At 25.7% G+C, this 57,671-nt stretch carries 43 protein-coding genes and 1 tRNA gene (1 of these 44 cut by a window edge); 27 read left to right on the top strand and 17 right to left on the bottom strand.

Translation table 11 applies throughout. The features are described from left to right. Positions 1-1,084: the 5' portion of a Ni-sirohydrochlorin a,c-diamide reductive cyclase catalytic subunit gene (gene cfbD / locus MarbSA_RS05465; protein ID WP_042702444.1), read on the bottom strand. The gene continues 8 nt to the left of window position 1, outside the view; 1,084 of the gene's 1,092 nt are visible here — the first part of the coding sequence; the start codon lies at positions 1,082-1,084; its stop codon lies off the left edge, out of view. A gap of 781 nt (positions 1,085-1,865) precedes the next feature. On the opposite strand from cfbD, the gene MarbSA_RS05460 reads away from it, so the two are divergent. From MarbSA_RS05460 to MarbSA_RS05425, 8 genes are all read left to right on the top strand, one after another. Continuing rightward, on the top strand, positions 1,866-3,263 hold the full coding sequence (locus tag MarbSA_RS05460; protein ID WP_221061114.1) for an AIR synthase-related protein: 1,398 nt from the start codon (positions 1,866-1,868) through the stop codon (positions 3,261-3,263). A 46-nt stretch (positions 3,264-3,309) separates the two neighbouring features. Continuing rightward, entirely contained in the window at positions 3,310-3,840 is a 531-nt protein-coding gene (locus tag MarbSA_RS05455; RefSeq protein WP_221061113.1) for a hypothetical protein, read from the top strand. A 307-nt stretch (positions 3,841-4,147) separates the two neighbouring features. Then, positions 4,148-4,220 (top strand) — tRNA-Arg (locus MarbSA_RS05450). 340 nt (positions 4,221-4,560) lie between these two features. Then, entirely contained in the window at positions 4,561-6,033 is a 1,473-nt protein-coding gene (gene truD / locus MarbSA_RS05445) for a tRNA pseudouridine(13) synthase TruD (protein WP_054834850.1), read from the top strand. 111 nt (positions 6,034-6,144) lie between these two features. Beyond that, positions 6,145-6,537 carry a DUF126 domain-containing protein gene (locus MarbSA_RS05440; RefSeq protein ID WP_042702433.1) on the top strand — a complete coding sequence of 131 codons (393 nt, stop codon included), beginning with the start codon at positions 6,145-6,147 and terminating at the stop codon, positions 6,535-6,537. A gap of 687 nt (positions 6,538-7,224) precedes the next feature. Further along, the gene (locus MarbSA_RS05435; protein WP_221061112.1) at positions 7,225-10,398 is read left to right on the top strand and encodes a beta strand repeat-containing protein; all 3,174 of its coding nucleotides are present in this window, start codon (positions 7,225-7,227) and stop codon (positions 10,396-10,398) included. A gap of 387 nt (positions 10,399-10,785) precedes the next feature. Continuing rightward, a complete protein-coding gene (locus MarbSA_RS05430) occupies positions 10,786-12,030 on the top strand; it encodes a metal-dependent hydrolase family protein (RefSeq protein WP_054834999.1) in 1,245 nt (414 codons plus the stop codon). A 385-nt stretch (positions 12,031-12,415) separates the two neighbouring features. Continuing rightward, positions 12,416-15,298 carry a heavy metal translocating P-type ATPase gene (locus tag MarbSA_RS05425; RefSeq protein ID WP_221061111.1) on the top strand — a complete coding sequence of 961 codons (2,883 nt, stop codon included), beginning with the start codon at positions 12,416-12,418 and terminating at the stop codon, positions 15,296-15,298. Positions 15,299-15,523: 225 nt separating this feature from the next. Here MarbSA_RS05425 and MarbSA_RS05420 read toward each other — a convergent pair whose 3' ends face one another. Then, positions 15,524-16,366 carry a hypothetical protein gene (locus tag MarbSA_RS05420; protein ID WP_042702426.1) on the bottom strand — a complete coding sequence of 281 codons (843 nt, stop codon included), beginning with the start codon at positions 16,364-16,366 and terminating at the stop codon, positions 15,524-15,526. A 425-nt stretch (positions 16,367-16,791) separates the two neighbouring features. Here MarbSA_RS05420 and purB point away from each other — a divergent pair, with 425 nt between their 5' ends. The 5 genes from purB (at position 16,792) to MarbSA_RS05395 (ending at position 22,241) form a co-directional block, all read left to right on the top strand. Further along, on the top strand, positions 16,792-18,141 hold the full coding sequence (gene purB, locus MarbSA_RS05415) for an adenylosuccinate lyase (protein ID WP_221061110.1): 1,350 nt from the start codon (positions 16,792-16,794) through the stop codon (positions 18,139-18,141). Between the two features lie 385 nt (positions 18,142-18,526). Next, positions 18,527-19,369, top strand: coding sequence for a pirin family protein (locus MarbSA_RS05410; protein WP_221061109.1), 843 nt, complete (start codon positions 18,527-18,529; stop codon positions 19,367-19,369). Between the two features lie 248 nt (positions 19,370-19,617). Then, a complete protein-coding gene (locus tag MarbSA_RS05405; protein WP_221061108.1) occupies positions 19,618-20,301 on the top strand; it encodes a DUF998 domain-containing protein in 684 nt (227 codons plus the stop codon). Between the two features lie 238 nt (positions 20,302-20,539). Next, positions 20,540-20,794 carry a hypothetical protein gene (locus MarbSA_RS05400; RefSeq protein WP_054835258.1) on the top strand — a complete coding sequence of 85 codons (255 nt, stop codon included), beginning with the start codon at positions 20,540-20,542 and terminating at the stop codon, positions 20,792-20,794. Positions 20,795-21,038: 244 nt separating this feature from the next. Continuing rightward, positions 21,039-22,241 carry a potassium/proton antiporter gene (locus tag MarbSA_RS05395; protein WP_221061107.1) on the top strand — a complete coding sequence of 401 codons (1,203 nt, stop codon included), beginning with the start codon at positions 21,039-21,041 and terminating at the stop codon, positions 22,239-22,241. Between the two features lie 151 nt (positions 22,242-22,392). On the opposite strand, the gene MarbSA_RS05390 is transcribed toward MarbSA_RS05395, so the two are convergent. Next, positions 22,393-22,551 (bottom strand): preprotein translocase subunit Sec61beta, encoded by a 159-nt coding sequence (locus MarbSA_RS05390; RefSeq protein WP_080459511.1) that lies wholly within the window; start codon positions 22,549-22,551, stop codon positions 22,393-22,395. Between the two features lie 621 nt (positions 22,552-23,172). On the opposite strand from MarbSA_RS05390, the gene polC reads away from it, so the two are divergent. From polC to MarbSA_RS05345, 9 genes are all read left to right on the top strand, one after another. Beyond that, complete coding sequence (polC, locus tag MarbSA_RS05385; RefSeq protein WP_221062057.1) at positions 23,173-26,649, top strand: DNA polymerase II large subunit; 3,477 nt, start codon at positions 23,173-23,175, stop codon at positions 26,647-26,649. 633 nt (positions 26,650-27,282) lie between these two features. Beyond that, positions 27,283-29,601, top strand: a complete 2,319-nt coding sequence (nrdD, locus tag MarbSA_RS05380) for an anaerobic ribonucleoside-triphosphate reductase (protein ID WP_221061106.1) — start codon at positions 27,283-27,285, stop codon at positions 29,599-29,601. A 705-nt stretch (positions 29,602-30,306) separates the two neighbouring features. Further along, on the top strand, positions 30,307-31,806 hold the full coding sequence (locus MarbSA_RS05375; protein WP_221061105.1) for an anthranilate synthase component I family protein: 1,500 nt from the start codon (positions 30,307-30,309) through the stop codon (positions 31,804-31,806). A 24-nt stretch (positions 31,807-31,830) separates the two neighbouring features. Then, a complete protein-coding gene (locus tag MarbSA_RS05370) occupies positions 31,831-32,409 on the top strand; it encodes an anthranilate synthase component II (RefSeq protein ID WP_221061104.1) in 579 nt (192 codons plus the stop codon). 67 nt (positions 32,410-32,476) lie between these two features. Further along, positions 32,477-33,487, top strand: a complete 1,011-nt coding sequence (gene trpD, locus MarbSA_RS05365; RefSeq protein ID WP_221061103.1) for an anthranilate phosphoribosyltransferase — start codon at positions 32,477-32,479, stop codon at positions 33,485-33,487. Positions 33,488-33,637: 150 nt separating this feature from the next. Continuing rightward, entirely contained in the window at positions 33,638-34,489 is an 852-nt protein-coding gene (gene trpC, locus MarbSA_RS05360) for an indole-3-glycerol phosphate synthase TrpC (protein WP_221061102.1), read from the top strand. 99 nt (positions 34,490-34,588) lie between these two features. Next, positions 34,589-36,616, top strand: coding sequence for a tryptophan synthase subunit beta (gene trpB / locus MarbSA_RS10495; protein ID WP_221061101.1), 2,028 nt, complete (start codon positions 34,589-34,591; stop codon positions 36,614-36,616). After that, positions 36,617-37,390: a tryptophan synthase subunit alpha gene (gene trpA, locus MarbSA_RS05350; RefSeq protein WP_221062024.1), complete on the top strand. Its 774-nt coding sequence runs from the start codon at positions 36,617-36,619 to the stop codon at positions 37,388-37,390. 84 nt (positions 37,391-37,474) lie between these two features. Continuing rightward, positions 37,475-37,951, top strand: a complete 477-nt coding sequence (locus MarbSA_RS05345; protein ID WP_221062023.1) for a nucleoside deaminase — start codon at positions 37,475-37,477, stop codon at positions 37,949-37,951. A gap of 45 nt (positions 37,952-37,996) precedes the next feature. Here the strand turns inward: MarbSA_RS05345 and MarbSA_RS05340 are convergent, their stop codons facing one another. Beyond that, the gene (locus MarbSA_RS05340) at positions 37,997-38,680 is read right to left on the bottom strand and encodes a M48 family metallopeptidase (protein WP_221062022.1); all 684 of its coding nucleotides are present in this window, start codon (positions 38,678-38,680) and stop codon (positions 37,997-37,999) included. A 326-nt stretch (positions 38,681-39,006) separates the two neighbouring features. Between MarbSA_RS05340 and MarbSA_RS05335 the strand changes: the two genes are divergently transcribed. The 3 genes from MarbSA_RS05335 to MarbSA_RS05325 all read left to right on the top strand — a co-directional run bounded on the left by MarbSA_RS05335 (position 39,007) and on the right by MarbSA_RS05325 (position 42,416). Then, entirely contained in the window at positions 39,007-39,966 is a 960-nt protein-coding gene (locus tag MarbSA_RS05335) for an SPL family radical SAM protein (RefSeq protein WP_221062021.1), read from the top strand. A 395-nt stretch (positions 39,967-40,361) separates the two neighbouring features. Then, a complete protein-coding gene (locus MarbSA_RS05330; RefSeq protein ID WP_054835945.1) occupies positions 40,362-40,946 on the top strand; it encodes a TetR/AcrR family transcriptional regulator in 585 nt (194 codons plus the stop codon). A 276-nt stretch (positions 40,947-41,222) separates the two neighbouring features. Beyond that, positions 41,223-42,416 carry a TIGR00375 family protein gene (locus tag MarbSA_RS05325; protein ID WP_221062020.1) on the top strand — a complete coding sequence of 398 codons (1,194 nt, stop codon included), beginning with the start codon at positions 41,223-41,225 and terminating at the stop codon, positions 42,414-42,416. A 44-nt stretch (positions 42,417-42,460) separates the two neighbouring features. On the opposite strand, the gene MarbSA_RS05320 is transcribed toward MarbSA_RS05325, so the two are convergent. From MarbSA_RS05320 to MarbSA_RS05305, 4 genes are all read right to left on the bottom strand, one after another. Beyond that, entirely contained in the window at positions 42,461-44,695 is a 2,235-nt protein-coding gene (locus MarbSA_RS05320; RefSeq protein ID WP_221062019.1) for a heavy metal translocating P-type ATPase, read from the bottom strand. Beyond that, positions 44,685-45,032 (bottom strand): ArsR/SmtB family transcription factor, encoded by a 348-nt coding sequence (locus tag MarbSA_RS05315; protein WP_054835347.1) that lies wholly within the window; start codon positions 45,030-45,032, stop codon positions 44,685-44,687. Before MarbSA_RS05315 ends, MarbSA_RS05320 begins: the two co-directional genes overlap by 11 nt. A 215-nt stretch (positions 45,033-45,247) precedes the next feature. After that, on the bottom strand, positions 45,248-46,045 hold the full coding sequence (locus MarbSA_RS05310) for a winged helix-turn-helix domain-containing protein (RefSeq protein ID WP_221062018.1): 798 nt from the start codon (positions 46,043-46,045) through the stop codon (positions 45,248-45,250). Between the two features lie 706 nt (positions 46,046-46,751). Then, the gene (locus tag MarbSA_RS05305) at positions 46,752-47,537 is read right to left on the bottom strand and encodes a DUF4013 domain-containing protein (protein ID WP_042702392.1); all 786 of its coding nucleotides are present in this window, start codon (positions 47,535-47,537) and stop codon (positions 46,752-46,754) included. 402 nt (positions 47,538-47,939) lie between these two features. Between MarbSA_RS05305 and MarbSA_RS05300 the strand changes: the two genes are divergently transcribed. Next, entirely contained in the window at positions 47,940-48,995 is a 1,056-nt protein-coding gene (locus MarbSA_RS05300) for an acyltransferase family protein (protein WP_221062017.1), read from the top strand. Between the two features lie 261 nt (positions 48,996-49,256). Here the strand turns inward: MarbSA_RS05300 and MarbSA_RS05295 are convergent, their stop codons facing one another. The 9 genes from MarbSA_RS05295 to MarbSA_RS05255 all read right to left on the bottom strand — a co-directional run bounded on the left by MarbSA_RS05295 (position 49,257) and on the right by MarbSA_RS05255 (position 56,988). Continuing rightward, positions 49,257-49,814: an acetate uptake transporter gene (locus MarbSA_RS05295; protein WP_042702388.1), complete on the bottom strand. Its 558-nt coding sequence runs from the start codon at positions 49,812-49,814 to the stop codon at positions 49,257-49,259. A gap of 847 nt (positions 49,815-50,661) precedes the next feature. Further along, on the bottom strand, positions 50,662-51,780 hold the full coding sequence (locus MarbSA_RS05290) for an acyltransferase family protein (protein ID WP_221062016.1): 1,119 nt from the start codon (positions 51,778-51,780) through the stop codon (positions 50,662-50,664). Between the two features lie 659 nt (positions 51,781-52,439). Then, positions 52,440-53,759: an APC family permease gene (locus tag MarbSA_RS05285; RefSeq protein WP_221062015.1), complete on the bottom strand. Its 1,320-nt coding sequence runs from the start codon at positions 53,757-53,759 to the stop codon at positions 52,440-52,442. 743 nt (positions 53,760-54,502) lie between these two features. After that, on the bottom strand, positions 54,503-54,994 hold the full coding sequence (locus MarbSA_RS05280) for a hypothetical protein (protein ID WP_054834654.1): 492 nt from the start codon (positions 54,992-54,994) through the stop codon (positions 54,503-54,505). A gap of 51 nt (positions 54,995-55,045) precedes the next feature. Further along, a complete protein-coding gene (locus tag MarbSA_RS05275; protein ID WP_054834653.1) occupies positions 55,046-55,411 on the bottom strand; it encodes a hypothetical protein in 366 nt (121 codons plus the stop codon). A gap of 44 nt (positions 55,412-55,455) precedes the next feature. Next, on the bottom strand, positions 55,456-55,779 hold the full coding sequence (locus tag MarbSA_RS05270) for a hypothetical protein (RefSeq protein ID WP_156314553.1): 324 nt from the start codon (positions 55,777-55,779) through the stop codon (positions 55,456-55,458). A gap of 18 nt (positions 55,780-55,797) precedes the next feature. Continuing rightward, entirely contained in the window at positions 55,798-56,265 is a 468-nt protein-coding gene (locus MarbSA_RS05265) for a hypothetical protein (RefSeq protein WP_054834651.1), read from the bottom strand. A 14-nt stretch (positions 56,266-56,279) separates the two neighbouring features. Next, complete coding sequence (locus MarbSA_RS05260) at positions 56,280-56,591, bottom strand: hypothetical protein (RefSeq protein WP_221062014.1); 312 nt, start codon at positions 56,589-56,591, stop codon at positions 56,280-56,282. A 67-nt stretch (positions 56,592-56,658) separates the two neighbouring features. After that, positions 56,659-56,988 carry an EF-hand domain-containing protein gene (locus MarbSA_RS05255; RefSeq protein WP_221062013.1) on the bottom strand — a complete coding sequence of 110 codons (330 nt, stop codon included), beginning with the start codon at positions 56,986-56,988 and terminating at the stop codon, positions 56,659-56,661. A 157-nt stretch (positions 56,989-57,145) separates the two neighbouring features. On the opposite strand from MarbSA_RS05255, the gene MarbSA_RS05250 reads away from it, so the two are divergent. Further along, the gene (locus tag MarbSA_RS05250) at positions 57,146-57,421 is read left to right on the top strand and encodes a winged helix-turn-helix domain-containing protein (protein ID WP_054834648.1); all 276 of its coding nucleotides are present in this window, start codon (positions 57,146-57,148) and stop codon (positions 57,419-57,421) included. Positions 57,422-57,671: the final 250 nt, after the last annotated feature.

Here is a 57,671-nt window from a genome sequence, read left to right as displayed (position 1 = left end):
CATTATTCCAATCAGTAACTGTTCTAATCATCATACCAAAGTCAGAATCTACAATTTTACTAGTTCCTAATGTTTTTGAATGAGCATCTAATTCAGCTACAACATAATTGTATCCTAACTGTCTAAGGGGTTCGACTAGTCGTGGACCATCTGTAACAGCTATTGTTTTTGTTTTGGAATTAATTTCTTCAATTTTTAATGCATGTGGAACTCCAGCTACTATTATTAAATCAAAATTTTCTTCTTTTAAAATTTTTTCAGCTTTTCGTGGAGTTATTGGATATTCATCCAGCCCTCCAGTAATGTAATCAATGGATATTCCATTTTGTCTTAATTCTTTTGTTATATTTTTAGCATGATCTCTTATTCTTGGAAGTCCAATGTTTTCATCAAGGTTGGCTATGAATGTTGGTTTATTTGATTTATTAATATTTTTAAAATCAACATTTAAAACATCAGCAAACAAGTAACTTGTTTCTTTTTTAGCATTAAGCACAAATGCTACTTTTTTCCCTTCTTTAATATTTTGAATGAGTATTTTAGCTATTTCTTCTTTATTATCTCCGAAATTTGGCTTAATATAATCTCCTTTTGCCATTCCTCGTGTTTTTTCAATTTTAGTAGCTAATTTAAGCATTTTTATCTGTCTATCTGCTTCTTCTTCTGGAATTACTCCATATTTTACAGCTACTTCCAACACAGCTATTGCACCTTCAGTATTATCTCCTTCACCAAATCCTCCATGAGATTCCACTGGTAAAACAATTGCATCTGTTTCCACATTTTCAACAGCCTCTTTAAGATCTTCACCTATTATCATACTTGCACAGGTTCCTACTATTCCAACTAATTTTGGATTGAACATCTCATCTGCTTTTCTTAGTGTTTCTTCTAATTTTTCACTAGCTCCAAATATAAAATCGTTTTCTGCCATAGCTGTTGTTAGGACTCTTACTCCATCACTTTCAAGGAGTCGTCCTGTTCTAAAACAACAACCATGAGGACCATGCATTATAATAACATCAGCATTTAGATCTCTCAATGTATAAAGTGAAGCAGCTATTGGGCTTGGTCTTGGGTGCATACTTTTCTCCATTATATAATATTTCTTTATTTAGACATTAATTAAATTTTTTATTAGATATATTTTGGATTTACGAGTATTAACTATATTTTTATGAGTATATCTAAATTTAATTATTATTGCTGAATTTGATCATCATTATAACTAAATTTAAGTTTATTATCCTTATTATTTATCACTATCATGATAACAATTTCATGTTTATATTATAAAAGATTATTTATAATGATCATTATTTATATTTATAAAAATTTTCTATTTTTATAAGTTTAAAAACGAAGTTTTTATTGTTTATTAATCTATCTATTTTTAAATTATTTACCAGCTAATTTTATTTTTATTTATATTTTTCATATTTTTTGGAGTTTTATTCTTTAATTGTTATTTTCTAATTCTTATTTTAGAATTTTAAAATTATATAATTAAAATTTATACACTTGCAATTGACCTCTATAATACATATATTTAAATTAGTATTACTAATTCTAAATTATTTTATATAAGACAATCTCATCTTTTTAAAACAATTTTTTCTATTAAATCAGTATTAGCTTCTGATTTAACTATTTTAATTATATAAACATAAACTTTAAGTATTTTATCACTCAACTATTTAATAAATCAACTAATAATTAAATTTATAATTAAATTAATAATAATTGAATTATTATTTTATTAAATCCTTAATATTAATTAATACTATATTTTATTATTACTATATTTTAATTATTTATTATTTTAATTATTTGATTATATATTTTCATTTAGAACAGGTGTAAAAATGGATATAGAAGGATTTGTACGGGATAAATTAGCTAAACAAGATAATTCGAAAAATCAGGATGAAAAATCTCTTGAAAATCTATTAGCTAATATAATAATGGAATATAAAGATATAAATCATGAAAACGCGATTTTAATGGCTCAAAGTGTTATTGATGAAGTTCAAACTACTTTAAATATTGAAACATCTAATGATTTATTTCTGAAAGACATTATTAATATTCCTAAATCAGAAATTGCAATGGGTGAAATGGGAGTTGGTTCCAGAGGAGCAGGTGACTTTTTTGTTCATAGAAAAATAGCTGAAATTGTAGCTAGTACAAAATCTTCTTCTCTTGTAAACCCTGAAGCTCAAGACGATGGAGGGGTTGTTAAATCTCCAGTATCTGGATCTAAAGATGATAAAGATGTTTATATTACTACAGCAGTTGATGGAATCCATTCTCGTCTTAGTGAATATCCTTTTCTTGGAGGATTTCATGTAACTAGGGCATCTTTAAGAGATGTTTGTGTCATGGGTGCAGAACCAGTAGCTATAATAAGCGATCTTCATTTAGCTGATGATGGTGATGTTGGTAAATTGTTTGATTTTACAGCAGGAGTAGCTACAGTTTCTGAACTAATTGATGTTCCTATTGTCGCTGGGAGTACTCTTCGTGTTGGAGGAGATATGGTACTTGGAGATAGGCTTGTTAGTGCTGTAGGTTCTATAGGAGTTTCAAAATATCCTCCAACAGCTAGAAAAAGAGCTGAATCAGGTGATGTAATACTTCTTACCGAAGGTTCTGGTGGAGGAACTATCACAACAACAGCTATTTATAATGGTTTTTTTGATGTTGTTTGGGAAACTATGGACATTGGATTCATTAAAGCTTCTAATGCTCTTGTCAAAGATGATTTAGTTAAAGATGTTCATGCTATGACTGATGTTACAAATGGTGGTCTTAGAGGAGATGCTCATGAGATTTCATCTACAACAGGATTGGGATTAGAGTTTTATCAAGATGATATTAGAAACATGGTCACTCCAAAGGTTCTTAGCATGCTTGAAACATTAGACATAGATCCCCTTGGTGTTTCAATTGATTCATTGATGATAGTTGCTCCTGAAGATGTAGCTAAAAAAGTAAAAAATTCTGTCGAGTCTGTTGGAGTTAAAATTGCTGAAATTGGTACTGTAGATAATACTGGTATTCCAAGAATGATAAATTCTGATGGAAAAGAAGAAATTCTTGAACCACTTTTTAGAGAGGCAGCATATACAAAAATTAAAAAGTTAGTAGGTGAAACAACTCCAGAAGATTTTGAAATAATGAAAGAAAAAGTTCAAAAAGCAGCTGATAATTCAATTAAGAAAAAAGAAAGAGTTATCGATTATATAAAAAATAATTCTTAGTTTCTTATAATTTCTTTTAAAATTTTTTTATTTCTTTAAGAATAAAATGACATTCTATAAAAATAGTATAAACAATATTAAAAGTATAAAAAATATCAAAAATATAGATATTCTAAATATAGATATCTCAAATATAAAAGATATTAAAGGGTTTTTATCACTTTTTGATGGTATAATAGCTATTTTATTGCTTTTTTTAGCTTTATTCGCCTTTAACTCTTTGATATATTTTGAAAGTCCAAGCTATGATAGAACTCTTCCTGATTCTAAATTAGCTAATGATGCTATTGAGTTAATGGCAACAGAAAAAGGAGACGATTATTCTGTTTTATATTCTATTGTTTTAATATTGGAAAATAACAACAATACTTTAGATTATACTACTAGAAGTTATATTTCTACTATTGCTGGAGATTTTTTAAATAAAATTGTTCCAGATAAAAACTATATGTTGGTTGAAAATAATATATTAAATGGAGAAATTATTTTAATTAAAGGATATATGGATGATAATGCGAATATAAGTTCTTCAACTCGTAACATAGGTGAATATAGCTTCACATTATCTATTTTTTAATTTTATTTTTAATAATAATACTTTTAATAGTAATATAATAGTATTTTAATAATATAATTGTCATTTAATGATATATGATTCTACTTTAATAGTAATATAATAATCAAGTTCTAGTAATTATATGTTATTTTCTTACTAAGTAATTAACTAAATAATTAATAATTTTAATAATTAAATATAAAATAATAATTAATAGAAACTTTTTTAAGGTAGTTCATTCAAAAAATAATTTATTAACTTCTACTAACTTCATTTATAATTATTAAATTAAAATTAATAATTGTAATTATTGATTTTTTTATAATCAGCCCTGATAGTGTAGTTGGATAACACGTAGGATTGCGGATCCTATTCCCCGGGTTCAAGTCCCGGTCAGGGCATTAAAATTATTTTTATTTATATTTCCTATTTTTTATTTTTATAAATAACAATTTTATAAATAAGGTTTTTATAAATAGTAATTATATAATTTATAAATAATAATTCTATAAATATTATTGTTATAAATATTTTTATAAATAATTCTAATATTAGAAAGGATTCTAATATTATTATAAAAAAATGTAATGCTATAAGATACTAATTATAAGATACTAATAGCTAATAATATACTAATAACATACTAATAATAATATAAAGAATTTAATACAATTATATAATATATAATAATCATAATCATGGGAAAATTTCTTGATTTAGACTATTAGGATAAAGATTACAATGCTTAATGCTGAAACTTATGTTACAAAAGAGAAAGGGATTGGAGGTACAATTAGAAATCGATATGAAGATTTCTATGTGGAAGAAATTCCTATTGAAAATTTACTACCTACTGGTGAAGGTCCAAATGTTTGGATTTGGATTGAAAAACTTGGAAGAACTACTTTAGATGTTTTAATGGATATTTCAAGAGATCTTCATATAAGTAGAAAACGAATGGGCTTTGCAGGAATGAAAGATAAAAAAGCTATCACTAAACAGTGGATATGTATAAGTAACATGGATAGTGAAGAACAGTTTGAAGAAGTTAAAGCATTAGATGGTGAAATTTATAATACAAAGTTCTTAAAAATCGTAAGAGGGCAGAAAAAACTTCGAATGGGTCAACTTGAAGGAAATAAATTTAAAATTCTTATTAAAGATATTAATACAGATTATTCTAGTTATCAAGAAGCAGCTAATATAGCAAATAATATTTTTAAAAAATTAGAGGTTTCTGGTGTTCCTAATTACTTTGGTTGGCAACGCTTTGGAAAACCTAGAACAAATACTCATCTTGTAGGAAAAGCTTTAGTAGCTAATGACCTTGCTGAAGCTGTTAGATTATATATTGGAAATCCTTATGAAGAAGAACCAGAAGAAGTTAAATTAGCAAGAAAAGCTTATGATGATGGAGATGTTGAAAAATCTTTAGATCTCATGCCTACGGGGATGCGATATGAGCGTATAATGTTAAAAGAACTTTTAAAAGAAAAAAACAAGTTAAAAAAATCTTCTACTAGGATTAATTCTAGTAATAATTGTATTAATTCTTATAATAATATTAATTCTAATAATGAGAGTATTAATTCTAATTATAATGAGGATAATAATTCTACTAATAATGATATTAGTTCTCATAATAGAGATATTAATTCTAATAGTATTGATTTTAGTCTTAATGATTCTGATTTTAATTATCTTAATGATAAATCATATAAAAAAGCTATTTTTGCCCTTCCAAAACCTCTTCAAAGGATGTTTGTACATGCTTATCAATCATACTTGTTTAACGAAGCTGTTAGTAAAAGAGTAGCTATGGGTATTAATAAATATATTGAAGGAGATATTGTCATTGATAATGAAGAACATCTTATTCATAATGAATCTCCAGAAAAACTTCAAGAAATGATATTTAAATTTGAAGCAGATCCTACTTCTCCTCTCTATGGTACAAAAGTTCCATTTGCAGAAGGAAAAGTTGGTGAGATGGAAAAAAATATATTAATAGAAGAAAATTTGAAGAAAGAAGACTTTGAATGTCCTAAAACACCTAAATTAGGCAGCCATGGTTTAAGACGAAAAATGCGTTTTAAAATTTGGGATGCAAGTGCTAAAGCTACTGAAGATGGTGTCTTAACAGAATTTTCAATAGATAAAGGTTCTTATGCAACTGCTGTACTTAGGGAAATAATGAAGAATGATGTTGTTTAATTACACTTGATTATAAATTTTATATTTATTATAAACTTTATATTTGATTATAATTTTCATATTTGATTTTAAATTATATATGATTTTAAATTTTATTTAAAGGTTGGTTTTATGGTTATTAAATGTAGGCCTATTTCAAAAGGAAAATCTAAAGGGGAATTAATTGTAAGCAATGAATTACTTAGTTTTTTAGGAGGGGTCAATCCTAATACTGGTGAAGTTATCGATTCTAATCATGAATTAAAAGGAAAATTTATAAAAGATAAAATACTTTTCATTCCTGGTGGAAAAGGATCTACTGTTGGTTCTTATGTTATTTTTCAAATGAAGAAGAATAATGTTGCTCCTCGCGCTATTATTTGTTTAAATGCTGAACCTATAATAGCTACTGGTGCTATAATTTCCGATATTCCTATGGTTGATTTACCAGAATCTACTGAAGGGCTTGTTAATGGCGCTAAAGTTGAAGTTAATGGTGAAAAGGGAGAAATTAGGATATTATAATCTTCATAAACCTATAATCTTCTAGGTTTACAAACTTCATAAATTTATAAGTTTCAATAGTATTTTTACCAATAGCCTTTTTAAATTTTATTTTTTTATTTATCAAATTTATAATTATTAAAATTATTTATTATTACATAATATTTCATCGTATTTCATAATATTCATATTTATTTTTCAAGCTATATATCTATTATTTTTTTTCATGTTTATATTTACATTATTTTAATCAATTAATAAATTTTAAAGATTTATATTAAAAAATATTGATTTTAAATAATTTATACTCATTTTAATTAAGTTATATTCATTTTAATTAAACTAAAAATATTAAATTTTTCTAAAATTAGTTTTTGTGATAAATAAAATCATATAAAATTTAGGTTCACCTAAAAAATAGAAACTTATATATACTTATAAAAATATATCTTATTTTTAGGTTAACCTAAATTTAATATATATTATTATTTTTTATATATTATTTTTTTGCATTTTTATTATTATTAATATTATTATCTAATCTTATTAGTATCATTATTAGTATTAATATTAAAAATATATATTAAATTTGAGGTGGGATATTGAAAATATTCAAAAAATGGGTCTATCTTAGGATATAAATGAGTTGGGATTCTATTTTGGTATGCGTTCATTATTGGTTGACCAATTTAATGAAGGAGGAAAAAAATGAATTTTAATAAATTTATTATGGGAACATCAATGGTAGCTATTACTTTTCTAATAATTATTAGTTTAAGTTCAGCTACTGCTCAAAATCCTGTAACTATTACTAATACGACTTCTGGAGGAATTAATGGAACTATAGAAAATGAAAGTAATTATGATACCATTTATTTAGATCCGGGAGTATATTCTGGTAATGAGAATAATAATTTAGTGATCAATAGGAGTATAAGTATTATTGGTAATACAAGTGATGCAAGGAATGTTGTGATAAATGGGTCTAACACAAATAGATTATTTTATATAACTAATACTGGAAGCTTAACATTAATTAATCTAACAATTGCTAATGGTTATACTTCAAACAATGGAGGGGGAATTTACCAAGAAAATGGGAATTTAACAATTCAAAACTCAATATTCCAGGATAACTATGCACAAACTAATGAGAACTATACAGTTGGATTTGGTGGTGCAATATACAATGATGGTGGAAATATTGAAATTATAGACAGTGACTTTTTTAATAATACTGGATTAGGTGGTGGAGTAATTGCACAATCAAATGGAAATTTAAATATCACTAATTCTAAATTTATTGAAAATAATGGATTATATGCAGGAGGAATCATAGCACAAGAAGATGGAAATATCACGATTATTGATTCTATTTTCAAAAATAATAAAGCAACATATCATGGAGGAACTATAGCTCTTGAAAATGGTGAATTAGCTATTTTTAATTCTAAATTTATAAACAACACTGCTGAAAATGGTGGAGCAATATTCTATTACAATGGTGATGTGAAAATCAATAACACGGAATTTATAGAGAACAATGCTTCTGAAAATGGTGGTGCAATTTACCAAGAAAATGGAACTTTAACTATTGAAAATTCTATTTTTGAAGATAATTTAGCTATTGGTGATGGAACTTTTTATAATGGATATGGTGGAGCAATATACAAGGATGATGGATACTTAAAAGTAAACAATAGTGTTTTTAAGAACAATAATGCTGCTGTTGGTGGTGGAATAACTATTTTTAATGGAGATACTATTGTTGATACTATTATCTCAAATACTTCATTCATTGAAAATAATGCAAGCTTTGGTGGAGCTATATGTATTTTTACAGGTGTTGTAGATATTTCAAACACAGACTTTATTAATAATACTGGGGAAATTGGTGGAGCTATAGCTCAAGAAGATGGAATTTTATATGTAAATAAATCTAGATTTATAAATAATAATGTAACTAAAGAATCTTTCGGTGATGAAGGAGGTTTAGGTGGTGCAATAGCTGTTGAAGATGGTACTTTGTATGTTGAAGATTCCAAGTTTTATAATAATGCTGGTGTAAATGGTGGTGCATTAGGTATTCTTCATGGAAATACAGTAATAAAATCCTCTAAATTTACAAATAATATTGCACAGAGTAATGGTGGAGCTATATTTCAGGATATTGGTGATCTGATCATTGATAATTCAGTATTTAGTGATAATCTAACTATAGGAAATAATTCTGGGTTTGATGGTTATGGTGGAGCAATATACAAACATGAAGGACTTTTAAGTATTAATGATACTGTATTTAGTGGAAATGATGGCTTTATTGGCGGAGCAATTGATATTGGTGGAGCAACAGATATTGAAAATGATACCATAGCTTCTGAAGTAATCATTACAAATTCTAAATTTACAGATAACTCTGCAATCTATGGTGGTGGATTATTCGGATGGTTTGGAGATATAATCATTGAAAATTCAACTTTCCAAGATAATAGTGCTGAAGTTGGTGGAGGAATCGGTCTATTTTCAGGTGAATTAAATGTAATAGGTTCTATCTTTAGAAATAACAATGTACTTAAAAACACATCCATAACTGGAGACAGTTTAGGTGGTGCAATAGCTATTGAAGATGCTATTTTAAATATTGAAGATTCTGAATTTATTTCTAATATTGCAAAGAATGGTGGTGCAATAGGATTGGAAGATGGAACTTTAACTGTTGTTAACTCATTATTTACTAACAATAAAGCTGAAAATGGTGGTGCAATATCTCAGGAAAATGGAATCATATTAGTTATCAATTCTAAGTTTTTAGAAAATCATGTTTCAGATAAAGGTGGAGCTATAATTCAAGAAGAAGGTAATTTAACAGTTATCAATTCTATATTTAATGGTAATAAAGCTCATGGTAATGCTTCTAATGGTGGTGCAATATTTGTAAATAAGACTATTTTGAATATTGAGGATTCAACTTTTACAAATAACTATGCAAAAGTTTATGGTGGTGCAATATACATTAATAATGGTACTGGAAATATATTAAGCTCAAATTTTGCTAATAATGGTGTTGATGATACTTATGGCCTTGGTGGCATGGGTGGAGCTATATATAAATATGATGGCTCTTTAGCTATTAAAGATTCTGAATTTTCAAAGAATAAAGCTTTTGTTGGTGGAGCTTTAGCTACAAAAATTGGAAATACAAATATTGTTAGTAGTGTATTTAATAAAAATAATGGGTCTTATGGTGGAGCAATAGCTCAAGACGAAGGAAATGTTAATGTTAAAGATTCTTATTTCTTTAATAATGTTGCAGGATATGATGGTGGAGCTATAGCTTCAGAAGAAGGAACTTTAAAAGTTTCTAAATCCATATTCAAAAATAATGTTGCAATTAATGGTGCTGCAATATCTGAATATGATGGTTACGTTAGTGTTACTAACTCTACATTTGAAGACAATAAGGGTAAGCCTACAATATATGTTGGAAAAAACGGTAATTTAAACTACAATTATTGGGGTAAAACAAATATAAAAGATGTAACCAATAAACAAAGTCTTATTAGATATTATTATGGATCTGGTTTAGTTGACACCAAATTAATTCCAGCTAATATTAAAATGTCACAGTCTAAATATAAAAAAACCAAAACCAAAACATATAAAAAGACATTTTTATTTAAAAATCTGGGCAAAACAACTGGATCTAAATCTTTTAAGTTTAAATTACCTAAATACTATAAATTAGATAAATATTCAAAAAATAGTAAATTATCAGTCAGCTACAATAAAAAAACAAAAATATTAACAGTAAAAGTCAAAAAATTAGCATACTACAACACTACTAAACAAATAGGAAAATTAAACATAATAATAAAAAAATAAAAAAGAATATATTGAAATATTAATGGGAAACATTGATTATAATTGGATAAGAATTGATAATTTAATTTCAAATTAAAAGATTCCTTTTCCATTAACTTTTCTATTAACTCTTCTTAACTCTTCTATTAACTTTTCCATTAATTTATTTCTTTTAAGATGTTTATTTTTTAATTATTTTATAGACATTTTCTTGATTAGTTTATAGACATTTATTTTTGATAATGAAACTATTCAAAAAGTGACAAAAAGTAAAAAATGACTAAGAACTTTTTAATACTTTTAATTTTATATAATTATAAATATTTGAAATAATATATTATTGATTAATATACTATACTTAAAAAACTAAAAAATTAACTCTCTATTAGTTAATTAGGAATTGGTTTTATGGACCCTATATTAATTAAAAATATAACAATTATTGATTCTAATTATGATAAATCTTTGGAAAATGTATCTATCTTTATTAAAAATGGAAAAATAGCTGATATTGATAAATCTACTTGTATTGATATTGATGATGGAACTAATATTATTGATGGTGAGGGAATGTTCATTCTTCCTGGATTTATTGATATGCATGTTCATTTAATGGCTAATGGTTTTATAAAAGAAGATGATTTAACTAATCCTTTAGCTAATTATTTTTATCAAGCTGTAAAGAATATGAAGGATACTATTGATGCTGGTGTTACTTATGTTCGTGATTGTGGATTAGCTGATATTGGAGTAAAGATGGCTGTAGAAAAAAAGATATTTCCTGCTCCAAAGATGAAAATAAGTGTAATGCCTCTTTCTATAACTGGAGGGCATTTTGATTTTGCTCTTAATTCTGGTATTGATACTGTTATAAATTATCCTGGATTTCCTCTTCCGGTTTGTGATGGTGTTGAGGAAGTAATAAAAAAGACAAGAGAGGTTTTCAGAGCTCAAGCTGATTTTATAAAGGTGATGTCGACTGGTGGAGTTATCAGTGCTAATGATGCTCCTGAATTTAGTCAATTTAATGTAAAAGAGTTAAAAGCTATTGTAAAAGAGGCAGATATGAGAGATGGAGCTAAAGTTTCTTCTCATGCTCATGGTTTGGGAGGTATTAAGAATTCTATAAAGGCAGGAATTCAATTCATCGATCATGGGACTTTTATTGATAGAAAAACTGCTCAATTGATGGTTAAAAAAGGAATTTATCTAGTACCAACATGTTCTGTAATGAAAGGTGTTGTAGAACAGGTTAATCAAGGGATAATAAAAGGACGAAGTGCTGAAAATGGACTCCAAACTGAAAGAGTACATAAAGATAATATGATTATGGCTTATAAGGAAGGAGTTAAAATGCTTATGGGTACTGATTCTGGCGTCATTCCTCATGGAAATAATTTAAAAGAATTAGAATTATTATGTGAAATTGGGATGTCTCCAAATGAAGCTATTGCTTCTGGAACAATTGAAGCAGCTAAAGCATTAGAAATTGATGATGAAGTTGGTTCAGTAGAAATTGGAAAATCTGCTGATTTGATTATGGTTTCTAAAAATCCTCTAGTAGATATTAGCCATTTATCTAATCCTAATAATATTTTAATGGTTATTCAAGATGGTACTATTGTTAAGGATATTTTTAATCGGAATATATAATTAATATACTAAAACATACTAACAAAACTATTAATCAAAAATATATTAATCATTCTGATAATACCATATTTGCCATAATATTAATTATACTATCATTATACTATTGTTCATAGTATTAATCATTAATATTAATCATAATACCATTAATTTGTATTGATTAATCAAATTTTTATTGATTATAGTATTAATAAGTTTTTTATTAATCAAGTTCTTGGATAATTACAATCAAATCATAATTATAATCAAAACATATAATAACTTTAAATTAGATATTTTAATATATAATTTAGGTGTTCCTAATTTCTGATTAATTATTTTTAATTTTTATTTTTTTTTAGATGATTAGGATATATTTTTAATTATTATTATATTTCGGAGTGTTTTCATGGCTCAAAATAATAAAACAAGTCAAAAAAATGATGACAATGATTATAAAGATAAATATCATAAAGATAATGATCATAAGAATGATGATCATAAAGATAATGAAAATTCTATTAAAAAAATAGAAATATCTATTGAGGGAATGCATTGTGCTTCTTGTGCATTAAATGTGGAGACTTCCATTAATAAATTAGATGGAGCTAAAGCTGAAGTTGATATTAATACAAATAAAGCAAGAGTAGAATATGATCCTAATAGTATAGAAGTTTCTGATATTGATAAAAGCGTTGAGGATGCAGGGTTTAGTGTTCGTAAATCAGAAGTTACTTTAAAAATTGGTGGAATGCATTGTGCAAATTGTGTTCTAAACATTGAAAAAGCATTAAATAATTTAGATGGAGTAAGTAAGGCATCAGTTAATTTAAGTTCTGAAAATGCTTTTGTGGTCTATGATAAAAATCTTGTTTCTGTTGATGATATGGGACAATCTATAAAAGATCTTGGATTTGATTTTTTAGGGATAGCTGATCAACTTGATCCTGATATGGATGATAAATTATATGAAAAAGACATAAAGGATAAGAAAAATCGTATAATTGTTGGTTTTGTTTTTTCTGGAATATTAATGGGAATAATGTTTACACCACATATGGTGTTTGAGGATATTGGAATATCCATGTCTATACTCTCACTTATAATATCGATAATTCCTTTTGGTTATGTTTCTTATCCTATTATTAAAGCTGGTTTTAATTCATTAGCACATAGAAACTTAGATATGGATGTAATGTATACTATGGGTATTTTAGTAGCTTTTATATCTAGTTTTCTAGGTACTTTCAATATTGTGCTTGATTCAAGTTTCATGTTTTATGAAACAGCTATAATGTTAGCATCATTTTTAATGCTAGGACGATTTTTAGAAGCTAGAGCTAAAAGAAAAACATCCAGTTCTATTAAAGAATTAATTGGATTACAACCCAAAACAGCTACCTTATTAGTAAAAGATGAAAAAACTTCTAAATCGAATGAAAATAATGAATTAAACGAAAATAGGGAATTAATTGAAAATGATGAATTTATAGAAAAACAAATTTTGATAGAAGATATTTCTATAGATGATCTACTTCTTGTACGTCCAGGTGATAAAATTCCCGCTGATTCTGTTGTTTTTAGTGGGAATAGTTATGTTGATGAAGCTATGATCACTGGTGAACCAATACCAAAACTTAAAACAAAAGGAGAAGACGTTTTTGCTGGAACTATTAATCAAGAGGGTATACTTCGAATCAAGGCTCGTAAAATTGGAAAAGAGACTGTTTTATCTCAAATAATTGATCTTGTTGAAAAAGCTCAATCTTCTAAACCTCCTGTTCAAAAAATAGCTGATAAGGTTGTAAAATATTTCATTCCTACAATTCTAACTATTGCTATACTTTCTTTTATTGGATGGTATTTTGTTATTGGTTCAAGTCTTTTATTAGCTCTTACAACATTTATTTCTGTTCTTGTTATTGCATGTCCTTGTGCTTTAGGTTTAGCTACTCCAACAGCTGTTACTGTTGGTATTGGAAGAGCTGCTGAATACGGAATTTTGATTAAAAATGGTGAAACTTTAGAAAATGCAGGTAATATTAGTGTTGCTGCTTTTGATAAAACTGGAACTATTACAGAGGGTAAACCTGTTGTTGATGATATTTTCATAATTGATGAAACAGAATCAATATTGAAGAGGAATGAAGTAATAAAAAATACTAATGGTGAATGGATAGTTGTAGATGATCCTTCTGTCCCTGGAAAGCCTGTTAATGTAGAACCTTTAAAAAATAATGCAGTAAATGATGTAAATATTCACAGAGAAAATGAAAGTTTGAAAGAATTGAATACTGAAGATATTGAAAAGGAGGTTATTAAATTATTAGCTAGTTTAGAGAATAATTCTAATCATCCAATAGCTAAAGCAATAGTGAAAAAAGCTGATGAACTTAATATAAATCTTGAGTCAGTTAATAATTTTGAAAATGTGACTGGAAAGGGATTAAAAGGGGAAATTTTTGGAAAAATAGTTTTAGCAGGTAATAATTCTCTTTTAAAGGATGAAAACATTCCTGATACTGAAAACATTGTTACTTATTCTAATGCTCAAGAAAAATATAATGAATTTATTAGTCAAGGTAAAACTACAATATTTTTAGTCTATGATAATCATATCAAAGGAATAATAACTCTCGTTGATAAAATTAGAGATAATTCTAAAAGAACTATTGATGAACTTCATAAGATGAATATAAGCACTTACATGTTAACTGGAGATAATGAAAAAACAGCTAAAAATGTAGCTGAATCTGTTGGAATAGATAATGTAATGGCTAATGTATTACCTAACGAAAAGTTGGATAAAGTTGTTGAAATTCAAAATCAAGAAAGTTTTAAACAAGAAAAAGAAGGAAAATTAAAAAAAGAAATTGAAACAATTGAAGGTAAAATAGAAGGAATAAAAAAGAATTCTAAAGAAGTAGTCTTTGTAGGGGATGGTATCAATGATGCTCCAGCTCTTTCTCAAGCTAATGTTGGTGTGGCTTTAGGTAGTGGAACTGATATAGCAATGGAAAGTGGTGATATAGTTCTTATGGAAGGAAATTTAGAAAATGTAGTTGCAGCAATTCAATTTTCTAATAAAGTAATGACTCGTATTAAAGAAAATATATTTTGGGCGTTTGCATATAATATAATCCTTATTCCAGTAGCTGCAGGGGTACTTTATCCGTTTTTTGGAATACTTTTTAGACCAGAATTAGCTGGGTTAGCAATGGCATTAAGTTCAGTTACTGTGATCTCTCTTTCTTTAATGTTAAAAAATTATATTCCTCCTATAAAAAAATAATATTTAATATTTTAGAGATTATTTTAAAAACTAAAAATTTATCAATTATTTAAAAAAATTGAAATTATTAGTATTTGAAAACTATTATTATAATAACAAGAATAGTGGAGTATTAATAAAAATAAGTAATAGAACACTAATAAAGAATTATTAGTGAAATTTTAATAAAAATAAGTAATAGAATATTGATAAGAATTATTAATGGAATATTTAATCATTAATATTTTAATCTTTTAATTCTATTTTTACAGGAGAGAATTTTTTACTAAAGAAGTTGTATAAATGAGCACTTATTGCTCCATATATGAATCCTCCAATTAATCCTCCAATAGTTAGTAATACAATTAACATTAGGTTAGCTGGAAGACTTACAGAAATAATACTAAATATTAATCCATATATTAAACCAAATACTAAACAAATAACTCCTGAAATTATTCCTGCATTTTTAGGGTTTATATAATCTATTGAAGTCATATTATCTTTTTTAGATAATAATACTTTTAACCCTCCAATCTTTGGACTAATTTTATTGAATATAAATGCTCCTATTCCTGTAAATACAAGGCTAATTATAAATGAATATAAGATGAATGTTGGATTAAATGCAAGACTAATTGGATAAACCAACCATGAAAATCCTTGTAAACTAATTGCTTGTAGTAATGAATATAGAATTGTCACAAATGACAACATAAGGAATATAATTGGATAAATGATTATTGAAACAACTAATGAGATAACTGCAACTATCAAGGATAATGACAGTATTGAGATATCTGTAATACTTTCCATATTATTAATACCTATTTTAACATCCCTCATCCTTTTTATAAAGAAATTATATAAAAATGAGATACCAAAATATTTAGATATACTAAGTATCAATGTTCCAAATATAATTCCTATTCCAATAATTGTAAAGCTAATATCAAATCTACCTATTATTAAGGATAAAATAGCTATTATAATTATTGAGAATACAATACTCCAAATAAAACTAATTGAAGTACCTATTATTGTTAAAGATGATAAATCAATCGATTTCACGCTTTTTAAATCTTTCATTTAAAGCCTCCATTTTTAAGTTTTTGTCAATATTTTTGTTTGCTTTTATATATTATTTTATACATTTTTCATTTTTTAATATTCATATTGTTTTTTGTTTTTGTTATATCTTTTTATAATCAATAATTTCTTTAAAATAAAATATATTTATTAATAAATTTAAACTAATAATTAATTATTAATAAATAATTATTGATAATAAATATAATTATAAAATAAATTATAAAATAAATTATAAAATGAATTAAAAAATAATTAAAAAATAATTTAAAATAACATAAAATAATTATAAAATAATCATATTTTTGTGTATTATATAGATTTTAAGTAAAATTAATAAATCTTAATAAATTTTAATAAATTTTGACAAGTTTTAACAAGTTTTAATAATATTTGATAAATTTTAATAATAAAGGAGAGTTTAAATGGCTATTCACCCTATTGAATTTAGATATGGAACTCCTGAGATGAAAAATATTTGGGAATCTGAAAATAAATTGCAAAAAATGTTAGATGTTGAATCTGCATTATCTCAAGCAGAAGCTCAACTTGGAATTATACCAAAAGAAGTAGCTGATGAGATAAAGAGTAAAGCAAGCACTAAATATGTTAAACTGGATAGAGTAAATGAAATTGAAAGAGAAACTAATCATGATATAGCTGCTCTTGTTAAGGGGCTAGGAGAGCAATGTGAAGGTGATGCAGGAGAATATATTCATTTTGGTTCTACATCTAATGATATAGTTGATAGTTCACAGTCTCTTCTATTTAAAGAATCAATAGAAGTTCTAGAAGAAAAAATAAAAAGATTAGCTAATATTATATTAAAATTAGCCGATGAAAATAAAGAATTAGTATGTATAGGTCGTACTCATGGACAACATGCTCTTCCAACTACTTATGGCATGAAATTTGCTCTTTGGGCAGATGAGCTTAAAAGACAGTATGATAGACTTGAACAATCAAAGAAAAACCTTTGTGTAGCTATGATGGATGGAGCTGTTGGAACTACAGCTGCTTTAGGTGAAATTGGATGGGAAGTTCATAAAAAAGTGGCTGAAATCCTTGATCTTCCTCCAGCTAAAATAACTAATCAAGTTGTTCAAAGGGATAATCATGCTGAATTTATGATGGTAATGGCTAATATAGCTACTACTCTTGATAAAATAGCTCTTGAAATTAGAAATCTTCAACGTACTGAAATTATGGAACTTGGAGAATATTTTGACCCTGAAAAACAAGTTGGAAGCAGTACAATGCCTCATAAAATGAATCCTATTACAGCTGAAAGAATTTGTGGTGTTTCACGTGTTGTTAGATCTTATGTTGTTGCAGCTATGGAAAATAATCCTTTATGGCATGAACGTGATCTTACAAACTCTTCCTGTGAGAGAATTATATTCCCTGAAGCTTGTATTTTAACCGATTACATTTTAAATTTAACTATTAAATTGATGAGTAATTTAGTGTTTTATAATGATAATATTGAGAGGAATCTTAATTTAACTAATGGTTTAATCATGGCAGAGCGTCTTATGGCTGAATTGACAAGGAGTGGTATGGGAAAACAAACTGCTTATGGTATTGTTAGAGAATGTGCTATAAAAGCTAATAAGGAAAATGAACCTCTTTTTGATGTTATATTAACTAAAGATGAGGTTAAAGAATTTTTATCAAAGGAGGATGTTGAAAAAATTATGAATCCTCATACTTATTTGGGCTCTTCTAAAAAAATAGTTGATGAAGTTTTAAAATCATCTAAAGATTGGTTTTAGATTAATCTTAAATAAATTATTCTTATCTGATTTATTTAATTTTTGTATTCATTAAGTATTTATAAATATTTCTAAAATATCTTATTTAATACTTTTATCTTTTTGTATTATTTTTTTTTATTCTATCTTGTCCTTATTTCATTTTAATTTTAGTTATCTTATTCTAATTTTACTTATTTTAGTTATTACTTTTATTATTTCTAGTTTATTTTTCTATTTCTAGTTTTTAAATATGAAAATCCAAATTTTTAATACTCATTAAACACAAATATATACTTATATTTGTGTCTTAAAATAAATCTTCATAGCTAATTTGATTATTATAAAATTTTTTTATTTATTTTTTAAATAGATATTTATTAATTAAAAAAGTTGAGGGTTAAAAATGAAAACAAGAAACATTTTTAAAACAGTAAAAGGGCAACCTGTAATTGATGGTGCAGGTGTTCATTTAATAAGAGTTCTTGGTCCTAGCGATGTCTATGATATTGACCCATTTTTAATGCTGGATGCTTTTGATAGTGAAAACCCTGAAGATTATATTTTAGGTTTTCCAATGCATCCTCATCGAGGAATTGAAACTATTACATACCTTATAAATGGAGAAATTGATCATAAAGATAGTTTAGGCAATGGAGGAACTATTGAAGAGGGAGAATCTCAATGGATGACTTCTGGAAGAGGTATTCTTCATGAAGAGATGCCTCAAGCATCTGATAGACTTTTTGGTCTTCAAATATGGTTAAATATGCCAAAAATGTCTAAAATGGATGAACCTGCTTATTTTGATATTACTAGAGACATGATTAAATCTATTGATCTTCCAGAAAATGGTGGTGTAGTTAAGGTTATTTCTGGATCATATGATGATATTAATGGTGTTGATACTCGCCATGTCCAAGTCACTATTTTTGATATTAGCTTAAATCCAGGATTTGAGTTTGAAATTCCATCAAATGAAGAAAATAATTTATTTATTTATATATTTGAAGGAAATGGATTTTTTGGAGAAAATGAGGATATTATTGTTGATAATAAGACTGTAGCTATTTTTGATGAAGGAGATCATTTTAAAGCTAAAGCTGGGGCCAATGGACTACGCTTCATGTTGTTTTCAGGCAAACCTCTTAGAGAACCTATTGCTTGGGGAGGTCCTATTGTTATGAATACTGATGAAGAATTAGATGAAGCTTTTCGTGAACTTAGATTAGGTACATTCATTAAATAATAATTTTATCTTTTTATATATTTTTTAGATATTTTTTATATACTTTTTAGATATTTTTAAATCTTTTAGATAACTTTCTAATATTTTTAATATTTTTGTCATGAATTGTTTCATCATTTTTTAATCTAAAATTTAATTTTTAGTGGATTCGTTGATTTTAATTAAATTTATTTAATTGTTAATTTATATCAAATTATAAATATTAATAAACTATAAATTTTAATAAATTAATCTTATTGGTGGAACAAATGAAAGATAAAAACATTAACAATGATACTTTAAAGAATCTAAATTATAAATGGCTTATTTCATGTGGTGCTATTGCATCTTTTATATTTACATTTTCTTGGATTATTCAAGGAATTTTTAAATATTCTTATAATTCTTTATCAATGTCTATAAGTTCATTAGCTATTGGATCTTTTGGATGGATACAATCATTTACTTTTATTTTAACAGGGGTTTTACTAGTTTTATTTGCATTTGGATTTTTTAAATTAAGTAAAATGAGGTTTAATCAGATTTCTAAATGGGCTTATATTTTTATATTTATTTGCGGTTTGGGATTAATTGGTGCAGGATGTTTCACTACAGGTTATATTAATGGATATTCTACACCTGAAATGTTATCTAATGAATATTTGAGAAGTATTTTGAATCAATTGTTTTTAACAATTTTTTTCTTTGGGATAGCATTAGCTTGTTTCATTTTTGGAAATTATTTCACTTATAAAAGAGAACTAAAATGGTTAGTTTATTCTTCTTTGTCTGGTATGATAATATTAATAACTTTTTTGATAACAAATTTAGGATTTTCTAATTTCATTGGAATACAACATTATGCAGGGTTTTTAGAAAGAATAACATTTACAATAGGATTTGTTTGGGTGTTTTTAGTTTCACTTTATTTTTTACTAGATAATAAAGCTTAAATATTAATAATACTTTTTTATCTTAATATTTTTCAGCTTAATAATGTTTAACTTCTTAATATTTCTTTAGATTAGTTAATATTTTTAACCTAATATTTTTTAATTTATATACTTTAACATGATATATTATAAACTAAATATATTTCTAACTGAATATATTTTAATCTAATATGTGTTTTAATCTAGTATAATTCTAATCAATATGTTTTTAACTTTTATAATTTTACAGGTGTTTTTGATGGATCAAAAGGATTTAGTTAATATTTTCAAAAAAATCGAATCTGATGAGTTAGATAATGGATTAAAACCAGTATTTTTACAAAATAAAAATGATATATCATATCAATTTGAAAAAATTCATTTTATATTTATTAATAAGGTAACACTTGCATTTAATAGGTTACAAATTGATGAAAATAATCTTCGTTTTTATATAGGTGATGAAGCGGTTAGTGCTATAGCTATCTTTAATATTGAAGAAATAAATCCATAAACTATCTTTCAATGTTTTTGTTTCAAAATCAAGGCAAAAAGCTTATATAATAAAAAAATTAGATAAAATATTGTAATAATATAAAACTCAGAAATATTATTTTAATTTATTTTAGAACTTAATGTTTTCTTAAATATAGTTTTTATATTATATAAATTGAAAATAAAATTAAAAATTTAATATAATTAAAGTTAATTTAATATAATTAATTAAAAATTTAATATCGGGTTATGGAAAATTTAAGATGATTGATATTCAACTTATACTTTTAGCTATAGGTTCTTTACTTTTAGCTGGTGTATTATTAAGTAAACTTTCTTCTTATATTGGTGTCCCAACTCTCATTGTTTTTTTACTGCTTGGACTTTTTTTCAATGGAAATACTCTTTTTACTCCTTCTGTTGATAATTATGCATATATTCAGTATATTAGTATATTTGCATTAATTATAATAATGTTTTCTGGTGGTTTGGATACTAATACTAAGAAAATGAAGCCAATAGCTTCTAGAGGAGCTGTTCTAGCTACTGTTGGTGTTTTGATAACAGCTATTGCTACTGGATTACTTATTCATTATTTATTGGGAATAGATATAGTTCTTTCTTTATTAATGGGTTCTATTATTTCTTCTACTGATGCAGCAGCGGTATTCTCAATTTTTAGGTCTGGAAAAATAAAATTGAAAAAAAATCTTGCTGAAACTCTTGAACTTGAAAGTGGAGCAAATGACCCAATGGCTTATGTACTTACTATTAGTTTTTTAGAACTATTAACTCACCCAACAACTTCTATTGAAGGTATTATATTTTTATTTTTGAAGTCTTTAATTCTTGGGGCAGTATTTGGAGTTATATCTGGCAAATTATCTGTAAAGCTATTTGAAAATGTTAATTTAGATGTTAAAGGTTTATATCCTGTTCTTTTAGTTGCTTTAGCTGTTTTAACTTTTTCAATTTCTGAAATAGTTGGTGCAAATGGATTTTTAGCTGTTTATATTGCAGGAATAATGATAGGCAATGCTAAAATGATAAAAGATGCTAAATTATCTAATGAAACAAATACAACTTTCTTCGAAGGGTTAGCATGGCTTATGCAGGTTATAATGTTTTTAGTTTTAGGGTTGTTTATTTTCCCAAATCAGCTATTAGAAACTGCTGGAATTAGTATAGCAATAGCAATAGCTTTAATGTTTATTTCTAGACCTATTGCTGTTTTCACTTCGTTGATCCCATTTAAAGTGAGTTTAAAAGAAAAAGTATTTCTGTCGTGGACAGGAATTAAAGGAGCGGTTCCTATAGTTTTTGCTACATACCCTTTAGTTGCAGGAATTCCTGAGGCTTATACAATATTTAATGTTGTATTTTTTATTACAATAATCTCAGTAATTTTACAAGGTGGAACTATTAAATTTGTTGCAAGAAAGCTTGATTTGCTCTCTACTTGTTAAATATTTAAAAATAAGTTAATTAGAATTAGATAATAAGTAGAATTATATAATTAGATAATATAATATTTAGAGATAATATAATATTAGAAATAATATTATTTTATTTTAGATAAATTATATTATTTTGTTTTAGAAAAAAATTTTATTATTTTTAATTTGAAAAGTTTAATATAAAACAGAAGATTCCTAAAATTATTGTTGCAATAACAACTCCCTCTGGAGAAATTTTAGGCCCAGTACTTTCTTCATCAAAGTATCGTACTAATCCTGCTCCTGTAGGAGGAAGCATATTTTGATCTTTTTTTGCCATTTTATCACCTATAATGAAATATAAATATAGTATAATAGATTATAAATACGATTATAATAAATATAAATAAATTTAATATTGATAAATATTATATTATTTCTTATATTTATACTTATAGTAATATTATTAAAATGTGTTTATAATTAGAATATTTTTATAAGTATGTTTATAAACTGAACTATACTTATATTAATATTATTTTTAATATTACTAATTTTGCTTATTACTAATTTTATTTATTACTAATTTTATTTATTTTAAATATCATTAATTTTTATTTTTAATATTAGTAACTTTTCTTGTTTAATTCACTATCTTAAATTTAATTCACTACCTTATTTAATATTATTAATTTTATTTTTATTAATCTTAATTTAATTAAAATCTTAGTTTTAATTATTTAATAATTTTTGATATTATTTTACTGAGATTTATAAAATTAACTAAACCCTTAACAATAAATACTAGTTTGAACAAAAGATTACATAGTAATATAAACTTTGCACAACCATATAAATATTGTTTTTTTAGTGTAATGTTTGCTGATCTGGATTACTTTTTAGTTATAGCTAATTAAAGGATGTATTAGGTAAGATGGAAGATTCTGAAAACACTATAAAAATGGATTATTTTGAAAAACTAGAAAAAGAAACCCATTATCTCTATAAAATAGCTAATGAGGCTCGTTCTAAAGGATTTGATGTTGAAACTGAAACTGAAATTCCTTTAGCTAAAGATTTAGCTGAAAGGGTTGAAGGACTTGTTGGTCCTGTGGGAGTAGCTAAAAGGATGAAAGAACTTGAAGAAAAAAATCCTTCATGGTCTCGTGAAAAAATTGCATTTAAATTAGCTGCTGAAATATCTTCTCAGAAAATCGAAGAAGATTTAAATAATAATGGTAGAAGAAAAGAGAAAAAAGTATATGAATCTTTTGGAGAAACATTCGATTCAAAAAGGGAACAGATTGCAGATCAAGCTTTAAGAACAGCTTTAGCTATTTTAACAGAAGGTGTAGTAGCAGCTCCTATAGAAGGTATAGCTAAGGTTAAAATTAAAAAAAACTTTGATGGAACAGAATATTTAGCTGTTTATTTTGCAGGCCCAATTAGAAGTGCAGGAGGAACTGCTGCAGCGCTTGCTGTTCTCATTGGGGATTGTATTAAAGTAGCTACTAATCTTAGTAATTATAAACCAATCGATGCAGAAATTGAGAGATATGTAGAAGAAGTTGAACTTTATGAATCAGAGGTTACTAATCTTCAATATTCTCCAAAACCTGAAGAAGTACGCCTTGCAGCTCAAAATATTCCTGTTGAAGTTACTGGCGAACAAACTGACCAGGTTGAAGTATCTCATAGGGATTTAGAGCGTGTTGAAACTAATAACATTAGGGGAGGAGCATTACTTGCAATGGTTGAAGGTATTATTCAAAAATCTGCAAAAGTCTTAAAATATTCTCACACTCTTAAACTTGATGGTTGGGATTGGTTAGAAGGTTATTCAAAAGAAAAAAAGAAAAATAAAGATAAACAAGATGATAAACAGGAAAATAAGAAAGAAAATAAAGAAGAAAAATCTAAGCATGAGGCTGCTAAAGAAAATGCTAAATATATTCAGGATATTATTGGTGGACGTCCAGTTTTAGGTTATCCTTCAGAAAAAGGAGGATTTAGATTACGATATGGAAGAAGTAGAAATACTGGACTTGCAGCTATGGGCGTAAATCCTGCTACAATGCAGCTTCTTGAATTTTTAGCTGTTGGAACTCAACTTAAAATTGAAAGACCTGGCAAAGGAAATTGTGTTGTTCCAGTAGATTCAATTGAAGGGCCTATTATAAAATTAAAAAATGGTAATGTAGTTAAAATTAATTCTGTAAAAGAGGCAAAGGCTGTTAAGGGTCAAGTAGCTGAAATCTTATTTTTAGGTGATATGTTAGTAGCTTTTGGAGAATTTTTAAGAAATAATCAGACTCTTCTTCCTTCAGCTTGGTGTGAAGAATGGTGGATTGAAACTATTAAAAATTCAAGTATTTTTGATGAAAACGATTTTCTTTTGGATTCAAATCCTGATTTAACTTTAGAAAATCTTGGTAAATTAGAAATGCCTGAATATAGTTATATTTCTGCTGAAGAAGCTTTTGAAATTTCAAAAAAGTATGATATTCCTTTACATCCTTTGTATACATATTGCTATAATGATATTTCTATGAAAGATTTAAATTCTTTAATTAAATGGATAAATAAATATAAAAAAAGTTATGATGAAAATGATAAAGAGTTTAAACTTGATTTATCTTTTGAAAAACGAATTTTAGAGATTATTGGCGTTCCTCATAAAATTGAAGGAAGAATTGATAAAAATGAGGATGTTAAGGTTATTTTAAATCCTGATGATGCTTATGCACTAATTCATACTTTATCTAAAGAGATATCTAAGGATGATTTATATAATCCTAATATATCAAGTCTTGAAGCTTTAAATAATGTTTCTCCAGTTCTAATAAAAGATAAAGCCCCTATATACATTGGAACTCGAGTTGGAAGGCCAGAAAAATCTAAAGAAAGATTAATGCGCCCTGCTCCTCATGTTTTATTCCCTATAGGAAATTTCGGTGGAAACAGACGGCTTGTGGCTGAAGCATCTAAAAAAGGAAAAATAGCTGTTGAATTATCTAGAAGGGTTTGTACAAATCCTCAATGTCAGTTGAGTTCATTTAATTCAATTTGCCCTCATTGTGGCTCTCCTACTGAAATTGGATCTCCAGGTCGTAAAAATATAAATTTATCTGGAATGTTAAGAAAAGCTTCTGATAATGTTTCATATAGGCGAGTAGATGAGATTAAAGGAGTTATAGGAATGATTTCTGAATCAAAACTTCCTGAACCTCTTGAAAAGGGTGTTTTGAGAGCTAAAAATGAAGTATTCACATTTAAAGATGCTACAATTAGGCATGATTCCACAGACCTTCCTCTAACCCATTTCATTCCTAAAGAAATTGGAGTAACTGTAGAAAAACTACTTGAAATGGGTTATGATAAAGATGCTTATGGAAATCCTATTGAAGATGAAAACCAAGTGATCGAGCTAAAAGTCCAAGATGTAGTTATATCTAACAATTGTGGGGATTATTTAGTTAATGTAGCTAATTATGTGGATGATTTACTTGATAAATTTTATTCTATGGATAGATTTTATAATGTAAATAAAAAACAAGATTTAATAGGTAATTTAATAGTAGGTCTTGCTCCTCATACCTCTGCTGGTGTTTTAGGCCGTATTGTGGGTTTTACAAAGGCTTTAGCTTGTTATGCTCATCCTTATTTCCATTCTGCAAAAAGAAGGAATTGTGATAGTGATGAAGATTCTGTTATGTTACTTCTTGATGCTTTAATTAATTTTTCAAAATCATATCTTCCTAGTACTCGTGGTGGGAGTATGGATGCTCCTTTGGTTTTATCTTCAAGAATTGATCCTGAGGAAATCGATGATGAGTCCCATAATATTGATGTTTTAGCTCATTTTTCAGAAGGCTTCTTTGAGAAAACTTATGAGGGTGTTAAACCTTCAGATGCTTTGGATTTAGTTGATAATGTTTCAATGCATTTGGGAACATATAAACAATATGAAGATTTGATGTTTTCTCATAATACTTCTAATATTCATGCAGGTCCTAATATATGTTTATATAAAACTCTTCCTTCTATGAAAGAAAAAGTGGAATCACAGATTGAATTAGCTGAAAAGATTCGAGCTGTTGATCAAAGGGGTGTTGTTGAAGGAGTATTAAGTTCTCATTTCCTTCCAGATATTATGGGTAATGTAAGAGCATTTTCAAAGCAAAAAGTTCGATGTACTTCTTGTGGTTCTAAATATAGAAGAATGCCTCTCACAGGAAAATGTAAATGTGGATCAGATTTAGTTTTAAGTGTTTCAAAAGGATCAGTAACTAAATATCTTGAAATATCAAGGGATTTAGTAGCTAGATATCCTATAACTCATTATTTAACTCAAAGATTAGAAATACAGGAGTTTGGTATCGATTCTCTTTTTGAAAGTGATAAATCTAAACAAAGTTCTCTTGATATTTTCTTATAATACTTTTCATTAGAATTTTTTCATAGATTATTTGTTTAAAAGATATTTTTCATTTATTTTAGATACTTTCTATTTATTAGATATTCTTATTTAAATGATATTTGTATTATAGAAGATATTTTTTGTAATTAATCTTTAGATATTTTGTTTATTCTTTTTATTTGTTTAGAATTAAGATTTATTTTTATATTTTGTTTAATTAATTTAATAATTCTCTAATTTTTGATTATTTTCATTTATTTAATGGCTATTAGAATAATTCGTTTTTATTAAAAATTTAGGAAGTTATATATGTTAGATTTTACATATAATTAGACAATGAATTATTAATTTTTTATGAAAATTCATGGGTATGTATGTAAATTCGCTAATTATTATATCATATTATTTGTTTGATATCATACGAATATTTATATATTTCTTTTTATAAATATTATTAATAATTCTTATTAATTCATATTTAAAATGAAATTAATTTTAAAATATTAGTTTATATTTAAATAAAATATTAGTTTGTATTTAAATTAAAATATTAATTTGTATTTAAAAATTAATTTACTATAGTAAGTTTGATTATTAAAAAATTATTTTTAAAATTGAACATTTATATGTATTATTAAATGGGTGTTGGCAATGCAAAACGAGACAAAAACAACCGATGATTTATCAAATAAGGTTAAAATATGTGTCAAAAAAAATAATGGGATAATGGAGCGTTTTAGCTATGAAAAACTTTTAAAATCATTAGTTATGGTAGAAGCTCCTTACTTTGAGTCTGATAGAATACTTTCTAATGTTGCTTCTTCAGTTTATGATGGAATTTCAACAAAAGAAATAAAAAAGATAGTTTATGAATTATTATCAGAGATTGATGAAGAAAGTGCTAATAAATATTTAGCTGCAACTACTTTAAAAGTTAGAACTTCAAGAGATAAAATTGAATCTTTTGATCTCGCTAAAATCGCTAACACTTTGGTTGAAGAAACTGGTGCTTCACAAGAAACAGCTTTTGAGATTGCTTCTCAAGTTTGGAAAGAACTTAAAAAATTAAATGTTGAATATCTTACTGCTCCAATGATAAGGGAAATTGTAAACACTAAGCTAGTTGAACATGGTTTAGAGGATTTAAGAAGTAGATATACTCGTTTAGGTATTCCTGTTTTTAATATTACTTCCTTAATCGAAAATGGATCTCGTGATAATGCTAACATGATTCATAACCCTGAAAGTGTTCATAAATATGTAGCTGATGAAGCTTTAAAACAATATGCATTACTTCAGATGCTTCCATCAGATTTAGCTGATGCTCATATGTCTGGTGATATACATATTCATGATCTTGAATTTTTCGCTGGAAGACCTTTAAATTGTATGCAACATGATATTCGTACTTTTATTAAATATGGGCTTAAAGTAGATGGTACTGGTGATCACACTTCAGTAGCTGGGGCTCCTAATCATATAGAAACCTTAATGAATCATACTGGAGAGATAATGCTTGCAGCACAGCAAAATATGTCTGGTGGACAAGGTATGTCTCTTTGGAATGTTTTTGTAGCTCCTTTTGCAAGCGGTCTTCCTTATGATAAAGTAAAACAAGCTGTTGAGATGTTAATTTATAATCTAAACATGGCTTATGCAGCAAGGGGTTCTCAAGTTCCTTTCACAAGTATGGGCTTAGAATTTAGTGTTCCTAAATTCCTTCAAGATGAAGTTGCTTATGGTCCTAAAGGGAAAATTGTAGGTACTTATGGTGATTTTGAGGAAGAGACTCGGATGCTTCAAAGAGCTTTCACTGAGATATTGCTTGAAGGGGATGCTGATGGAAAACCTCATCTTTTCCCTAATACTATCTATACTCTTAGAAAAGAGTCATTAAAAGATGAATATGCAGAAGATTTACTTAAAGTTCATGAACTTTCAGCTAAATATGGTTCTGCTTACTTTGCAAATATGTTACCTGATTATAGGGGTAATATGGCTAATTATATGGGTTGTAGAACTTGTCTTCAGGATAATTGGACTGGAGATTGGAATACTGACTGTTTAAGAACTGGTAATTTAGCTTACATTACTTTGAACCTTCCTAGAATTGCTTATCAATCTAGAGATGAATCTGAAGTATTTGAGTACATTGATTCTTATATGGATCTTGGTATTAGAGCATTAAATATTAGAAGAGAACAGGGACTTAATTGTTTAAATAATTATAATTTATTGCCTTTCCTTAATCAAGATGTAGAAGATGATGTTTATTATAGAATTGAAAATGCTACTATGTCTTTTGGTTTTGTAGGACTTAATGAGATGTTAATGTCTTTATTTGGATCTGGAATTGATGATCCTAATTCCAACAAATTTGGTGTTGAAATATTAGAGTATATGAATAAGAGAGCTCAGGAACTTAAAAAAGAAACTGGTCTTAGATGGACTATTTTGCAAACTCCTGCAGAATCAACTGCTTATAGGTTTGCAACTCTTGATAAAGAAAAATTTTCAGATAATGTAATTACTCAAGGAGAATCTGGAGCTAATTATTATACTAACTCTTCGCATGTTCCAGTCAATTCAAATGTTTCATTGGTTGATAAAATTAAGATTGAAGAGAAATACCATCCTTTAACTGGTGGAGGTCATATTTTCCATGCATTTATGGGTGAATCTTATTCTGACCCAGAATCTTTAATGAGTTTAACAAATAAGATAGCTAAAAAGTCTGATATCGGATTTTGGGCATATAGTTCTGCATTGAGCTTTTGTATTAAATGTAAAACTCTTATGAAGGGCTTGAATGATCAATGTCCTACTTGTGGTGAACGTGATGATGTTGAATGGTATGATAGAATAACAGGGTATGTTCAACAAGTTGGCAGAGCTAAATCTTCATCTGGTGGATGGAATGCTGGTAAAAAGCAAGAACTTGTAGATAGAAATAGATTTGAGAATAGTTAATAGTTAAATTATTTTTTTATCTATTTAATTTTTATTTATTTAATCTTTGTATTTATTCATTATTTTAAAATTAGTTATATTAATTCTTTATTTTTTTAATATTCTTTTTAGTATTCTTTTTAGTATTTTCTTTATTTTAGTGTTCTTTTTATTTTTTAGTCTTTTTTATTTTTATTAGACTTTTATCTAATATTATTCTTTTTTTATTTTTTGCTATTTTTAGATCTTTATTTTCAATATTATCATTACCTTTATAGTATTACTATTAATATTACTAATATTATCACTATTATTATTACTATTATTATTTTTATTACTCTTATTCTTATTGTTACTTTTATCATTAATTTTATTATTTTTATTTTTCATTGAATTTTGACAGAATATTTATTATATATACTGTACAATAATGTACTACAAAGGTTTAAATAGTACTTTATATAATTTATTTATACAGTAAAGTTCTAAAATTTGTTCTAAAATTGAATAAAATAATTAAAAAGAAATACTAATAATACTGAATTAAAAGGTTTATGAATTGTTATTCCTTTAAAGAAGGTTTAATTTGTTGAATAACATTATAAAAAAATTAAATTATCTAAAAATTCTAATTTAAGAAATATATAACTATATTTAAAGCAAAATAACAATTATTTATTCATATTAACAAAAAATATATTAATTATATTAAAAAGGAGTTATAAAATGTATTTTCCACCAATAGAAAAAGCAAAGAAGATACTTAAAGAAGGTGACTATAAAGTCATTCCAATTTGTTGCGAAATATTATCTGATATTAAAACTCCAATTGAAGTGCTTAAAATTTTAAAAAATAATAGTAAACATTGTTTCATATTGGAGAGTATGGAAGATTTGGAAAATTGGGGAAGATACACAATATTAGGCTTTGATCCGACTTTAGAAATTACTTGTGAGGATAATTTTTTAAATATTAAAGGTTATAAGAATTTAAGTAAAAAAACTAATAATCCTAAAAAATACATTAACCAAATTATTGATGAAAATAGGAGTCCTAAAATAATAGAACTTCCACCTTTTACAGGAGGATTAGTAGGGTATTTTGCATATGATTATATTAAATATGTTGAACCTTCTCTTAAATTAAAAGAAAATTTATTTAAAAATAATAATGAGGGTGATGAGTCTTTTAAAGATTTTGACTTAATGCTATTTGATAAGGTAATTGTTTTTGATAACCTTAAACAAAAAATCTTCTTAATAGTTAATATAAAATCAGATAATATTGAAAAAGAGTATGAAGTAGGTAAAACTCAATTAATGGAATTAAAAGACATAATAATTAATGGTATGCCAATAAATGGAAATGATAATAGATTAAAACTACTTGATGATTTTAAACCTTTATTTTCTAAAGAAGAATTTTCTAAAATAGTAAAAAAAGCTAAATTTCATATAAAAGAAGGAGATATATTCCAAGTTGTTCTATCTAATCCATTATCTTGTAAAATAAAAGGTAGTTTATTAGATACGTATAGAATTCTTAGAACAACTAACCCTTCTCCATATATGTTTTATTTTTCAAGTGATGACATTGAAATAGCTGGTGCTTCTCCTGAAACCCTTGTAAAACTACAAGATGATAATTTATACACTTTTCCATTAGCTGGAACAAGACCAAGAGGCAAAAATAAAAAAGAAGATGATGAATTAGAAAAAGACCTTCTTTCAGATGAAAAAGAACTTGCAGAACATAATATGTTAGTTGATCTTGGAAGAAATGATCTTGGAAAAGTTAGTGAATTTGGTTCTATAAATGTTGAAAAATATCTTACTATTGAAAGATTTTCTCATGTGATGCATATAGGTTCTACTGTTTCTGGAAAATTAAAAGAAGGTAAAAATGCTTTGGATGTTATAGATGCAATTCTTCCTGCAGGAACTCTTTCTGGAGCACCTAAAATTAGAGCTTGTGAAATAATAAATGAGCTGGAAGATAATAAAAGAGGCATATATGGGGGAGCTATTGGTTATATTGGCCTATCTGGAAATATGGATACTTGTATAGCTATTAGAATAGCTTTTTCTAAGAAAAATAAAGTTTTCATTCGGTCAGGTGCAGGTATAGTTGCAGACAGTGTTCCTGAGTTAGAATATGATGAATCTATAAATAAGGCAAAAGCAGTCTTAAATGCTCTAAAATTAGCTGAAGATATTAATTTATAATTTTTATTAAATAATGGTGATAAAATGATTTTACTTATAGATAATTATGATAGTTTTTCATATAATCTTTATCAAATGATTGGAGAATTGAATCCTAATATTAATGTTATTCGTAATGATGAATTAACTTTATCTGAGATTAAAAGACTTTCCCCAGAATTTATTGTGATATCCCCTGGTCCTGGAAGACCAAATGATGCAGGATTATCAGTAGATATTATAAAAAATTTTTATAAAAAAATACCTATTCTCGGAATTTGTTTAGGGCATCAATCTATTTATGAAGCTTTTGGTGGGAATATTATATATTCCAAGAGATTGGTTCATGGAAAACCTTCTAATATTGAAATTGATAATGAAAATATTTTATTTAATAATTTAGAAAATGAAATTTCTGTAGGTCGTTATCATTCTCTTTCTGTGAATAAAGAAAATATTCCTGATGATATTTCTATAATAGCTAAATCAAAAGATGATGATGAAATAATGGCAATATGTCATAAAAAATATCCTGTTTATGGTTTACAGTTTCATCCAGAATCAATACTGACTCCTAATGGTGATAATATTGTTAAAAATTTTTTTAGAGGGTTTAAATCTTAATGGACTACTGTAAAATATTAGAATATTAAAATTAAAATGATTAATAATTAATTTGAGAGGTAGAAACATGATAAAAGAAGCTATTTTAAAAGTAACTAAAAATCAAGATATTTCTTATGAAATGGCTGAAGAATCAATGAATGAAATAATGAAGGGTGAAGCCAGTAAAGTCCAAATGAGTTCCTACTTAACTGCTTTATCTATGAAAGGTGAAACTATAGATGAGATAACTGCTTCTGCTGCTTCTTTAAGAAATCATTGTGTTAAATTATTAACAGATATGGATGTTTTAGAAATTGTAGGTACTGGTGGTGATGGCTCAAATTCATTTAATATTTCTACAGTATCTTCAATTGTAATTTCTGCAGGAGGAGTTCCAGTAGCTAAACATGGTAACAGAGCATATTCTAGTAAATGTGGAGCTGCCGATGTTTTAGAGTTTTTAGGTGTCAATATCGAACTTCCACCTGAAAAAAGTAAGATGTTACTTGAAAAAATTGGCATTTGCTTTTTATATGCTCAAAATTATCATCTAGCTATGAAGTATGTTGCTCCTGTTAGAAAAGAACTAGGTATTCCTACAATTTTTAATATTTTAGGGCCATTGCTCAATCCTGCTGGTGCTAATATGGAGGTAATTGGTGTTTATGAAGAATCTCTTGTTCTTCCTATAGCTATGGTTATTCATAATTTAGGTGTTAAAAATGCTATGGTAGTTTATGGTCAAGATAAATTAGATGAAATCTCTATTTCGGCCTCTACTACTGTTTGTGAGATAAAAAATGGTAAATTTTCTCAGTATACTTTAAATCCTGAAGATTATGGCTTCAATTTAGCTTCAAAGTCTGCAATAACTGGAGGTTCTGCATCTAATAATGCTCAAATCGCATTAAATATTTTAAATGGAGAAGAAAGCCCTAAAAGAGATGCTATTATTATTAATTCTGCAGCTGGGCTTTATATTTCTGGAAAGGTGAATAACTTAGAAAAAGGTATAACTCTTGCTGAGAATATTATTGATAGTGGTAAAGCTAAAGAAAAGCTAGATAACTTTGTTTATATGTCTAACAATATTTAGTATTAAATTAATAATATCAAATTAATAGTATTAAATTATTAGTATTAGATTAATAGTATTAGATTAATAATTAGATTAATAGCATCAAATTTACTATAATTAAATTTTTATTGATTAATATATTTTTAAAACTTTTTGGTTGAGTTTGTAATGATTTTAGATGAAATTTTAATAGCAACTGAAGAAAGATTAGAGAATAAAAAAAGGAATATGTCTCTTGAAGATTTAAAAAACAAATTAAAAAATAAATCAGATAATGAAGTAAATAATAAGTTAAATAATAAATTAAATAATAATTCTAAGAGTAATAAACTTGAAGATAATTATTTTGAGAAATATTTAAAAGAAGATAATATTTCTTTCATCTGTGAAGTTAAAAGAGCTTCTCCATCAAAAGGAATTATTTGCAATGAATTTGATTATATAAAAATAGCTAAAGAATATGAAAATGCGGGAGCAGCTGCTATTTCAGTTTTAACAGAGCCTAAATTTTTTAAAGGTAATGACACATATCTTTCAGACATTGTAGCTAATGTAAATATTCCAGTTCTCAGAAAAGATTTTATAATTGATGAATATATGATCTATGAATCAAAATTATTAGATGCTTCTGCATTACTTCTAATAACCTCTATTCTAGAACCAAAACAACTAAAAAAATATATTAAACTCTCTTATAGTTTAAATATTTTCCCTTTAGTAGAAACTCATAGCTTAAATGAGGTTGAAATAGCTATTGATTCTGGTGCAAAGATTATTGGTATAAACAATAGAGATCTTAGAGATTTTACTGTAGATATTAATAATACTTTAAATTTAGAAAAAAATATTCCAAAAGACATTAGAAATTCAATAACCATTGTTTCTGAAAGTGGAATAAAGACTTCTGAAGATATAAAAACATTAAATGATAATAATATTGACTCTGTTTTAATTGGTGAGTCTCTTATGAGAAGTAAAAATAAGGAATTTGCTATTAAAGAGTTAAAATCTTTGATATAGATTATATTTGATTGTTATATTAATTAATTATGATTTATAATAAATAATTACAATTTTTAATAAGTAGTTAGAATGTATAATTTTTTGATGAGTGAAATAATGAATAAAGCTGTTAGTGAAGAAGATATCAAAATTAAAATCTGTGGATTGAAAAGAATTGATGATGCAAAAATCCTTAATAAATATGTTCCTGATTATGCGGGATTTGTATTTGCAGAAAGCAAAAGGAAAATTAGTTTTGATAAAGCTAAGGCTATAAAAAATGTTTTGGATGAAACTATTACTACTGTTGGTGTTTTTGTCGATCCTGATATTGAAGATATTTTTTATCTTATAAAAAATGATATTATTGATATAATACAGCTTCATGGTAATGAAGATGAAGAATTTATAAATAAATTAAAAGAATTTGATAGTAATATTAATATTATTAAGTCTATTGAAATGAATAATGGGGATAGTGAAAATAAGCATGATGATGGATTTAATATAAAAAAAACTATTGAAAAATGGGAAAATTCTAATGTTGATTATTTATTGTTAGATAGTGGAAAAGGTTCAGGAAAAATTTTCAATTGGGAATTAATAGGAGATATTAAAAAAATCAAAAAACCAGTTTTCCTTGCTGGAGGTATTAATAGTGAAAATATCAAGAAAGCTTCTAAAATTAAACCTTTTGCTTTTGATTTAAGTTCTGGTGTTGAAAAAAATGGATTTAAGAGTTCTAAAAAAATAAATGAAGTTATAAATAATTTGGACAATATTAATAAATTGAATAATAAATCAAAAAATAAAGAATCAAAAAATAATAAATCAAATATTAATAAGTCAAATATTAATAAATCAATTAATTTAAATAGATTAGATGATGTGAAAGATATGAATAATGGAAGATATGGAATTTATGGTGGGCAATATATTCCAGAAACATTAATGAATGAATTGATTAATCTTGAAGAGCAATATAACTTTTATAAAAATGACCCTGATTTCATAGAAGAGCTTCAAAATTTGTTCAATGAGTATGCAGGGAGACCTTCACTTTTATATTTTGCAGAAAATATGACTAATGATATTGGTGGAGCTAAAATATATTTGAAGCGAGAAGATCTTAATCATACAGGGTCCCATAAGATCAATAATGTTCTTGGTCAAGTATTATTAGCTAAAAAAATGGGTAAAACAAGAATCATAGCTGAAACTGGTGCTGGACAACATGGTGTTGCAACAGCTACTGGCGCTGCATTTTTAGATATGGAATGTGAGATATTCATGGGTGAGGAAGACATGGAACGCCAAGCTCTAAATGTTTATCGTATGGAACTTTTAGGAGCTAAAGTTAATCCTGTTTCATCTGGAACAAAAACCTTAAAAGATGCTGTAAATGAGACAATGAGGGAATGGACAACAAGAGTTCATGATACACACTATGTTTTAGGTTCTGTAATGGGTCCTCATCCTTTTCCAATGATTGTTCGAGATTTTCAAAGTGTTATAAGTCGTGAAATTAAAGAAGAAATATTAAAAATTGAAGGTAAGCTTCCAACAGCAATTGTTGCCTGTGTTGGAGGTGGAAGTAATGCAATAGGCTCATTTTTTAACTTTATAGGTGATAAAGGTGTTAGATTAATTGGCTGTGAAGCAGGAGGAAAAGGTGTTGATACTGAATATCATGCAGCCTCTATTACTAAAGGTGAAATTGGGATTTTCCATGGTATGAAGTCATACTTTTGCCAAGGCAATTATGGTCAAATATCTCCAGTATATTCAATTTCTGCAGGTCTAGATTATCCTGGAATAGGGCCTGAACATGCTTATCTTAATGATATAAAAAGAGCAGAATATGTTCCTATAACTGATGATGAAGCTGTTGAAGCATTTGAATATTTAGCTGAAAAAGAAGGAATTATCTGTGCTATTGAAAGTGCTCATGCCATAGCTCAATCAATAAAAATAGCTAAAAAAATGGATTCTGATGATATTATTGTAGTTTGTCTTTCTGGAAGAGGAGATAAAGATGCTGAATCAATTAAAAATTATAAATTAGCTAAATCAAATAAGTCAGATAAATTAGCTAAATCATCTAATTCAGCAAAATTAAATAAATTGGGTGAAGAGGAGATTTAATTGAGTAAAATTACAGAAATTTTTCAAGATGAAAAAGCATTTATAGGTTTTCTAACAGCTGGAGATCCTTCAAAGGAAAAGACTATTGAGTTTATTTTAGCTATGGATAGTGCTGGAGCTGATTTAATTGAAATAGGGATACCTTTTTCAGATCCAATAGCTGAAGGTCCTGTTATTCAAGATGCTAATTTAAGAGCATTATCTAAAGGTATAAACACTGATGATATTTTTGATTTAGTAATTGATGTAAGAAAGAAGTCTAATATTCCTCTCGTTTTTCTTACATATATTAATCCTGTTTTTTATTATGGTTATGAAAAATTCTTTAAAAAGTGTAAGGATGTTGGAATAAATGGGATAGTTATTCCTGATTTACCTTATGAGGAAAAAGGAGAAATATCAAAAATTGCAAAGATTTATGATGTTGATATTATTTCTTTAATAGCTCCAACCTCAAAAGATAGGATAAGGATGATAGCTAAAGATGCTACTGGTTTTATATATCTTGTTTCATCAATGGGTGTGACCGGTGTTAGAAGTAAGATTAAAACTGATTTAGAAGAAATTATTGGTGAAATAAGGAATGTTACTGATGTTCCAATAGCTGTGGGCTTTGGGATTAACACTCCTAAACAGGCTAAAAACATTTCTAAAATAGCTGATGGAGTTATTGTTGGAAGTGCTATAGTAAAACTAATTGAAGAATATGGTAATAATTCTAAAGATCATTTAAAAGATTATATTTATAGAATGAAAAATGCAACTAGAGTTTGATTACTAAGAATTAAACATTTAATTTAATAATATGTAGTTATATAATATTAATTGTGTTTATGTATATTATTAATTGGTGTTTAAATGGATGATGTTTATTTCATGAAAAAGGCTATTAATGAAGCTAAAAAGTCTATATCTGAAGGTGGGATTCCAATTGGTGCTGTTTTAGTTAAAAATGGGGAAATTATTGGTAAAGGTCATAATCGCCTTATTCAGTCTAATTCTGCTATTTTTCATGGTGAATTAGATGCTATTGAAAATGCAAATAGTAAAAATAGGCTAACTGGTAAGGATTATCAGAATTCTACTCTTTATACAACTCTCTCACCTTGCCCAATGTGTTCTGGAGCTATAATATTATATAATATTCCACGTGTAGTTATTGGAGAGAATAAAACTCTTCTTGGTGCTGAAGAATTGCTTAAAAATAATGGTGTTGAGGTTGTTAGTTTAGATAATAATGAATGTAAGGTTCTTTTTGAAGATTATATTAAAAAAAATCCAGAAACGTGGAATGAAGAAATGGAACGTATTGATGGTACTACATCTTTAAAATAAGTTTTTTAAGCAATTTTTTTAATAACTTCTTAAAATGATTTTTAATTATTCCCAATTTTCTTTATTAAGTTTTTCACCTAAAATTTTTAATTTTTTCTTCTGTTCTGAGTAATCAGGCATTATAGATTCTACTATATTCCAAAATTTCTTTGAATGGTTATGTTGTTTTATATGTGTTAGCTCGTGAATTATTACATAATCAATTGTTTTATCGTCTGCCATAATCAGTTTCCAAGAGAAATTAACACTATTTTTTCCACTACAACTTCCCCATCTTGTTTTGGCACTTGTAATTCCAATTTTTATAGGTTTAACATCCATTTTATTTTTAAAATAGTTAACTCTTTTATTTATATGATTATGAGCTATTTTTTTATATAATTCTATTACTATCGCTTTGATTTGATTTTTTTCAGCTGTTTCTGGTATAAAAAATATCTTTTTGTAATTATTGTATATTGCTGTTTTACCATTAAAAGATTTAATTTGGTTATTTTGTCCTCTGAGTAAAACAAAATCTCCAAAATTCAGTTCAAACTGTTTTTTAAGAAAATAATTATTAAAAATTCTTTCGCTGTGTTTAGCTATCCATTTTTCTTTTGAATTTACAAACGCATCGATTTTATCTTTAGGTAAGTTTACTGGTGCTTTAACTTCTAAGCTACTATCTTTATTGATTTTAATAGCAATAGTTTTTCTATTAGAACGGGTAATTGTATATCTTCTCATAAATATCCTTATTATTTTTAAATATTTTTATTATATATCATTGATTTATTATTACTTTTTTATCTTTTTATCTTTTTATCATTTTATCATTTTTATTCTTTTTATTTTTTTATTCTTTTTTTATTAGTTTATTTATTATTTTTCATTAGCTATCACTATTTATTTTAATATCTTTGTTTTAAATAATTAATATCATTATTTTGGATTATTATTTTAAACATTATTTTAAATATTATTTTAAATATTATTTCAAATAATAATTTAAATATTAATTTAAATTATTATATATTGGATTTTATATTGCTTGATTATATAATAGTGATTAAATGAATCAAAAATATAAAGAAATTATTTGTAAGAGTGCATGTAATAAAACTAAACGTTCTATGCCTTATAAATGGGATTTAAATATTTATAGGGGTTGTGAACATAAATGTAAGTATTGTTATGCTTTGTATTCTCATAAATATCTTGAATCTAACTATAAAGAAAGCTTGAATTCTAAAAATTCTAATAATTCTAGTATCTCTAACCATTTTTTTGAAAATATTTATATAAAATCTAATATAGCTGAAAAACTTGATATTCAGCTTTCTAAGCCTAGTTGGAAAAATGAGATGATAGCTGTAGGGACTGTAACAGATAGTTATCAACCTATTGAAAAAGAATATGAATTAATGCCAGATATATTAAATACACTAATAAAACATAAAAATCCTGCTGTAATTTCAACAAAGTCTGATTTAATATTTCGTGATTTAGATTTAATCAATGAATTATCTGAAATTAATTTTATTAACATAGCTGTAACCATAACTTCTCTTGATGATAAAATTCAAAAATCAATTGAACCAAATACTATATCTTCAAAAAAGAGACTTAATATATTAAAAAAGATAAGAAAAAATACTAATGTCTCTTGTGGACTTCATTTTATGCCAATTATACCTTATTTAACTGATAGCTATGAAAATATGGATCTAATGTTTAAAAATGCAGAAAAACTTAATGTAAATTGCATTATTTCAGGATCACTTAATTTATATGGAAAAACAAGAGGATATTTCCTTAATTTTATAAAAAATGAGTTTCCTGAGATTTATAATGATTTATTCTTTTTATATAAAAATGGTAAAGTTAATAAAGAATATAGTAATGATCTTTTTTCTAAAATTAAAAAGTTTAAAAATGATTATAATGTTGAAACTAATTATTCTAATGTTATAAAAGAAAAAATAAAGGTTTATAATAATTATTTAAAACAATCTTCTCTTTTTGATTATTAATAATGTTAATAATAATTGTTGATTGAATGTCTCTTATGATGTTTTCATATAATATTTTTTTATATTTTTTTATTGTTGTAATTATTTTCATATTTATTGGATACATTATTTTTTATATTAATTTCTTTTTATTTTTGTAATGAGTGTTATTTATTTCCTTGTTTTTTTTAAATAAGATTTATTGCTTTTTAATTATTATTATACTTCTTAATATTTTTTTAATTTTAATTTTAAGGTGGGGGTAGCTATTGTTTTTATTTTTAGGTAGTAATATTTATATAGAGGTTTTTTTATATTATTATATGTAAAATAGTGAGTGTTCACTTACTATACTTTTATATTTTTTAACTTCCCCTTTAATTTGGAGGTGTTGTTTAAAAAGTTTAGGTGATATTTTGTATTTAAAAAGATCTTCAAAAGAGGCTATTATTGAAACTACTTTTTTATTATCTTTAAAAAAAGGTTTTGACAATGTATCAGTTAATGATATTGGGAAATGCAATTCTATGTGTGGTTCATCAGGAATTTATTATCATTTTAAGAAAAAAGAAGATTTATTAGATCATGTTATTGATAAGTATGTTGTGGAAAATACTAATGCTTTTAAAAATGCGCTTGATTCTCATAATGGGACATTAATTGAGAAATTAAAGTTTGTTTTTTATTATCATGTTGGAATAAATATTTTAAGTGGTGATAATGTTCCTTTAGCTGATTTAATTAATTATAAGGATTATTATCTTTTTTTCATGAATTCTTTTCATCTTCGTCCTGTTTTTAGGGATAAACTTTATGAGTCTCGAAAAGGTAAGCTGAATTGTTTTGTTAAGAATTTATCTGATGGTTCTGTGGAGAATGGTTTGTATATTTATGCTGTTTTAAGGGGATTTATTATTGATTGGATTTTATCTCCTGATTTTGATTTGGATGTTAATATTGATAGATATTGTAGAATGATTTTATCTGTTTTAGAAAAATAGCATCATTAAAATATTATATTAAATAAAGCTATTAAAACAATATTATTAGATATAATTAAATAGATTTATTAAAATAGTGTTGTTAAAATAGGATTATTAAAATGGCGTTATTAAATAGAGTTATCAAAATTTTATTGTATTAAAATATTTTCATTTGGATTTATTATTTTATTTTTTCCTGATTATTAGCTTTTTATTTTATTATTAACTTTTAACTTTATTTTTTTAAAAAAAGAATCATCATATTAATATATTAAAATAATCTAATATTTTCACATGATAGTAAATGCAGACTTACATATTCATAGTTGTTTTTCTATGGCAACTTCAAAAGATATGCTAATAGATAATATTGCTCCTCAAGCAAAGCTAAAGGGGCTTCAACTTATGGGTACTGGGGATGCTCTTCATCCTGGATGGTTAGATATAATTGAAAAAAGTACTGAATATGTTGGAGGTGGCATATACTCTACAAAATACTGTGATTTTATTCTTACTTGTGAAATTGAGGGTGAAAAGAAAATTCATCATCTTATTATTATTCCTAATATTGAAATAGCTAGGGAAATAGGAGATAAGCTTGTTTCTAATAATAAATATAAAGATGGTCGTCCTAGAGCTAAAATGAATGGAAAAGAAATTATGGACTTAGCTAAAGAATATGATTGTTTAATTGGCCCTGCTCATGCATTCACTCCATGGACTGGTATGTACAAAACATTTGATAGTATTATTGATTGTTATGGTCGAGCACCTGATTTTTTAGAGCTAGGATTATCTGCAGATACTGATATGGCTGATACTATTGAAGAGCTACAAAATATTCCATTTCTTTCAAATTCTGATGCTCATTCTCCATGGCCACATAGATTAGGTAGGGAGTTTAATCAAATAGAACTTCAAGATATTTCATTCGAGTCTTTAAAATCTTCGATTAAAAACAACAAAATTAAAGCAAACTATGGTCTTGTTCCGAATTTAGGTAAATATCACATGACTGCCTGTACTAAGTGTTATAAATTAATAGATCCTAACTTGGCTATTAAAAATAAAATGAAATGTAGTTGTGGAGGAACTATAAAAAGAGGTGTGGATTTTAGAATTTCTCAGATAGCTACCTGGAATAAACCCCATCATCCTTCTCATCGTCCACCTTATATACACCTACTTCCTTTAGCTGAAATTATTAGTATGGTTTATGATAAGGGGGTTACAACAAAAACTGTTCAGGGTAAATGGAAAGAGTTAATTGATAATGTTGGTAATGAAATTGAAATTTTGATTGATGCTCCAATAGATACAATATCTAAAGTCAATGAGGATCTTGTTCCTGCTATTGAATCTTTTAGAAATAAATCTTTATATATTAATCCTGGTGGTGGGGGAAAATATGGGGAAATCTCTTTTGATGAAAAACTAATTAAGAAGGAAGTAGAAAAAGATAATAATGTTACTTTAGATAATTTTTAATTTAATAATTAGAATTTGAAAATAGAAAAAATGAGATTTTAATTCTATTTTCCTATTCTAAGGGCATTAGCTACTACTAAAAGTGTTAATCCCATATCACCAATCAAAACTGCTTCCCAAAGACTAACATAGCCAATTACTCCTAAAATTGCTAGAATAGATTTCACAATTAGGGGTATTGCTATATTTTGCTTTATAATTCCCATTGTTTTTTTAGCTATATCAATTAAGTAGTTTACTTTTGATATATTATCTTGCATTAAAACTATATCTGCAGTTTCAACAGCTACATCGGCACCACCCATTCCCATAGCTATTCCTACATTAGCTCTTGCAAGTGAAGGAGTATCATTTACTCCATCTCCGACCATAGCTATATTTTCATATTCTTTACCCAATTCTTCAACAATATTAACTTTATCTTCTGGAAGAAGATTTGGATAGTAATTATCAAGTCCAAGTTTTTTTGCTACATTTTTAGCAGTTGCTGAATTATCTCCAGTTAACATAATAGTTTCAATGGATTTATCTTTGAGTTTTTCTATAGTTTTAGGACCATCTTCTCTTATTTTATCATTTAAATTGATAAAACCCAATATCTCATTTTCATTTCCAATAATAACACTAGTTTTTCCAATATTTTGGCTTTCTAGATTTAGGTTATTAATATCGTTTTTTAAATTCTCATTATAATCAAAAAGTTCTTTTTTACCAACATAGAATGTTTGCTGGTTTATTTCTCCTTTTAAACCTTTTCCAGCTATAGATTTAAAATTTTCCACTTTAAGCGATTTTATGTTGTTATTTTTTTGATATTCATTAAATGCTTTTGCAATTGGATGTTTTGATTGATTTTCTAAACTACAAGCTATTTCTATCATATCTTTTTCTTTGAAATTATTTAGTGTGTTTATATTACTGATTTCTAGCTTACCTTCAGTTAAAGTTCCAGTCTTATCAAACATAACAGCTTTTATATCTGCTAATGCCTCAATATATTCTCCACCTTTAATAATTATTCCATTTTTAGTTCCTGCTGTAATTGCTGAAACAATAGAAACCGGGGTTGAAATAGCTATTGCACAAGGGCAAGATATAACTAATAAAACTAATGCTCTGTATACCCATTCATTAAGAGGTTGTTTAAATATTAAAGTTGGTATTATTGCAACAAGCATAGCTAATACAATAACTGTTGGAGTGTAATATCTTGCAAATTTATCTATAAATAAGTCTATTTTTGCTTTTTTATCTTCTGATTCTTTTATTAAATCAATTATTTTTGAAAAGATTGTTTCATTAGATTTTTTAGTGACTTTTATTTCGATATATCCATCTTCATTTATTGTAGAAGCGTAAACTTCGTCTCCTTCTCTTTTTGTAACTGCTAAACTTTCTCCTGTAATAGAAGATTGGTCAACAGATGTAATCCCTTTTATAATAGATCCATCTATTGGAATTTTATCCCCGGGCTTTACTATCACAGTGTCTCCAATGGATAAATCTTTAACATTAACTTCAACTTCTTCAAATTTATTATTAATTCCACTATTTCCAATTTTTCTTTTTACAGTTGCTACATCGGGAGATAGTTTAACTAATTTTGATAATGATCTTTTTGACCTGTCTAGTGCATATGTTTCTAAATATTCTGCAAGGAAAAACAGAATCATTAATGTTGCACCTTCTCCTCCATCTCCAAGAAGGAATGCACCAAAGGTTGCTATTGTTATTAATAATTCTATTTTTACTTCTTTATTGAGTAATGATGTTATACCATGTTTTATTATTCTAGGTCCAACAATTAATACTACGATTAAATATATTATTTGAGATATTATGTCTTGATTAATATTGATTGATAGATCAGAGATGGTTGATAGATCGAATAGATTAAAACTCATTGTAGATATAAAATATCCTATTACAAATATAAATATGCCTATTCCTAATATAATCAATGGTTTTTTAGATTTTTTCTCTTCAATACTATCTATGTTTTCAAGTATACCTTGTTCACAGGCACATCCTTGATGCTCATCATTGCTATTTTCATGGTCATGACTACAACAATCATCTTGTTCATCGTTTTCTTCATGGCTCTGATCGCAACAATCATCTTGTGCCTTTATTGTTTTTTCAGGGCCTTGGCTGCAACAATTGTCTTCATTTTCAATTTTTTCATTTTCATTGTAACAGCAGTTGTCTTCGGTATTGTTTTCTTCATGGTCACAGCAATTATCTTCGTTTTCTGGTGCTGTTTTATTTTTAGAATCCATATTCATTCGCCTTTCTTATTATTGAGATAATTTCATCATTTTGCAATGAATAAAAAGTTTGTTTATTTTCTTTTCTAAATTTAACGATGTCTTTATGTCTAAGTAGTCTTAATTGGTGTGAAATAGCTGATTGACTTATATCTAATAGTAAAGATAGTTCACATACACAAAGTTCTTGATAACTAAGTGCGCAGAGTATTCTTATCCTATTATAGTCTCCAAGCAGTTTAAATAGGTTAGATATGTCATGATATGTATTATCGCTTGACATTTTCTTTGTTACTTCAGCAATAAGATCTTCTCTAATACTTTTAATTTCACAACCTTGATTTGACATATGAACATATATTCATATATTCATATTTAAAGTTTTCTATCTTGATAATTTTTTAATTACTTAAAATTTTTTATATGAACTTTTATTTAATATACAATTAAAAATTAGATAAGAGTAAAAATTTAGATAAAGGTAAAAATTAGCTTAAAATGAATATTTATAATAATAAATATATTATAATAAAACAGTTTATACTATGATATAATTATTAAAAATCAGCTGTTTATGTTTAAAACAAGCTGTATAGTTTTAAATCCTTTTGTTGTTAGTATATATTCTCCATGGTCTTGTTTTTGAAATATTAAATCATTTTCTATTAGCTTGTTTATGTGGAATATAAGATTTCCTCCTTTCAAATTGGTTATATTAGAAAGGGATGAAAAACTCTGTGGCTCGAGAGCTATTGATTTTAATATTTTCAACCGTTTTTCATGAGATATAGGATCTAAAAAACCTTTAACAATCTTTTGTTCATTAATTTCAGATATTTTCTTTTGATCTTCTTCTTTTTGATTATCATAAATCTTGAATGATTTAATTAAGTTTATTTGATTTTCAAATATGTTAGAAACTTCATTAAAACACACATCACACTCTTCTTTTTTACTAACTTTTCTTAAATCTTCTAATTCTGTTTTAATTTCACCTATTTTTTCTGGTGTTAGATTTTTTGGATTTAAATCGATAGTATGCTTTTTTAAATATTTTTTAAATACATTTTTACATTGTTGTTTCATATCACAATGATTAACCATTCTTTTTTCTAATTCAGGATCCATTTTATCTATCATATATCCATTCATAGATCCAATGAATTCATTTTTGAGGTTTGAATACATTAAATTTAAATATTTTTCATTAGACTTTTCAATCATATTCTTCATATCTTTTTGAATGTCTCTAATCATATCTTTCATTTCAGCTATTGCTTCATAATCGTCATGAATACTCAAATCATTTACTTTTTCTATTCTTTTTTTAATTTTTTTTTCATTAGTAGTATTATTCCCCATCATTTCCCCTTTTTATTTATTTTTATATTTTATTAATTTTTAAAATATTTTTAAAAGATTACAATAAATTTAATATAAAATTTATAAAGTTTATAAAATTTTTAATAAAATTTTAGTTATTTCAATATATTTAACTACATTTTTGTGACGATTAAGTATATATTTATATTTATATATAAATTGTTTTATAGAATATTTAGATTTTTTAAAATACTTAGATTTTCTGTAATATTTAGAATTTTTTAAAAAAAGTTGCAAATATTTAGTAAATTAGTTCATAAGCTATTTACTAATTATTTTATTAATAATTTGAATAATGAAAGAAATTAAATAAAAAAATTATATTCTAAACTATTATCATATTTTAATTTATTTCTATATTTTGAATATTATTATATTTTAAATAGTCCCATATTTTAAATTATTTTCATAATTTAAATTATTCTAATTTTTAAAATTTTAAAAAGAAAAAAAATCGATAAATAAAATAGAGTAAAATAAGATAATAAAAAGAGCAAATAGGCAAAAAGGGTAAAATAATTAACAAAAGGAATAAAATAGGATAAATAAATTATCCTTAATTATTAATATTGTTTCTATGAATTATTCTATTATAATTAAAATCCCAAATATACTATTAAAATATACTTAGAAGTATAATACTTAAAAATATACTAATTAGCTTTATCTAGTTTTTAATTAATTTTTAGCTATTTTTTTCATTATAGATTAATCCAGTCGCTCTTGAAGAGAACATAACAAGATATGGGTTGATAACTAATAAAGTAATTATAAATCCTATGAATGGTATTAAATTGATTATTCCCATAATAAATCCAACGATAAATAATATTATGAACAATAAAATATACCATACAATATAATTTCCCCATCCAATCTTTTTAATTGTATTGAATATTTCACCAAATTCAAATGCAGCACCCATATTTCCTTTTTCTGCAAATCTAGCAATACCAATAGTTATAATCAATGTTGTTATGATTAATAAAATAATTCCCACAATCATTACTGCGAAAAATGAAGCAAATAAGTTAAACGCTAATTCATTTGAAACAGCTCCTCCACTGAGAGCTATTATTTGAGCTAAATTATTGAATGCTCCGCTTGCGATAGCTACTAATATAGTTATTATAACTGGTATTATGTAATATACTATTGAAATAATTAAAATTTTTAGCCCATTCAAAATATCATTGCCAATTTCAAACGATGGAATTGTGTCCATATTATTGACAGTATTCTTAATTATACTAAAACCATATCCCATTATAATTAAATTTATTATAAAACTTATAATAGAAACTATAGTAAGTACTATTCCAGTGAAACCAATACTATTTAAGCTTATTCCAATAGCAGGAATAACTAAAACGATATTAGCTATTATAGTCAATAATCCTAAGATTAATACATTTTGCCAATTATTTGATGGATATGTTAATCCATCTTTAAAAATTTCTACGATTTTCATTTATTAAACTCCTTTACGTTTTAAATATAAGTCTAACTTATATAAGCTTAACTTATACTAATTATTATTTTGTTTATACTATATTTAATTCTTTCTCAATTTTATTGAAACTTTTTAAAGTTAATTAGTATAATATTCATTTTGTTTATAAAAACAAGTAAATATAAATGAAAATATTTAAAATATAAAATATTCAATATTATTTTAAGATATTTATATAGATAATAAATACTTTATTTTTAAACATAAAAAATCAGAACTTCACTAATAATAAAAACTTCGTTTTTAAACTTTTAAAAATAGAAAATTTTTAAAAATAATAAAAATGTTTATATAATTCTTAAATAATAATTTATTTTATATATCTTATAATGGATTTTATATACTATAATGGGGAAGAATATGAGGAAATATTATCTTGATGTTTTAAGACTTTTAGCAATTTTTTTAGTGATCATTCTACATATCTTTTTAATTTATTCTACTTTACCCTATTATATAAAACAGGGGAACAATGACTTTTTAACTTATGTCATTATACTATCTTTAGTTTGGTTAATGCCCTTATTATTTACTATTGCAGGAATTACATCTTTTTATTCTTTGAGAAAAAGAAGTATTGGAGAATATCTTAAAGAAAGAGTTCAAAGATTGTTAATTCCATTCATAGCGGCAATGTTTCTTTTAAATCCAATTTTATCTTTTTATGGGCTGAAATTTCATGAAAATATTCAAATTAACTATTTAGAGTTTTATCCTCTTTTTTTTAAGGTTACAGATCTTACAGGATATGATGGTGGTTTAACTCTTGGACCAGCATGGTTTATTTTGTTTTTATTTATAGTTTCATGTTTAGCTGTACCAATTATTCTGTTATTAAGAAAATATAAGATTGATTTAAGTAATAAGGACTTTTCAATTTTTACAATAATTTTATTAGGTATAATTCCGGTTATTTTGTATCCTATACTTAGTAGTGGAGAGGGCAAAAGTATTGGAATGTCTTTTGCTTTCTTTTTATTGGGGTATTATGTTTTGTCAAATGATAATGTTATGATGAAACTTGAAAAAAATAAGTGGTTATTAGGAATATTAACTTTACTATTGACAGTTGTTTTCCTTGTTGGAGCTATATATTTCGGAAGTATTTTTGGACCTATATCCTTTTATTACCAAGCATTTTATGGCTGGGTTTGCATTCTTTTATTATTAACAATAGGTAAAATATTTTTAAATAAAACAAGTAATATCCTTCAATATTTATCTGAATCATCCTTTACAATATATATCTTTCATGAATCAATACTTGTTGCAGTTGCCTTTTATATAATACAAATAACTTCAAATATTTATATTCAGATGATATTAATATTTATATTAACTGTATCACTATCTATTGGTTTTTATGCCTTATGTCAACGGTTTAAGTTAACTAGATTTATTTTTGGAATAAAATAAAATATTTTAATACACAAAAAACTAATAATTTAAAGCTTTTATATTTTATTTTTTAGTTATTTTCATTTTCTTTTTTAATTATTTTGATATTAGCATTTTAGCATTTTTAATATTACATAAAAAAGTTTAGAATAAAGCTTTAGAATATATTATAAATCAAATATTATTAATTAGCTATGGTTATAAAAATTTTGAATATATTTAATATATTATTAAAAAAGAATTAAAATAAAAAATAAAAAAGAAAAAAATAATAATTATTTATAATTTAAAAATATCTTTTTCCCAATCATTGTTAATAATTTGCCCAACACAGCCATAAATAGATGCTATACCTAATAATATTCCAACATATCCTCCAATTATTTTTAAAATAGTTATTCCTGTAATATCAGCTATAGCTAACAAAAAGAACAAGATTGAAACTAGGATAAATAAAATTTGAAGAATCTTTGTATGTTTCAATGAGCTTATAAACATAAGACTTGTAAAACAACCAAAAATAAATAAAAGTACACCCATAGAAATAGGATCAGCTGGTTGAATATTTCCAATACCTGGTAATAACCAGATCATCGCAAATGAAAGCCATAAAAATCCAAATGAAATGAAAACTGTAGCTCCGAAGGTATTTTTAAATTTCATTTCAAAAATTCCTGCTATGATTTGTGCGAAACCTCCTAAACAAACTGCCGCTGCAAGAATAACTGTTGATAAATCTACAATTCCTGCATTATGTAAACTGAGTAATATCGTCGTGGCTCCAAACCCAAAAAATCCTAAGGGGGCTGGATTAGCAAATGTATTTTCTGATGCCATATTTTTTCTCCTTATAATTATATGATTTTTATTCATTTTCATGAATTTTATAATATATTAGCTAGATTTGAAACAATCTGTAATATATATAAAAAAAATTCATGCAAATCATATTTAAATTAACATTATATTTAAATTAGTAGTACTTGATATTTTAAAAATTCTTAAAATAAATAATATTTATAAAAATATATTTTTTAAAGGATATTTTCACCTAATTATAAATATATCTAGGCATTAGGATGAATTAATTGGTATTGGCATAATAAAATAAATAAAATATATAATAAAAATTTCATAACAATCGATTATTATTTACAGTATCTAGTATTGATTTTTTTTCAAATAATAACATTATTTTAGAATATTTGAAATTTTGAAGGATAAATATGAAAAATCATTTATATTCATTAAACAACTTAAATTATCATCTATTCAAGAAGGGATTTGGAGGGATTTGAACCCTTGATCTTAAGATTAGGAGTCGTTAGCCTTATCCAAACTAGGTGTTAGCTAATTGATTATTAAAATTTAAATTAATTTTTCATGTTTGTTTATTTTATTTTTATCTGCTGTATTTTTTCTTATTTTCCATGGATATTTGTAATTATTAATATTAAGAGTTTAAATTCTTTCAAAATAGGTTAAAAATGTTGTAAGTTGATAAAAATATTTATTATACTGTTATACCTAAATTGTGTAAATATAAAATATTATTATTTTTTTTAGATTTTCCTTCTTTTATCCTAAAGAGAGACTTAATAAATTTAAAATCTTTTGTTGAAAATTGTTAATATTGTTAATTTTTTGCTCGAAAAGGCTTTTCACCGAGATTTTCTGTGATAAATTAGTTTTTCATTCCAAATAGTGTTTTAATAAGTGGAATTCTTCTTATAACTTCGATGTTGATAATTGTCATAATGAAGCTCAACACCATGATGAGGATAACTTGGATAGCTATCTGGTTTGGAATCCATTTTATAATATAGTATGTAAACATATTGATCCATACTATTTGGAATATGTAAATTGGAAATGAGACTGAAGAAAGGTATATTGTTGCTTTATTTTTAAATTCAAGGTAGTGTTTACCCATACCAATTATTCCCAGCATTCCTAGCCACATGATGAGGTTAATGTATGAGTTTGCTAAAAATCCATAGATAATTGTAGATAGGGATAATGATGTGGCTGTTGTGGTGTTTGTAGAGGAGCCAATACCACCTAAAACCAACTGGATATAGATAGTCAATAAAATAATAAATGATATAAAAAGTGGCCAGCGATGCTTTTCCAGTTTTTGCTGGACAGTATCGTCTGATAACAGGAAATATCCGAAGACGAATAGTAAAAAGAACCCAATTATACTTTTTTCTGGAAATATATTGAGAAAATAGTTTCCTATAGTTAATGGAAAAACCATTAGTAAAAGTTTAGGAATGGTAAATTTTTTTATTATGTAATTTTGTTTGTCATGATTTAAAATTAGTGGAAGTGCAAGTAGGGATACTATGAATAGATAAAGTAAGAACCATAGTGGCCCAATTGGTAATGACCATCCTATAGCTGTATGGTTAGAAGTAGTGAAAATACCAACTATATGGTCAGGATTAGTGAAAATACTAATCCATAAGTCTATAAAATTTCCTGTGTAACCATAGAACAGGAATACGAAGTATACACTAAATGGTATAACTAATATCATACCTGCAATCAATGGGATCAAAAGTTTTGAAACTCTTTCTTTTAGATACTGTGTAATGTTTCTTTTTTTTAGTGAATAAAATGTTGCAATTCCTGCAATAACAAATAATAATTGCATGAACCAAGGGGCAAAAATTAAAATAAATGTGTCTGCAAAAATATTATTTGCAACGTGGAAATAATAAGATCCAATACCACTATAGATAAGTAAAGTATGATAAGGGAATAATAATAGAATTACAATCCAACGTAGATTATCCATATAATATTTTCTCATAATTATCTTATCCTATTGGGTCTATAGTACTCAAAAAGTTGTTTGAAACTTTCTGAAACATTTTTTAATATAGCTATTTCTAATAGATAATTATATTTTGATAATTTTGAATATATAAATTTTCCTATCTTAACTTCAGAAGAAAATACTAAAAAATACTATAAATCTAAAAACAATAAAAAATCTGAAAAATATAAAGTTTTAACTTAAAAATTAAAGATTTTAAAGTTTATTATAATTATTTAAAAGTTATTAAAAATTAATAAATAATTAATTTACTCTATTTCCCAAATAACATATTAATAAATTTATATTCAAAAAATAATATCAAAAAATCATTTATTAAACGGACTTGGAGGGATTTGAGCTCGTTTTCTAACGATTAGGGGTTGTTAACCTTTCTAAATTAGGCTAAAAGTCCAAAAAAAATAATAACAGTTATTGTTTAGTTTTTTAATTATTAGTATTTTTTTTGGGTTTTCATTTATTCTCATTAATATTCATATGAACAGTTAGATTTTATAAAACTATAATATTTTAATTTATAGCTAAAAATTAATGGAATATATTTTTGCAGAGTTTTTAGATAATTTTAAAGTAAAATTTATTATTTTTAGCTTAAGTAAACATATTATCATATTTAATTACATTGTTTGAGGTTTATTATTTTTTGTATTGTTTTTTTTATTTAAATAATATATTAGTAATCCAAATAGTATCCATATTCCCCCATATAAGAATGCTCTTGGACTTAAGTATGAAGATAAAAATATACAACTTATAACGCCTGCTACTGGTGTGATTGGAAAAAAAGGAACTTTAAATCCACGTTTAACATTAGGAGATGTCCTTCTAAGTTGTAATAAACTTAAGTTAATAAATGCAAAAGTTAAAAGTGTTCCTAAGTTGAAAATTGATGCAAGTTCTTTGAGATTACCTGTAGAAAATATAACTATTAATGGTATAGCAGAACCACATAAGATCAAAGAATAAAATGGAGTACCATTTTTTGAAATTTTACTCAAGACATTTGGAATTAAGTTTTTACGAGCCATTGAAAATAATATTCTAGATACACCAATAATAGAGGATAAAATTACTGATGTAGTAGCAAATAAAGCAGATATACTTATGAACTTTTGTATAAAAAAGTTGTTTGTTGCAATAGAAAGAGCAGCTTCAAGAGGTGCACTTGATAAACCTAATATTTTCCAATTTAACAATCCAATAGCTACTAAGGCCACACCTATATATAAAAATAAAGATACTGAAAAAGATAAAAGCACTGCTTTTGGAATATTTTTTTTGGGATTTTTAACCTCTTCAGATACTATAGTTATAGTATTAAATCCTATAAATGCAAAAAAAATGATAGCTGCCCCTGAAAAAACTCCTTCAATTCCATTAGGGAAAAAAGGTTGATAATTACTAATATTAAAGTGATTCATAATATAATAAGTCCCAACTAAAATGAAAACAATTAATGCAGATACTTTTAAGATAACAAGAGCTGTATTTGCTTTTGATGTTTCTTTTATCCCTTTTAAATTAAGTATTGTAAGTACAATTGGCCAAACAGTCGCTACAGCAATGATTATACTTTGAAGTGGAGCTATATTTAAGAAATATGTAAGATAAGAAGCAAAGCCAATACTAACTGCACTTGATCCAATTATATAATCAAATGATTTTACCCATCCAATAACAAAACCCATAAGTTTTCCAAAAGCTTTGTGAGCATATATATAACCTCCTCCTTCCTCTGTAATGAAAGAAGAAAGTTCTGCAGATGATAATCCAGTTAATAAAGCTGTTAAACCTGCAATTATGAAAGAAAAAACAACCGCTGGTCCAGCAAGACCTGAAGCAACCCCAATTAGAACAAAAATACCTGTACCAATAATTGCCCCAATTCCAATGCTAGCTGCTCCCCACAAACTCAAGTCACGGTTTAAATTATTCAAAAAATCTCATCCATTTATAAATACTAGGTTTAAATTTTTCTTATTAGCATTATATTATTAATATTTTGTTTTTAATACTTTTAATATTTTTTTAACATTAATAAAAATTCAATCTCTCTAAGTTAGATTAGGAACTTAAACTCTTTAAATTACCTTATAAGTTCAAAATACTTATTTTCAGTGAAAAATATTGGGTTTTATAGAAAATAAAACTCTTCTTAAAGAAGGAAAATATAATCAAATGTTGTCATTTTACCAATTAAAGTTATTATTATGGTTATTTTTATAATAATCCTTTTAATTGATTTATTTATTATTTTCAATGTTAAAAATAATTAAAGGACTTGGAGGGATTTGAACTTGCGCTCTAACGATTAGGATTTCAGTGAATTATCCAGCTTGATTACTCACCTATTTGCTGTGTAGATGTTTTATTTTTTGATTGGTTTTATTTTGATGTTAAAAAGTTTATTGATATATAAAACTTATATTTTAAAAATGAAGATGAATTAGAGAAAAGTAGGATAAAATTCCATATAAAATTAATATAATATTTAAAAATACATACTAAAGAAGAAAATAGATAAGTTAAAAGAAACATTGGATATTAAAATGTAAATAAATAGCAAAGTTATATTAAAATTCGTGAAAAAGAATAGAAATATAAGATATATAAATAATTGTCTTATTTAATAAAATGAAATAAAAAATTTGAGTATTGGACTTCCTAGATTAAATATTAATTAGTCCCAATAACCAGTTCCAGGTAAATTTAAATCTTCATAAGTAAGTGTTTCATCATCTTCTGTACCATTTTTTCCATCTTCACCCGGTAAAGTAACTGAAGGTTCTCCGTATTTTAATGGATCACTTAAATATGCTCTTTTTTCTATAATGTCTTTGTGAACACTATAAGAAACAATGCCGGTTGATTTTTCAACAATTAAAAATTCGCCCGTTTTAGTATTGTAGAATTCATAATAGTCAAGTCTTTCAACACTACCATCAGGATAAACACCTTTATTATTTAGCCATTTTTCTACACTATTAAGATTCATATTTTCTATATCAGTAATTTCATTTATCATTTCACCACTAAGAAAAATTTCTCTAGCTATATCATTGACTTCCCATTCTGATTGCATTGAATTATTATAACTAACAACACCTATAACTGCAATAATAATAGTTATAATAATTAAAATTAGGATAATCTTTTTCTTTTTATTTTCCATAATTTTCAACCTATCTAATTATTACATTCTTTCATTAATTCATAAGTTTTTTTATAGTTGTTTTTTATTTTTAGTTGTAATTCGATGTATTTTTTTTTCTGCAGGTGATTGAGCATAATTTTTAGCTTCTTCAAGTTTACTTATTTCATTATCGGTAGATTTTATTATTTCATCTATATTTTTTATAATATCTGTTATGATTCTTGATCCTTCTTTTTGTGTTGTGAACATTGTTTCACTATCTGCTGAAACTTCATTAGAAGTATCTACTCTCTCATTTGCATATGAATTAGCTTCTTTTAAATTATTTTCAAAATTAGTATTCATATACCATTCATAAGTAATGTAACTTCCAACACTAACAACAGCAATAATTGCTACTATAATAACAATTATGATTTTCTTTTTCTTTTCCATAAATTTTCAACCTCCTCTAATTATTATATTCATTTTTTCATGTTCTAAGATAGTGTGTAAACGGCTACTTGGCTTGATCCGAATTTCCCTATATACATTAGTTTGTTTTCGTTATCAATAATTGCCCAATTATCATATGTGGGGTCTAATATTTCGATTTTGGTAATATCTTGAACATTTCCTTGAATTTCATTAGTAATTACAGATATATTAGTTGTGTTGAAATCTATTTTGTAACCTTGGTTATACTTTTCTTTCATTAACTCATTTCGTTCAACACTTTGATTATAAGAACTTAAAGCAATAACAGCAATAACAGCTATTATAATAATAAATACTCCTAAAATTATTTTCTTTTTCTTTTCCATAAGTTTCAACTTACCTTTTTAATAGTATTCGTATACTTCTATATTCCACCATTGTAACTCATAGGTTGAAATTACAATTTCAAAGTTACCTGAATCTGAAACTTCTATAGTTTTTGTTTTTGTAGCTACTGCACTTTTACTATTCCATGACATTTGCGACATCTCAACTGTCCTACTACCCTGATTAAGTATAGTCGTTAGAGAATTATCAGCATAGTTTTTAATAGGCATAGCAGTTGAAACAACTTTTATTTTACTTCCTTTAGTGTTGATTTGTATGCTATCATCACCAATACCGTTATATGTTCCTATTTTGTGCCATGTGGGATTAGAACTAATATTTCTAATAGTATTATCATTGTTGCTTATTTCATTAACATTATTATTAGTATTTTGTGGGTGGAAGAATATATTTCCTATTAATATGCCTCCTATTAGTCCTAATATTAGTAAAATAACTATTAGTGGTATGTATATTTTTTTCATATTGGATCTTACCTTTAATAATTGTATAAATAGCTATCGGGGTATTTAACTAATATTCCATTCCCTTTTTCTAAATCCCACTGAACCATGTATTTACCGTCTTTGGTTTCACTATACATAGCTTTCTCATCAATTTGTGTTACATAAGTGTCTAAGGTTAAATTTGAATTATATGCTTCAAAACTAATATAGTCTCCAATGTGATATGTGTTTCCACCAATTTCAGCAGTAGGACCATTATTCATAGCACTAATTAAAACTCCAACACCAATAACAGCAACAACAGCTATTACAATCCCTAAAATAATTTTTTTATTTTTCTTCATAAATTTGTACCTCTTTTTTCTTAATTTTTTTTGTTATTTTGAAAATATTTTGTTAAAAAGCTTTTTTTTATGTAGTATTGGACATATAATTGAATAGTTCATTTTTATTTAATGCATCATCATTGTTTGAATCGTATGATAAGAATTCATCTGCTATACTTTCGGGGTCACTACTAGAATTGAAATAGGTTATTAATTCGGAACGATCTATTAAATTATCATTATTAATATCGCTCTGTGCTAAAAATAATAGAGTTTTAGCTTCAGGATCATTATTCAATGCCTCCATTTCAGCCTCATTGTTTAATTCAGTGATATAATTAATAATAACTATACTAATAACTACTACAACAACAGCTATTACAATTCCTAAAATAATTTTTTTATTTTTCTCCATAAAATTTTACTTCATATAAATTTTTTATAAACTTTTTTGTAGATTTTTTAATCTATATTAATATAATATAAAATGGAATATAAATGTTGTGTAAAAAAGATTAAAAAATATTATTTCACATTTAAAACTTTATTATAAAATATTTTAATACATATATATGGATATTAAAAAAGAGTTTTATAAAGAAATAAGTTTTCTTAAAGCTGGAAAATATAGAATTTTAGTTATTTCAGATATAAATAATAAGTTTAAAACTCCAACAGATATTTCCAAATCTCTTAAAATTCCAATGCGAGAAACAAGTAGAGCATTAAAAGAACTTAGAGAGCATGAAATGGTTGAAGTTTTAGATGATGATGTTAAAAAGGGTAGATTATATAAATTAACCTCTAAAGGATTTGAAGCTCTCGAAATATTAAAAAATAACATATAATCAAGGAAGATTATATAAAATTAAAGAACTTGGAAAAGAAGTATTAAAACATATTTAATTAAAAAAAATATTATTGAAAATCTTAATACAAATTACTAAATTTTTATATAATTCTCTTAAGTTATCTATATTTAAAATAGTAAAACTATAAGAACTTTATATGCTATTAAGATTTTTGAAGCAATGGTTTATTAAACTGATAGTAGTTCTTATTCTATCTTTTATTTTCTCATATTAAATCAATATTATA

The sequence above is a fragment of the Methanobrevibacter arboriphilus genome, assembly GCF_019669925.1.
Classification (GTDB): domain Archaea; phylum Methanobacteriota; class Methanobacteria; order Methanobacteriales; family Methanobacteriaceae; genus Methanobinarius; species Methanobinarius arboriphilus_A.
This window is presented reverse-complemented; position numbering and strand designations above follow the sequence as displayed.

What these genes read in the sequence shown, in the direction of transcription:
- MarbSA_RS05460 (WP_221061114.1), top strand. Translation starts at nt 1,866, where the DNA reads ATGGATATAGAAGGATTTGTACGGGATAAATTAGCTAAACAAGATAAT.
- MarbSA_RS05455 (WP_221061113.1), top strand. Translation starts at nt 3,310, where the DNA reads ATGACATTCTATAAAAATAGTATAAACAATATTAAAAGTATAAAAAAT.
- truD (WP_054834850.1), top strand. Translation starts at nt 4,561, where the DNA reads ATGCTTAATGCTGAAACTTATGTTACAAAAGAGAAAGGGATTGGAGGT.
- MarbSA_RS05440 (WP_042702433.1), top strand. Translation starts at nt 6,145, where the DNA reads ATGGTTATTAAATGTAGGCCTATTTCAAAAGGAAAATCTAAAGGGGAA.
- MarbSA_RS05435 (WP_221061112.1), top strand. Translation starts at nt 7,225, where the DNA reads ATGAATTTTAATAAATTTATTATGGGAACATCAATGGTAGCTATTACT.
- MarbSA_RS05430 (WP_054834999.1), top strand. Translation starts at nt 10,786, where the DNA reads ATGGACCCTATATTAATTAAAAATATAACAATTATTGATTCTAATTAT.
- MarbSA_RS05425 (WP_221061111.1), top strand. Translation starts at nt 12,416, where the DNA reads ATGGCTCAAAATAATAAAACAAGTCAAAAAAATGATGACAATGATTAT.
- MarbSA_RS05420 (WP_042702426.1), bottom strand. Translation starts at nt 16,366, where the DNA reads ATGAAAGATTTAAAAAGCGTGAAATCGATTGATTTATCATCTTTAACA.
- purB (WP_221061110.1), top strand. Translation starts at nt 16,792, where the DNA reads ATGGCTATTCACCCTATTGAATTTAGATATGGAACTCCTGAGATGAAA.
- MarbSA_RS05410 (WP_221061109.1), top strand. Translation starts at nt 18,527, where the DNA reads ATGAAAACAAGAAACATTTTTAAAACAGTAAAAGGGCAACCTGTAATT.
- MarbSA_RS05405 (WP_221061108.1), top strand. Translation starts at nt 19,618, where the DNA reads ATGAAAGATAAAAACATTAACAATGATACTTTAAAGAATCTAAATTAT.
- MarbSA_RS05400 (WP_054835258.1), top strand. Translation starts at nt 20,540, where the DNA reads ATGGATCAAAAGGATTTAGTTAATATTTTCAAAAAAATCGAATCTGAT.
- MarbSA_RS05395 (WP_221061107.1), top strand. Translation starts at nt 21,039, where the DNA reads ATGATTGATATTCAACTTATACTTTTAGCTATAGGTTCTTTACTTTTA.
- MarbSA_RS05390 (WP_080459511.1), bottom strand. Translation starts at nt 22,551, where the DNA reads ATGGCAAAAAAAGATCAAAATATGCTTCCTCCTACAGGAGCAGGATTA.
- polC (WP_221062057.1), top strand. Translation starts at nt 23,173, where the DNA reads ATGGATTATTTTGAAAAACTAGAAAAAGAAACCCATTATCTCTATAAA.
- nrdD (WP_221061106.1), top strand. Translation starts at nt 27,283, where the DNA reads ATGCAAAACGAGACAAAAACAACCGATGATTTATCAAATAAGGTTAAA.
- MarbSA_RS05375 (WP_221061105.1), top strand. Translation starts at nt 30,307, where the DNA reads ATGTATTTTCCACCAATAGAAAAAGCAAAGAAGATACTTAAAGAAGGT.
- MarbSA_RS05370 (WP_221061104.1), top strand. Translation starts at nt 31,831, where the DNA reads ATGATTTTACTTATAGATAATTATGATAGTTTTTCATATAATCTTTAT.
- trpD (WP_221061103.1), top strand. Translation starts at nt 32,477, where the DNA reads ATGATAAAAGAAGCTATTTTAAAAGTAACTAAAAATCAAGATATTTCT.
- trpC (WP_221061102.1), top strand. Translation starts at nt 33,638, where the DNA reads ATGATTTTAGATGAAATTTTAATAGCAACTGAAGAAAGATTAGAGAAT.
- trpB (WP_221061101.1), top strand. Translation starts at nt 34,589, where the DNA reads ATGAATAAAGCTGTTAGTGAAGAAGATATCAAAATTAAAATCTGTGGA.
- MarbSA_RS05345 (WP_221062023.1), top strand. Translation starts at nt 37,475, where the DNA reads ATGGATGATGTTTATTTCATGAAAAAGGCTATTAATGAAGCTAAAAAG.
- MarbSA_RS05340 (WP_221062022.1), bottom strand. Translation starts at nt 38,680, where the DNA reads ATGAGAAGATATACAATTACCCGTTCTAATAGAAAAACTATTGCTATT.
- MarbSA_RS05335 (WP_221062021.1), top strand. Translation starts at nt 39,007, where the DNA reads ATGAATCAAAAATATAAAGAAATTATTTGTAAGAGTGCATGTAATAAA.
- MarbSA_RS05325 (WP_221062020.1), top strand. Translation starts at nt 41,223, where the DNA reads ATGATAGTAAATGCAGACTTACATATTCATAGTTGTTTTTCTATGGCA.
- MarbSA_RS05320 (WP_221062019.1), bottom strand. Translation starts at nt 44,695, where the DNA reads ATGGATTCTAAAAATAAAACAGCACCAGAAAACGAAGATAATTGCTGT.
- MarbSA_RS05315 (WP_054835347.1), bottom strand. Translation starts at nt 45,032, where the DNA reads ATGTCAAATCAAGGTTGTGAAATTAAAAGTATTAGAGAAGATCTTATT.
- MarbSA_RS05310 (WP_221062018.1), bottom strand. Translation starts at nt 46,045, where the DNA reads ATGGGGAATAATACTACTAATGAAAAAAAAATTAAAAAAAGAATAGAA.
- MarbSA_RS05305 (WP_042702392.1), bottom strand. Translation starts at nt 47,537, where the DNA reads ATGAAAATCGTAGAAATTTTTAAAGATGGATTAACATATCCATCAAAT.
- MarbSA_RS05300 (WP_221062017.1), top strand. Translation starts at nt 47,940, where the DNA reads ATGAGGAAATATTATCTTGATGTTTTAAGACTTTTAGCAATTTTTTTA.
- MarbSA_RS05295 (WP_042702388.1), bottom strand. Translation starts at nt 49,814, where the DNA reads ATGGCATCAGAAAATACATTTGCTAATCCAGCCCCCTTAGGATTTTTT.
- MarbSA_RS05290 (WP_221062016.1), bottom strand. Translation starts at nt 51,780, where the DNA reads ATGGATAATCTACGTTGGATTGTAATTCTATTATTATTCCCTTATCAT.
- MarbSA_RS05280 (WP_054834654.1), bottom strand. Translation starts at nt 54,994, where the DNA reads ATGGAAAATAAAAAGAAAAAGATTATCCTAATTTTAATTATTATAACT.
- MarbSA_RS05275 (WP_054834653.1), bottom strand. Translation starts at nt 55,411, where the DNA reads ATGGAAAAGAAAAAGAAAATCATAATTGTTATTATAGTAGCAATTATT.
- MarbSA_RS05270 (WP_156314553.1), bottom strand. Translation starts at nt 55,779, where the DNA reads ATGGAAAAGAAAAAGAAAATAATTTTAGGAGTATTTATTATTATAATA.
- MarbSA_RS05265 (WP_054834651.1), bottom strand. Translation starts at nt 56,265, where the DNA reads ATGAAAAAAATATACATACCACTAATAGTTATTTTACTAATATTAGGA.
- MarbSA_RS05260 (WP_221062014.1), bottom strand. Translation starts at nt 56,591, where the DNA reads ATGAAGAAAAATAAAAAAATTATTTTAGGGATTGTAATAGCTGTTGTT.
- MarbSA_RS05255 (WP_221062013.1), bottom strand. Translation starts at nt 56,988, where the DNA reads ATGGAGAAAAATAAAAAAATTATTTTAGGAATTGTAATAGCTGTTGTT.
- MarbSA_RS05250 (WP_054834648.1), top strand. Translation starts at nt 57,146, where the DNA reads ATGGATATTAAAAAAGAGTTTTATAAAGAAATAAGTTTTCTTAAAGCT.